The following is a 51891-nucleotide window of genomic DNA, read 5'->3' on the forward strand; positions in this document are numbered from 1 at the left end:
ACCGGGACGTCGAACACCTGACACCAGAAGGCGGCCTGGGCGTAGGCGTCGCGGCAGTCGAAGGTCACGTGACTCACGGCGGTCTTCATGGTCCGAGCCTCCTGCCGCAGCCGACGTCCCCGCCACCGGTTATCGGGCGGTCGCCGTCCACGTCGTACGCCGTGGACGGCGACTTCCCTCCACGACGGCCGCGGGTGTAGAAAACTCCTCATTACTGATGCGTAACTTCCGCCGAGCAGCAGGAGATGTCGATGAGTCACGTCCCGAAGGCAGCACCCAGCTCCGACCTCAACGCGCGTCAGGAGGCCCTCCTGTGGATCGTCGCCGACGTCGTCTTCCTCGGTGCTCTCCTGCTGATCTGCGTGCTGTTCAAGCCGACCGGTGAGCACCTCCCCGGCCCCGACTGGCTGACCGCGCCGCTCATCGGCTGGGTCGTCGGCAACATCGTCGCCTGGGTCATCCCGCACCGGATCACGACGCCGTCGTGGCTGATCCTGGTGGTCGCCGTCGTGGTCGTCGTCCTGATCGCGCTGGTCTTCCCCGCCGACTCACGGCACATCGGGCACATGATCGCCGGCTTCGTGGTCGGTGTGACGACCGGCTACCTGGCCTCGCGCGCACTGGCCGCGCTGCGCCGCGCCCGCACCGCCTGAGCGTCCGGCCCGCCGGCGGCGGGCACGCCGGTCACGCCGGTTCGTCGAGACGGCGGCGCTGGTCCTCGGTGAGCGTCAGCGCAGCCGCCTCGATCGCCTCGTCCAGCTGCGCGATCGAGCTGGTGCCGATGATCGGGCGGACGTCCCGGGCGAGCAGCCAGGCGAGCACGACCTGACCCGGCTTGGCGCCCAGCTCGGCGGCGACCTCGCCCAGGACGGCCAGCCGCCCCGAGGTCCCCGGATGGTCGTACGCCGTCGGCAGCGGCCGGTCGTCGCGGTCGTACGCGCCCTGGATGAGCGGCGAGTACGCCCACAGCCCGACGTCCGGGTGGGCCGCCAGGTAGTCGGCGGTCTCCAGGTTCGCGAAGCCGTACGGGTGGTCCTTGCCCTCGACGTGCGCACCCGGGCGCGGCTCGACGTAGGAGGTCGTCAGCTGCAGCAGGTCGAACTCCGGCAGGCCGCGCTGCTGGGCCAGCATCCGCATCCGCTCCACCCGCCAGGTCGGGTGGTTGGACAGGCCGATCCGCCCGACCAGCTCCTCCTGCACGAGCGCGCCGAACGTCTCGACGACCTCCTCGTCCGGCGTCGAGCGGTCCTCGCCGTGCGCCCAGTAGACGTCGAGGCGGTCCAGCCCGAGCCGGTCGAGGGACCCGACCAGCTCACGCCGAACGACGTCGGCGCCGAGCCCCTCGACGCCGTCACCCGCGGGCGTCATGCCGACCTTGGAGGCGACCTCGACATCGGCGCCCGGGTTCGCGCGCAGCCACTCGCCGATGGCGGTCTCGGACAGGCCGCTGCCTCCGGCCCAGAAGGCGTACGCGTTGGCGGTGTCGAGCATCCGGCCGCCGGCCGCGACGAACCGGTCGACGAGCGCGAACGAGGTGGCGGTGTCGATGCGGCCGCCGAAGTACATCGTGCCGAGGACGAGCGCTTCAGCCATGCCCGCCACTGTAGGAGCCCGACCGGCCGCGCCGCCCGTACCGCCCTGCCAGAATCACGCGCGTGACGTCACTGCCGGCAGGTGTGGTGCTCGACAGCGAGCCGTTGGAGCGGCCGTGGATCGCGGGAGCGCGACGCGGCGAGGACCCCGGACCGCTGCTGCAGGTCCGGCGCGTGGACGAGGCGACGTACGTCCTGCGCCAGTCCAAGCGCGTGACGTACGAGGCGCCCTTCATCCCGCTCCTGCTCGGCACGAAGCGCGCACTGCTGCTCGACACCGGGGCGGTCGCCGATCCCTTGCGGATGCCGCTGCGGGCGACCGTGCGGGTACTGGTCGACGAGTGGGTGCGGGCGCACGGCCTCGACGGCCTGGAGCTCGTGGTGGCGCACACCCACGGGCACGGCGACCACACCGGCGGCGACGCTCAGTTCGTCGACCTCCCGGACGTGACCGTGGTCGGCAAGGGGCGTGAGGCCGTCCAGGAGTACTTCGGCATCGAGCCCTGGCCGGACGCGGTGGTGCCCTTCGACCTCGGCGGCCGCGAGCTGCTGGTCACCGGCGCGCCCGGGCACGACGCGCGTTCGATCTTCGTCGTCGACCCGTCGCGCGGGCTGATGTTCTCCGGCGACACCGCCTACCCCGGACGCCTGTTCGTGCAGGACCTGGCTGCCTTGCGACAGACCCTCACCCGCATGGTCGAGCTCGCCGAGCGGACCGGCGTGGAGACCGTCGTCGGCTGCCACATCGAGCTGGACGCGCGGGGACGCGAGCACCCGGTCGGTGTGCGGTTCCACGCGGACGAGACCCCGCTACCGCTCACCGTCGACCAGCTCCGTCGGCTGCGCGACCTCGCGCACGCCGCCCCCGCCGACAAGAGCGGCGTCGTGCGCGGCACGCCCATGAACCTGTGGATCGGACGGTGCGTCGGGCCGGGCCTGCGATCCACGGCCGCTGCGCTCGTCCGGCGCGCCCGCGGCCTCGGGTAGCCGTTCGGAGCCGCCGTCGCGACTTCAGCGGTCCGCGACATGCAGGGCACCCTGCGTTCACCCGGACCCATCACGCTGGTCGCCGTGATCCTCGGCCCGGCCACGGACCCCGTACGCGTGGCGCAGCTGGCGAACTTCATCGGCCCGGTGTCCGGAGGGATGAAGATCGTGGTCGACCGGCTGGGCGCGGCGTACCACCGGGCGGGCATCGAGCGGCTGCTGATCATCCCCGGCGCCGAGGACGCCCGCGAGGAGACGGCCGCCGGCACCGTGGTGCAGATCCGGGCGCCGCGCGTCCGGGGCGATTACCGGCTGATCGTGCAGCCGTGGCGCGTCATCGAGGTGCTGGAGGAGTTCGCGCCGACGTCGCTGGAGATCTCGGACAAGTCGACGCTGCTGCCGATCGCCCGCTGGGCGCGTCGCGCAGGCGTACCGACCGTGCTGTTCTCGCACGAGCGGATGGGCGCGATGCTCGCGCTGCGGACCGGCCGACCGAGCTCGGTCGCTGCGCCGATCTCGCTGCTCAACCGCATCCTGCTGCGCCAGTTCGACACCGTCGTGGTGACCTCGGAGTACGCCGCCGCGGAGTTCGAGCGCGTCCCAGGCCCGCGCACCGCCGGGCTCGTCCGGGTGCCGCTCGGCGTCGACCTCAAGACCTTCGCGCCCCGCGAGCGCGCGCCGTACGCCGGTCCGTTGCGGCTGGTCCACGCGGGCCGGCTGTCGCGGGAGAAGAGCCCGCACCTGGCCGTCGCGACCGCGGTCGAGCTGCACCGGCGCGGCGTTCCCGTACGGCTGGACGTCCTCGGCGGCGGACCGCACCGCGACGAGCTGGAGGCGCTCGCGGGCGACGCGCCCGTCGTGTTCCACGGCCACATCTCCGACCGGGCCGAGGTGGCCGAGCGGCTCGCGACCGCCGACATCAGCCTGTCGGTGTGCCCGTGCGAGACGTTCGGGCTCGCGGTGCTGGAGGCGTTGGCGTGCGGGACGCCAGTCGTCACCGCTGACACCGGCGGCGCGCGCGAGCTGATCGACGGCACGTGCGGCTCGTGGGCGGCGCCGGATCCGTCTTCGCTGGCCGACGCCGTGGAGCGGCTGGCGTCCCGGTCGGTGGGCGCCACGCGGACGTCCGCGCGGGCGCGGGCAGAGCAGTTCACCTGGAAGCGGACTGAACGGACGATGGTCGACCTGCACCGCGAGATCACCGAACCCGCCGTCGTCCCTGCGTAGTCGGGCATCATCGAGCGCGTTCTGCGGCGCTTCCTCATCCGGACGCCGGTGCCCGCACGCCGGACACGAGCGCCAGCTGCAGCTTGGTCTCGTCCTCCGAGCCCGGCGCGGTGGTCAGGATGACGACTTTGCGCTCGGCGTCGTCGGTCAGGACGTCGCAGTCCACAGACACAGCGCCGACGGCCGGATGAAGCACGGTCTTGTGGTCCTCCCGGTGCGCCGCGACCGACCCGGTGGCCCACAGCTGCGCGAAGGTCGGATTGGCGAGCAGGTCGTGGACCAGGCACGAGAGCCGCGGGCTGCTCCCGAAGCGGCCTGACGCGCGCCGCAGATCCGAGACGACGGCCGCTGCCACGCTGCGCGCATCGACCGACTCGACCGGCCACTGGGCGAGCGCTGTGCCGCGTTGCTCGACGGGGAAGGTGTCCCGGGCGAAGTTGCGTTCGGCCGGCGGGACCACGCCCGGGTCGCCCAGGAGGGCCGCCCATGCCGCGTTCCACCAGATGAGCTGCCAGTCGGCGGCGAACACGGCGACCGCGGCATCGTGGAGCCGGTTCAGGACCCGCTGCGTGCCCGGCGGGATGTGGTCGGAGATCTCCGCGTCGGCAGGCGGGTCCAGCCCGGCCAGGCGGTACAGGTGGTCGCGCTCGGTCTCGGTGAGCTGCAGCGCACGCGCGAGCGACGCGACGACCTGACCCGACGGGTTGGCGGCTCGGCCCTGCTCCAGGCGCACCACGTAGTCCACCGAGATCCCGGCGAGCTGCGCGAGGTCTTCGCGGCGCAGACCCGCGGCGCGACGCGTACGCCGGTACGGCAGGCCTGCAGCAGCCGGCGACAGCCGGTCCCGCCACGCGCGCACGGTCGGACCGAGTCCCGCCTCGGGGATGCTCACGCTCTCATTGTGGCTCCGACGGACCGCGGCTTCGTAGTACTCCTGGTCCTACCGTCGTCCCGTCTCTGGTGCCGCGAGCCGACCCGGCCGACGCTGGCATCACGACGCACATCGCGTCAGGTCAGGAGACATCATGACGGTGACGGACAGCTCGATCCGGCGGCTGCTCGACGAGGCGGCCATCCGAGACGTGACGGCGAGATTCGCGGATGCGGCCGTGCACGCCGACTACGACGCCTTCCGCGCGGTGTGGGCGCAGGACGCCGAGTGGGTGATCGGAGGTACGAAGTCCCAGCCCTTCGAACGGCGAGCGAGCGGACTCGACGAGATCGTCGCGCTCTACCGGACGCTGCGTGAGGAGCGGGACTACTTCATCCAGTTCGCGGTGCAGGGTCCGATCCGGATCGACGGGGACGAGGCGACGGCTCGCACCATCTGTCACGAGGCGGCACGCGGAGGGAGCGACTCCTACTACCGCAACAACGGCGTGTGGTTCGACCGCCTCCGCCGGGCGGGCGAGGGATGGGTGTTCGCCAGCCGGACCTACCAGTACCTCTGGCTGGACCTCTCGGCGTACTCAGGAGACGTCTTTCCCGCTGTGGTCCGGGACGTCGGCGGGGATGTCGCCGCTACCACCTGACCGGAGCCATCCAACGGCTGCCGGCGCAGCCCTCAGTCCGACAGCGCGGCCTCGGCGTACGCGAAGAACGCCTCGTGGTGCACCCGCTTGATGTAGCCCAGGTCTCCGCTGCGGACCTGTTGGAGCATTCCCTTCGGCGCCAACATGCGTTCCAGCGTAGGGAACCCGTCCAGCTCGAGCTGCTCAACCATGTCCTGCACAGCGGCGGCTGCCGAACCGGCGTCGGAGATCTCCCACCAGCCCTCGATCCCCGCGGGCGTCGCGGCGGGATGGAGCCTACGGCGGTAGAGGCCGAGGGACTCGGAGACCTTCTTGGGCATCACCCTGCCCAGGCGTTCGCCGTGGAGTCGAAGCCAGGGCTGCGGAGCAACGGCCAGATTCAGGATGCATCGGAGCCGTTCGGACGTGCTGGAGGACGAGGACTGGATGTTCACCACGGCCCAGTCGCCCGCGGCGTTGGACTTCCGCCAGGTCGGCGCCGAACCCTGGTAGCCGCGCTCGCGGGCACTGGGGCCTAGGCGTTCGCGAAGCGCATCCTTCAGAGCCTGTTGAGCTGTCACGGGGTGACGATCCCACGTGTGCCGTCTCGCGGCCGCGGATGTGCCACCGTGGCTGGGGAATCGGCGCGCGGACCTCACATCCGGGGGCGCCGACACGACTACTAGGTGATGAACACGACGATCCCTTTCGAGCAGGCCATCACGCAGCACGGCGCCACCGTGCTGCGGGTGTGCCGTGCAGTCCTCGGTCCCGGAGCGGACGCCGAGGACGCCTGGTCGGAGACGTTCGTCGCCGCGCTGGCCGCCTGGCCGGACCTGGACCCCGACACCAACGTCGAGGCCTGGCTGGTCCGGGTGGCCCGTCGCAAGGCGATCGACGTCACCCGCGCCCGGGCACGCCACGCGGTGCCGACCGACGACGTACCCGACCGACCCTCAAACGTCGGCAGGCCCGACGGTCACGACCTCGACCTCTGGCGCGCGGTCGCCGCGCTGCCCGAACGACAACGGCTCGCCGTCGCCTATCACTACCTCGGCGGCCTGCCCCACACCGAGACCGCCGAGCTGATCGGTGGCCGACCCGACGCGGTACGACGTGCCGCCGCCGACGGCGTACGCAGCCTGCGGCGAGCGTTCGCCGCGGCCGATGCCCAGGAAGGAGCATCCCGATGAGCACCGACAACGACCTCTTCCCCGTCGACGAGGCGACCCTCGCCCGCCTGCACGCCCGCCTCGAGCGGGACGCCGACACCGCCGGCATCCTCGACGTCGCGTACCGCACGGTCGACAGCCCGGTCGGCCCGCTGCTGCTCGCCGCCACGCCCGAGGGGCTGGTGCGGGTGGCGTACGAGCGGGAGGGTTTCGACGCCGTCGTTCAGACGCTGTCGGACCGGATCAGCCCGCGCATCCTGGAGGCACCGCAGCGACTCGACGCCGCCGCCCGCGAGCTGGAGGAGTACTTCGCCGGTACGCGGCACACGTTCGACCTGCCGCTGGACCACCGTCTCTCGTCCGGCTTCCGGCAGACCGTGCAGGCGGCGCTGCCGTCGATCGAGTACGGCCGCACGCTCTCCTACGGTCAGGTGGCTGCGCTGGTCGGCAACCCCAAGGCCGTCCGTGCGGTCGGCACCGCCTGCGCGACCAACCCGCTGCCGGTCGTCGTCCCCTGCCACCGCGTGCTGCGGTCCGACGGCTCACTGGGTGGGTACGTCGGGGGCGCCGACGCGAAGTCCGCGCTGCTGACCCTGGAGGCGGCGTGACCTCGCACGCTCGCCGGCGCGGTCAGGCGCCGGCGAGCGCGTCACGGCTCGACAACCGGCGTGTTCTGGCACGCCGCGAGGAGCCACCGCTCGTCGTCCTTGACCATGACGTAGAGCGGCGCGCCCACGGCGTCGGCCACCGGTTCGCCGTCGGCGTCGGCGTAGGTCTGCCGGACCTGCACCGCGGCGACGTCCGGTCGCAGGAACGACACGTGCGTGACCTCGTACGTCGTCCCCTGCAGGTCGGTCATCGCCCCGGGCAGCACTCGCCCGGTGAACTCGGCGATGGCGTCGCGGCCGATCAGGCGGACACCGGTCGCGGTGGTCCAGATCGCGTCGGCGGTGAAGAGGTCGACGAACTCGTCGACCAGCTCGGCCCGCTGGGTGCGTTCGACGGTCGCCACGACGGCCCGGATGCGGTCGAGGTCGGCACGAGTGGAGTCCATGACGCGAGCCTCACACCTGAAGCCCACTTCACCTCAAGCCCACGAAGGGAGCAGTCGGTATGACCACCACGACCGACGTGTACGCCGACCGGGTCGCCGCAGGTGACTGGGACGCCGTCCGCGGCGAGCTGGACGAGTACGGCGGCGCTCTGCTGCCGCAGCTGCTCACCGCAGCCGAGGCGAAGGAGATCCGCGACCTGTACGAGCGGGACGACGCCTTCCGGACCACCGTCGACATGGGGCGGCACCGGTTCGGCGAGGGGCAGTACCGCTACTTCCAGGCGCCCTACCCGGAGCCGATCGAGGCGCTCAAGCAGGCGCTCTACCCGCGGCTGCTGCCGGTCGCGCGCGACTGGTGGAGCCGGCTCGGCCGGGAGACGCCCTGGCCTGACACGCTCGACGAGTGGCTCGCGATGTGTCACGCCGCCGGGCAGACGAAGTCGACGGCGATCCTGCTGAAGTACGGCGAGAAGGACTGGAACGCCCTGCACCGCGACCTCTACGGCGACCTGGTCTTCCCGCTGCAGGTCGTCATCAACCTCAACGAGCCGGGCGTCGACCACACCGGCGGTGAGTTCCTGCTGCTGGAGCAGCGGCCGCGAGCGCAGTCGCGCGGGTCGGCGTACCTGCTGCCGCAGGGCCATGGCTACGTGTTCACGACGCGCGACCGACCGGTGCGCTCGGCGCGCGGCTGGTCGGCGGCACCCGTACGGCACGGCGTCTCCGCCATCCGGTCGGGCGAGCGGTTCACGCTCGCCCTCGTCTTCCACGACGCGGCATGAGCTACACCCTCATCGGCGCCGACGGCCGGCCGTACGCCTCCCCCACGCCGGGCCGTCTGGGCGGATACCGACGATCGAAGCTGCGCCTGGACTGCCCGTCCGCGCTGCGGGCGATCGCGAAGGGCGGGTACGTCGGTGAGCGGGTGTTCTTCGCCGACGAGGCGACCGCTGTCGCGGCCGGCTACCGGCCTTGTGCGGTGTGCCTGCCGGCCGAGTACGCCGCTTGGAAGGCCGAGCACCGGTGAGCACCCTGTTCGGCGATGACCTGGCGCCGCGCCCGACGCGCGAGCTCACGCCGGGCGCGGTCTGGGTGCCGGGGTGGCTCACCCAGGAGCAGCAGGCGTGGCTCGTCTCTCGCTTCCGCGAGTGGGCGGAGGGCCCGGTTCCGTTGCGCCACGCGGTGGTCCGCGGCCACGAGATGAGCGTGCAGACGGTCTGCCTCGGCTGGCACTGGCGTCCGTACGCGTATTCGCGCGAGGCGGTCGACGTGAACGGCAACCGTGTTCTCGAGGTGCCGGACTGGATGGTCCGTCTCGGCCGGCGCGCGGTCGAGGCGACCGGTCTCGGCGACGACGGCTACACCCCGGACACCGCGCTGGTGAACTACTACGACAGCGCCGCGCGGATGGGCATGCACCAGGACAAGGACGAGCGCTCCCTCGCGCCGGTCGTGTCGCTGTCGATCGGTGACACGTGCACGTTCCGGTTCGGCAACACGACCAACCGCAACAAACCGTACGAGGACGTCGCGCTTACGTCGGGCGACCTGTTCGTCTTCGGCGGCCCGGCGCGGCTGGCGTACCACGGCGTGACGAAGATCCACGCCGGCACCGCGCCCGACGGCTGCGGCCTGACCGAGGGCCGCATCAACATCACCCTTCGGATGACCGGCCTCGACGGCTGAGCTGCAGCCGCGTCCGCCTCGACTGGTCGTTCGTGCAGAAGGAACGGGCGTCAGAGCGCGCGCTCCTTCTGCACCAACGACAGGTCGCGGCTTCGGCCCATCTGCTGCCGACCGTCAGTCGGCCGTGCTTGAGTCGGAGGTGCACACCACGACCAGCGCAGGAGGAAGCGATGATCAACGGCGTACTCGGCCAGAGCACCGTCACGGACCTGGCCCGCGCGGAGGAGTGGTACACCCGGCTGTTCGATCGCGAGCCCGACTCCCGTCCGATGGACGGGCTGCTGGAGTGGCATCTCGGGGACGGGTTCGGGGTGCAGGTGTGGTCGGAGGCCGATCGCGCCGGACGTTCCTCGATCGTGCTCGTCGAGACCGACCTCGACGCCGTGGCCACGCGCCTGGCCGCTGCCGGCGTCGACCACGACGGCGCGCAGCCCGGCGGCGGCGCCCGGGTCCTGCAGCTCACCGATCCGGACGGCAACCGCGTCGTGATCACCGGAGCCTGACGCCGCACCCCCAACAGCGCCAACGACAGGAGAGCCCGCCGGTGTCCCGCACCCGAGTGCACAACCTGAACATCTCCCTCGACGGATTCGCCGCCGGCGAGCACGTCACTCTGGAGGAGCCCATCGGTGCCGCCGGGCAGCTCTTCGCCCGGTTCGACGGCCGCGTGATCCACGGCGTCCAGCACGCCGACGCCCCGATCACCGTCGACCGGGCGCTGACGTCTCTGTGGGCTCAGGGGATCGGCGCCGAGATCATGGGCCGGCGTAAGTTCGGACCGCAGAGCGGCGATTGGGGTGACGACGACTGGCGCGGCTGGTGGGGCGACGAACCTCCCTTCCGCACACCGCTTTTCGTCATGACGCACCATCCCCGCGCGCCGATCCACTTCGACAACGGCACCTCGTTCCACTTCGTCGACGGCCCGGCGGAGGAGGTGCTGGCCCGGGCGAAGGAGGCCGCCGACGGCCAGGACATACGTCTCGGCGGCGGGCCGAGCTCGGTCCGCCAGTTCCTGCAGGCGGACCTGGTCGACTTCATGCACCTGGTGACGGTGCCGGTCGTCCTCGGCCAGGGCGTCTCGCTGTGGGACGGCCTTGAGGGGCTGCAGGAGCGGTTCGACATCGAGCAGGTCACCTCGGCCAGCGGCCAGATCCACCACCTCTGGAACCGCAAGCGCGATTGACGTCGACGGCCAGTGGGATCCGCCCCGTTCTACGCGATGTCGTGGAAAGTGGCCCCTGAACCGGCGGGCACTCGGGCCAACTCACCTGATGTCGCGAAAACTGGCCCCCGAACCGGCGCTCATCACGGCCGCCTCCCCCGATGTCGCGGCAAGTGGCTCTCGGTACACGGCCGAAGTATGCGGCGCTGGAACCCTGTTACCCCTTACTCGAGCCAAGCACGAAAGAGCCGAACGTGCGTTCGGCTGTAGGTTCGAGTAAGGTTTAACGACGTCGACGAAAGCGAGGCCACGGAGACACTGGCCTTCGCACTGGACGGCGTGAGCTACGAGATCGACTTGTGCGGCCACCAATGCTGCACGGCTTCGTGATGAGTTCGGCGCGTGGACCTAGAAGGCACGGCGCACCGGCGGGCGCCGAGCGACCGGCAGTCGCTCAGCCACCTCCGGCCGACGCGACCTGACCACGCTTCGCGAGTTGGCGCGCGAGAACGGCCACACCGTCAGCGAACCGCGGTCGGGGCCGAACGAGGTGGAGGCGTACGAGAAGGCTGCTGCTGACCGTTCCTGATCGGGCCTGTACCTCCAACTCCGCGGGAGCGCGGTTGAGCGCAACCGTACTGGCGTCGAAGGGATGCGCGTCCGTGCCAGGGGGATGCGACTCAGACAACGGTGGTACTCGGAAGCTCGCATTCCCGATTGACGTACCGGAGAGCGTAGACCTAAATAGCCCCATGACGTACTTCGACCAGGCATGGATCCGCGCGGTGAAATCTCGATGTGACGAAACGCTTCAACGTGCGGACGTAGGCTTCACAGCCCAAGATATCCACGACGAGCACGGCGCGGTCACCGCCATCATGTGGCAGGCAAATCCGCAGCGTTACGCTGAGCGGTATCCCGATAGCGCCATCGTCGACTCATATGGTTCGCAATGGCCGGAAGTGCGTGATATCAACTGCACTCTCAAACTAGATGAGAGCCCGCATGCCGTGGGTCTTGCGATTGAGGGGTGGGGCTTACCGGAAGTCTTTGTGCGAGTTGACCAGCGCGGCGACCGTGACGGAGTCCAAATCGCAAACTTGCTATCCCGAATTTTTGCGGTGCCCAATTTTCGGTAATCCGGCTTGGTCGCGGCGGAGCCTCCGACCTAGGGCAAAATCCCGCCGCGACCAAGTTTTCATGTGACCCCGGTTCCGAACCTAGTAGCCACACACCTTCGACGCCTCTGGGCCATAGTGCTTCGGGGTGTAGTACCACTTGCCGCGGTAGAGGAACCCACCATGCGAGACGCCTCGGTACGTGCCGCTATCGCAGCGCATGAATGATTGACCCTTTTTTCCAGTGAACCCTCGCACGTCGTAATATTTTGCGGGGTCGCTATCAGTCACGACGTTTACCCAAGAACCATTCTGCTTCTTTTGGAGGTCCACCCAGATCCGCATCTCACTGACCATGGTGTCGCACTGTGCTGTCGCTTTAGCGCCCATGTCTCCGCGCGTTCCACTCGACGGGTGAAAGTTGTGCGTCGTGATGCTGCAATCTGAATTAGGCGTGAGAGCTGTGAACACCTCTCCACACCCGGTCAGTGTTGCCGTGCCGACAAGGCCGACGAGAAGTGCGGCCGTCTTCCTTGACGCGCGACGGCGCCGACGTTCAGTCCGCATTGCTGCCACCCGCCTCGTCGATCAGAGTCTCATTGTCAGCGATCAGCGCATCCGCATCCGACGAAGGCAGTGAACTGACCTCTTCAGCAATGTCGTCCAGGCTGGTGATGTCCTCCGGCGAAGTTCCTCCTTCAGTTACTGCTTCTACAACCTGATCTGTCAGCTGATTCTTCGCATCGATCGCTGGAATGGTGACGGCCTCGCGCCCCGCAGCTTCGCAGCCCCCTGTTTCGGCCGGGACCGAACCGAAAAGGGGTGAGTTGATGCCGTCATGGGCGATGTACTCGCGGGTCCCGTTACTCTCAGGACTCGAATCCGTTCCGCGCAACGCCGTTAAGTACGAGTCGGTTGGCGTGGCGCCAGCTTCCGGACGAGGTGCCAAGTTGATGGGAGCTGGCTCCCGGAATGGTGGCTCCTCGCCGACTGGGTCGCCAGATTCATCGTACTGGGGCTGCCACCAATTAGGTGCGGGCGGCTTCTCGTAGACCCATCCTTTTGTGCTCATACACAACTGTACGGTGTTTTGGAAGTTGTCCCAGATTGCCGTGTTCAGCGTTACTCCATCGAGCAACTGGACCGGCTCAGTGACTTCTGGCGACTCGGTCGCTGCTTCGGAGTAGGGCGGTGGCTCCGAATCATCGCCCCAGGCGACCAGCTGCGACGATCCGAGCGATACTCCCGCAAGAGCGACGGCGCACAGCGCGAGTCGCGTACTTCTGTTCATTCTGTCCGCCTTGAAACGGGCGCAAGAAATCTCACATCGGGGACCCCAAATAGACCGCCAACGATTTCGCTGGCGGTAAATAGTGACATGAAGATCACCCGGCCGTGCGGACCGGGCGATGCCTCCCCCTCCGTGAGAGCTGAAGGATATGCACCCCGTGGCTACGCATGTCAGGAAATCGGAAATCTCGTGCAAGGTTGTTTTGCAACTCACCCTCGGTCCCGCCGAGAGGCGGTTCGAGTCGAATTGTTTGCCGATGAATTTATCCGCTGCCGTGTGGCTGTGTCTGTAGCGGACTGAAGGTCTGCCCAGGGTTGATCACCACGCGGGGAGGGAACGGCCTGCGACCCAGCGGCCACTACCTCAGCTCTCAGTCGACGTTGTGGACGCGCACCCCGCTCAACTGAGCGAGCACGATCGCTCCGTTCTCGGCCAGTCGACGCGATGATTCAGCCGAAGGTCGAGCCCGATCGCGTCGTCAACTTGAACGCTGGCACAGATGGCAACTTCGATGCTCGCGCCTGCGTGGCTGACCTGTAACCGGTTTCCCGGACGGTGGTGGTGTGGTGATCATGCCGCCGGGTCGGCGCTGTTGTGCAGGGATTCGAACTCGACCGGGGACGTGTAGCCGAGCGCTGAGTGGCGTCGGACGGGGTTGTAGAACGCCTCGATCCACTCGAACATGGCGTTGGCCAGCACGGCTCGGGTCGACCAGATCCGCCGGTCGAGGAGCTCGATCTGCATCGATCCCCCGAACGACTCCATCATCGAGTTGTCATACGCGCAGGCGACCTTGCCCATCGAGCCCATCAGCCCGGCCTGGCGTAGCCGGGTCCCGAAGAGCCAGAAGGTGTACTGGGTGCCGCGGTCTAAGTGCAGGATCGTCCCGACCGGCCAGCGGCGAAGGCTGGCCATCTCCAGGGCGTCGATGACCAGCTCGGTGCGCAGGTAGTCGGCGATCGACCAGCCAACCACGCGGCGGCTGAGCCGTCGATGCCCGCGGCGCAGTAGACCCAGCCCTCGCCGGTGCGGTGGTGGGTGATGTCGGTGACCCACAGCCAGTTCGGGGCGTTGGCGACGAAGCGGCGCTGCACGTGGTCGGGCCAGGTCGCCTCGGCGCGCTGGTGGTGACGCCACCGCCGACGATGCACCCCGGCCAGGCCTTGGCAGCGCATCAGCCGCGCCACTCGAAGCCGGCGACGAGGCAGCGCCGGCCCAAGGTGAGCTCGGCGTGGACCCGGCGCACGCCGTAGGTTGCCCGCGCCGCGGCGTGGACCTCGATGATGGTGTCCAGCAGGTAGGCGTCGGCGACATCACGCGCCGACGGCGCCCGCTTGGCCCACTCGTAGTAGCCCGACGTCGAAACACCCAGGACCCGGCACGTCACCGCCACAGGGAAGCCATCAGCGGCAAGCTCACGAACGAGCCGGAACCCTATTTTGAGAGCACGTTCTCCCGAGCGAAGTAGGCGCTGGCCCGCTTCAGGATCTCGATCTCCATGGCCTGAGTGCGGTTCTCTCGGCGAAGGCGGACCAGCTCAGCCCGCTCATCAATGGACAGACCGGGCTTGTGACCCTCGTCGATGTCGGCCTGCGCCATCCAGCGGCGCAGACCCGACTCGGCGATGCCCAGGTCCTTCGCGATCTGCGCGATCGGCTTCTCCCGCAGCCGAGCAAGCTCGACCGCTCGACGACGGAACTCCGGGTCCTTCGGCGCCGGCATAACGGACTCCTCTCCCAGACGATCATCGCCTCAGCTCAGGTGTCCGGGAAACCGGTTGAAGGTCAGGTTCGAGTACGGGGTTCACGGTCACGGTGGGCCCCGTGGGGCTCGAACCCACAACCTACGGATTAAAAGTCCGCAGCTCTGCCAATTGAGCTAGAGGCCCTGGCGCCCGCTGGGCGAGCGCGCTCAGCAAGGGTAGTCGGCCCCGGCCGGCCTCCCCGGACCGCCCGGCCGCACGCTGACCGACCCACCGGCAGAAGTTGGCGAGCCGCACAGGAATGCCTGTGCCGACGAGCACCTTTTGCCGGTGGGGGCCGGCGGAGGTCGGCGGTCCGACCCGTCGGCCACGGTCGCGCGGGCGGTTCTCTGCCGGGCGGTTCTCGCGCGGGAACGCGGGCGGCGCCGTACGGTGGCGAGGCATGAGCGTGCGGATGCAGGTGCTGCCCGTCCCCGGCCACGGCGCTGAGGACGTCGTTCTCGACGACGACGGCCAGGTCTGGACCGGCGTACGGGACGGCTGGATCGTGCGGGTGAGCCCGGACGGTCGCCAGATCGAACGCGTCCTGACCACCGAGGGTCGACCGCTCGGCCTGGAGTGGCTGCCCGACGGCCGGCTCCTGGTCTGCGACGCGCTCCGCGGCCTGCTCGCCATCGACGTCCGCACCCAAGACATCGAGATGCTGGTCCAAGAGATCGACGGGCAGCCGATGAAGTTCACCAACAACGCGGCGGTCGCGCCGGACGGGACCGTCTGGTTCACCGACTCCAGTCGCGACTGGGGCATCGACGAGTGGATGTCCGACCTCATCGAGCACACCTGCTCCGGCAGGCTGCTGCGTCGCGACCCTGGCGGCACGGTCGCCACCGTCCTGGACGGTCTCGCCTTCGCCAACGGCGTTGCGCTGGTGCCGGGTGCGGTCGTCGTCGCCGAGCTGGGACTGCGGCGCCTGCATCGGGTCGACCTGACGACCGGTGCCGCGACGCTGCTGGTCGAGGGCCTGCCCGGCTACCCCGACAACATCTCCACCGGCACGGACGGCCTGATCTGGGTCGCACTCGCCGCGCCGACCGACCCCGTGCTCACCCACCTGCAGCAGCACGGGGCACCGCACATCCGCAGTCTCGTCCGTCGCCTGCCGGACGCGCTCAAACCCAATCCGAAACGCACGGCCCACGTCCAGGCGTACGACGTCGACGGCCGCCGGGTGCACGACCTCCAGGCGGACGCGACCGACTTCCACATGATCACCGGCGTGCGCGAGAACCACGGCCGCCTGTGGCTCGGCAGTCTGGAGGAGCCTGCCATCGCCGTGATCGACCTCGGAACCGTGTCCGCTTCCTGAGCGTTCCTTGACCATGAGTCAGCTGACCTGCCCCAAGTGCCAGAGCGAGATGCGTTCGTACGAGCGCAACCGCGTCCTCGTCGACCAGTGCACCGGATGCGGTGGGATCTTCCTCGACAAGGGCGAGCTCGAGGCCCTGTCGGCCGCTGAGAACGCCTGGCACCAGCAGGCACAGCCCGAGCCGCAGCAGGCGCCCGGCGTCGCCCACCAGCAGGCGCCGGCGTACGGCCAGCCGCAGCAGGGGTACGCGCAGCCGTACCCCTCGGGCCAGCAGTACGCCAGCTCCAAGCAGCGGTACGCGCAGGGCTACCCGGGTGGTCAGCGGTACGCCAGCTCCAAGCAGCGCTACGGCCACCAGGGCAGGCGCGGCTCGTTCCTCGACGGCCTCTTCGGCTGACCGCTGGTTGAGCCGCCCACCGCTGGTTGAGCCGCCCACCGCTGGTTGAGCCGGGCGAGCGCCCAGCGCGAGCCCGAGTCGAAACCCGGCGCGACGCAGGGAGACTCTCCCGCGACGTCACCAGGTTTCGACACGGCCCTCGGCTGGCGCCTCGGTCCGGCTCAACCAGCGACAGCTTCGTCTCAGGAGGCGAGCTGGACGTCCATGGCGGCCAGGTGCTCGGGGTCGACCACGACCTCGACCCCCGCGACGCGACCGTCGCGCACCCTGATCACGAACACCGACAGCGGTCGGCCGCCAGGTGCCCAGGCCGCCCCGTACGCACCGTCGACGAGGGCCACCTGCGCCGCCTGAGCCCGTCCGGAGAACACCTCGGCCACGGCTCGCCCGCCCCGAACCAGGCTCGCGAGGGCGGGTGCCCCGCTGTGGCCGGCCGCCAGCGCCGCCCGCGACGACTCCACCGCGGTCCGGTCGGCGCGCAGGACGACGTCCGGGTCCAGCAGGGTGAGCAATCGCTCGAACTCACCGTTGCGCGACGCCTCCAGGAACGCCTCGACGACCTCCCGCTGCCGGGCCCGATCGGTCTCCGCGGACGCCCCCTGCACCCGCCGACGAGCGCGTGACGCGAGCTGGCGGGCAGCGGCGGGTGACTTGTCCACGATCGGGGCGATCTCATCGAACGGCATCCCGAACAGGTCGTGCAGCACGAACGCCAGCCGCTCCGCCGGACCGAGCGTGTCGAGAACGACCAGCAGCGCAGTCCCCAGCGAATCAGCCTGCAGCGCCTCGGGTTCCGGTTCAACCGCGTCCTCGTCAAGAGCGTCGTACGGCGACTCGTCAAGCGAGTCCTCGCGGCGCGACGTCCGCGAGCGCAGCATGTCCAGGCACACCCGCGACACGACGGTGGTCAGCCAGCCACCGAGGTTGTCGATCAAGTCCGCGTCCGACCGGTGCAGCCGCAGCCACGCCTCCTGCACGGCGTCGTCGGCCTCGGCGCTCGTCCCAAGCATCCGGTACGCCACCGCGCGCAGTCGCGGTCGCTGCTCCTCGAAGCGCCCGGCCAGCCAGTCCTCGTCCATGTCCTCACTCTTCCCCAGATCGATCTCACCTCAGTGACGTAGAGCGTGAGCAGAATGTGACAGGAGGTGTTCGACGTGATCCTGGTGGCCCCTGACTCGTTCAAGGGCTCGGCGACCGCGCCCGAGGTGGCGGCGGCCCTGGCGCGCGGCCTGCGCCGGGCTCTTCCCGAGCGGACACAGGTCCGGGAGGTGCCCGTCTCGGACGGCGGTGACTCGCTGCTGGACGTGCTGCGGCCGGCGGGGTTCGAGCCGGTGACGAGCCGCACCGTCGGGCCGACCGGCGCGCCGCTCGACAGCACGTACGCCGTCCGAGGCGACACCGCCGTCGTCGAGCTCGCCGCCGCGAGCGGACTGTCCCGCCTGCCCGGCGGTCGGCCGGACCCGCTCGGCGCATCGTCGTACGGCACCGGGCTTCAGGTCGCGCAGGCACTGGACGGGGGCGCCCGTACGGTCGTGCTCGGCCTCGGCGGGTCGGCGTGCACCGACGGAGGTGCGGGGCTGCTGGAAGCACTCGGTGCGCGGCTGCTGGAAGCCGACGGCCGCCCGGTCGCCCGTGGCGGCGCGGCGCTGGCGGAAGTCACGTCGGTCTCGCTCGACGAGGCTCGTCGCAGATGCGGCAACACCGAGATCGTGCTCGCCTGCGACGTGGACAATCCGCTGCTCGGAAAGCACGGCGCGGCAACTGTTTTCGGCCCGCAGAAGGGCGCGTCGGCGGATCAGATCGGCGAGCTGGACGCCGCACTCGCCCGCTGGGCGCGCGCGGTCGAGCGGGCGTACCCCGACGCAGCCGGCCGGAGCGAGACGCCCGGCGCCGGCGCTGCGGGCGGGACCGCGTACGGCGCGCTCGTGGGTTGCGGAGCGACGATCTCGCGCGGGACCGACGTCGTGCTCGACCTGCTCGACATCGACGCGCTTCTGCCCGAGACCGAGCTGGTGATCACCGGCGAGGGCCGTCTGGACGATCAGACGCTGCGTGGGAAGGCGCCGGCCGGCGTCACCGCCCGCGCCACCGCCGCGGGCGTCCCCGTCGTACTCGTCGCCGGTCGGGTCGACCTGACGGCACAGGAGGTACGGAGGCTCGGCGCGGGACGGGCGTACGCACTCACGGACCTGTGCGCCGACCCCGAGCGGAGCATGCGAGAGGCCACCGGCCTGCTCGAGCGCGTCGGTGAACAGATTGCCGCTGACCTGCACTGATGCACCTGTTGTCACACTTCCGTCCCGGCATCCGTCCTCCTTGGTGAAAGCACGGAACATCAATGAGGAGAACGTGATGGAAGCCCGCATCAAGAACCCCGCCACCTACATCACCGAGGCGATGGAGCCGCTGCAGGCACTCGCGGCAGCGCCGAAGGGGCACGGCGTCCCGGACGCGACGCTGGAGCTGACCCACCTGCGCGCCAGCCAGATCAACGGGTGCGCCTGGTGCCTGGACTACGGGTACCGCAACGCCAAGAAGGCCGGCGAGACCGACGAGCGGCTGGCGACCATCGCCGGCTGGCGGGAGGCGCCGTACTTCGACGACGCCGAGAAGGCCGCGCTCGCGCTGACCGAGGAGATCACGCGGCTGGCCGACAGCAGCGACCCGGTCCCGGACGCGGTCTGGGACGAGGCGGCCAAGCACTACGACGAGGAAGCCCTGGCCGCGCTGGTGATCTGGGTGTCGATGACGAACCTGTGGAACCGGCTCAACGTCAGCGTCCGCCAGGTCGCCGGCACCTGGACCTGATCCTCACCCGCCGGTCGAGGAGTGCGAGCCGCTGGGTGAGGCCGCTATCGAGACCCCGTGACCGCGGTCACCGGGTCTCGATACACCTCCGGCTACTCGACCGGCGGGGTCGGGACGACTCGTCAGGCGGCGGTGCGGGTGAGGGCCCGGCGCCGGGTGGGGCCGAAGCGGTCGGGGGACAGCAGCGGGTCGTGCAGCGTCGGTGCTCCCTCCAGCAGACCGGTGGCCACCATCTCGCCGGTCACGGGGGCCATGACCAGGCCCCACATCCCGTGGCCGGCGGCGACGGTCAGCCCCCGCGCGCGGCTGCTGGCCCCGATCACCGGCACCCCGTCCGCGGCGCACGGCCGCTCTCCCGCCCAGGTGTCGAGCACCCGGCGCACACGGACGCCCGGCAGCGCATCGGTGACGACCCGCACCATGGCGTCCGCGCGTCGCTGGTCGACCGGCCGGCCCTCGGCACCGAACTCCATCAGCCCGCACACCCGCATCCAGCCGGGCATCGGGGACACGACCATCCGGCGCTCCTTGAACCGCACCGGCATCGTGGGCGCACCGTCGACCTCCAGGTCGATCACGTACCCGCGGCCACCCCGCAGCGGCAACCGCAGACCGGCCGGTCCGGCCAGGGCTGGGGTGTCGAGTCCCGTTGCCAGCACGACGTTTTCGGCCGCCAGCGTGCGTCCGCCAACCCGTACCCCACGTACCCGACCGTCCTCCACCACCAGCTGGTCGACGGCGGTCCCGAACCGGACCGTCGCCCCGGCACCGGCAGCCGCCGCCAGCAGCGAGCGGACGTACGCGCGGCTCTCGACGACGGCCTCGTCGGGCTGCAGGTACGCCGACCGCACCTCACCGAGCGACGGCACCAGCTCGCGGGCTCGCTCCTGCGAGATCCCGCCGGCCGGGCCCTCCTCGCTGACGTAGATCTCCAGGGCACCGGTCACCCGGTAGGTCTCGCTGAGGCCGGCGTCGGCGTACGCGCGGTGCAGGTCGGCGCTGCGGTACGCCAGCTCCTGCAGCCGCGCGGTCACCAGCTGCACCCGGCTCTCGCGCGCCGACACCATCAGCCGGGTCAGCCACGGCACCAGGGACGGCTGCGGGTTGACTCGCACCGCAGGCGGACTCGCGAACACCTGCTGCGCACCCTCGGCGACCAGCGCCGGCGTCGCGAGCGGACCCACGTGCGAGGGCGCCAGCACGCCGGCGTTCGCGTACGAGCAGCCGCCGCCGACGTCGTCCGCCTGTTCCAGCACCGTCACACTCGCACCACGCCGCGCCAGCTCGTACGCCGTGGTCGCGCCGACCACACCGGCACCGACCACGACGACGTCACACCTGTCCACCATGACCGCGACGCTACGGACGCCGGCGCGGTCGCGCCTCATCCCCGGGGGATGATGATGCGGTGGCCGAGGCGTACCGGGTCCTGCTCGTCGAGGACCACCCGATGATCTCCTTCGGCCTGGCGCGTCTGCTCGACGACGAACCCGACCTGGAGGTCGTGGGCGAGGCCAGGACGCCCGACGCCGCCAGACGCCAGGTCCGCGCCACCGAGCCCGACCTGATCGTGCTGCCGGTCCGCCTCGGCGACCGCGTCGCGGGCATCGAGCTGTGCCGCCACCTGCGGTCGACCACCGCCGCGCGCACGCTGGTCTACACCGCGTTCACCGACCCCGAGGACGTGCAGGCCGTCGTCCTCGCCGGTGCGGACGGCATGGTCGGCAAGTCCGCCTCCCCGGCCGACGTGCTGGCGGCCATGCGCACGATCCTGCGCGGCGGACGCGTGTGGCAGCCCGGTCCGGCACCGGCGCGTCGGGCCACCGAGCGCGCGCTGCTCGCGCACGAGCAGCTGACCGGCCGCGAGCGCGAGGTGCTGCGGCTGATGCTGGACCACCGGACCAACCAGCAGATCGCGGACGCCCTCACCATCGAGGTGACGACCGTGAAGACGCACGTGCGCGGACTGCTCCGCAAACTCGGGATGGGTTCGCGCCGCGACCTGTTCAGCTGACGCCCGGCCGCCGGCCGTGCTGTCCGGCCTCGTGCGCCCGGCCGGGACGTCAGCGCACCGGGAAGCGGACCTCGTACGTGCGCCGGCCCTCGAGCCGGAAGGACACCCCGCGCTCGGTCTCCCACGCGACCGGGCTGCCGCGACGGGTCTCGACGACGGTGGCGTCGCGTAGGTGAAGCTGCAGGCACGGCGACCGCTGGAGCGAGACCTGTCGTCCGCGCCGGTGCTGGTCCTCGTCGTCGTGGTGGCCGACCTCGGTGCCGGCGGTCACGACCACCGGGCACTTGCTCGCCCGGCGCAGGGCCACCAGGCCGACGACCGTCGACTCGTTGATCTGCTCCAGCGACGTGCAGGTCGGGCCGTACCAGGCGGTGCAGTGCCCACGGGAACGCCAGCTGACCCCGCCCAGGCCGAGCCGCGCCGCCGCCTGCTCCTGGGTCAGCTTCGCCGCCGGGTCGACGGGATGCCCGTCCGCCTCGCGGGCGTACGCGCGCGCCGCCACGCCACCGATCACGAGGACGGCCACGATGACCAGGTAGCCCACGATGCGCGCTCGCACGTCCGCCTCCTAGGCGTCCGTCGTCACGGCCGACCGACGGTCAGCCGCCGCTGGAGTAGTAGGTGATGTCCCAGTGGTTGCCCTCGTCGCAGTAGAGGTTGCCCGAGGGCGCCTTCCACTGCGGGTAGCCGTCGCCGCGCAGCCCGATGTAGGTGAACGAGTTCTTGATGTAGTTGCCGATGCACGTGTACTTGGTGATGTCGACCTTGTAGCCGTTCCAGTGGCTGTACGTGCCCGACGCGTGGCCGCTCTCGGTGCCGCCGGTGATGTTGATCGCGCAGCCACTCGCCCGCTTGAGCGTGATGACACCGCTCACCGTGGTCTGGTTGATCTGCTCGAACGAGGTGCAGCTGGAGTTCGTACGCGTGGTGCAGCCTCCGCTGGAGGACCAGGTGACGCCGGCGGCCGACAGCTGCGACGCGGCCTGGGCATGGGTCAGCTTGGTGACGGCGCTCGCGCTGGGTGCCGTCCCCAGGACGGCGAGGCCAGCAGCGGTGACGGCCGCACCCAGCTGGGCTGCTCGACGGACAGGAACACGCATGGGTCCTCCTCGGCTCGATGAGCGGGTCGCTCGTCGCGACGCTAGAACGGGTTGACCCCGTTGCGGGTGAACGGCGGTCGATGGATTGGTCAGAAAACGACCAGGCCCGTTCTTTCGTAGCCGCGTCGTAGCGAGGCAGTAGCGATGCCCTCCACGGTGGAGCTCCCCACCACCCAGGAGGCCCTCGATGGCAGCGCACCCGAATCGTCGTACGGTCCTGATCGCGGCCGCCGCCCTCGGCGCCGCGGGCGTGCTGCGACCGGCCACCGCCCGGGCCGCCCTCCCCACGGTGAACATGGAGCTGGTAGTGCTCGCCGCCCAGCTCGACCCGGTCAAGACCGGGACCGTCATCACCACCGGAGCGGGGCCGAGCGTCACGAAGGTCGAGCAGGCGCTCGTCGCTCGCGGGCTGCTGGACGCGTCGTACGTCGACGGGCACTTCGGCACCGTGACGCGGACGGCGTACGGGCAGTGGCAGGAGAGCCTCGGCTACAGCGGGCTCGGCGCCAACGGCCTGCCGGGCAAGGCCTCGCTCACCGCCCTCGGTGAGAGCCGGTTCACGGTGCTCAGGCCGATCTCGCCGGGGACCCGGACGACGTACCAGGGGTACCCGTTCAACACCCGGACGGTCGCGATGCTGCGTGAGGCGTTCCGGCTGGCCGGGGTCACCCCGGCGGTCGAGCAGGGCTCCTACTCCCCCGGCGCCGACCCGACCTCGGCCGGCACCCACGACGGCGGCGGCGCGGTCGACCTGGACGCCGAGGCGCTCACCGCCGGCCAGCGCACGGCGGTCGTCACCGCGCTGCGCCGGGTCGGGTTCGCCGCCTGGCTGCGGACGCCGTCCCAGGGCGACTGGCCGCTGCACATCCACGGCATCGCGGTCAACGACACCGACCTGGCCCGCGCCGCGCAGACCCAGGTCGGCCGCTACTACCAGGGCCGCAACGGCCTGGCCAACAACCTCCCCGACGACGGCCCGCAGGTTCCCAAGGTCACCTGGGAGGAGTACCTGCGCGCCTGACCGCACCACCCATCCGCACGATCCGCAGCATCGAGAGGAAGAGCCATGTCCCGTACCCGTCGTTCGCTCGCCGTCGCCGCCGCCGTCACCGCGCTCACCGGGGGCCTCGCCGTCACCGCCATGCCCTCCGCCCAGGCCGCCTCCCGCGACGGCGTCTGCGACAGCGGAGAGTTCTGCTACTACTACAACTCCGACTTCGCCGGCTCGATCTCCGACTTCACCAGCTCGGTCTCCGACTACGGCACCTCGCAGCCGGACTGCTACGAGTTCAAGGGCCCCGGCAACGGCCAGGGCCTGTGCATCAAGAACAACGCCGCCTCGGTCTGGAACCGGACGAGCAGCGCGGTCACCGTCTACTACAACAGCGGGTACGCGGGCTCGACGCAGACCATTGCGTCCGGCGGCAAGGTCAACCTGAACGCCACGCTGAAGAACAACAACGCCTCGCACCGGATCGGATCGACCAGCGGCACCGAGAACCTCTCGTACGGCCTGTACGACGCCTCCGGCGGCCGCATCACCTGCGGGTTCGACGGGTACGTCAACACCCCCGGCCGGCACGAGGGCATCGACATCGCTCGCGGCATCGGTTCGCCGGTGCGCGCCCTGATCGGCGGCAAGGTGATCAACGTGGTCCGCGGCGCCAACGGCAGCAGCGGCCTCTCGACGATCGCCGTCTACAACGCGACGTACGACAAGACGATCGTCTACCTGCACTCGGCACCGCTGTCGAGCGTGACGATCGGTGACACGGTCAACCGCGACCAGCAGATCGCGACCGAGGCCTGGCGCGGTGTCTCCTCCAGCAGCGGCGCCCACACCCACGTCGAGATGCGCCTCGGCCAGCACACCCTGGCGGCCAAGAGCGTGAACGACCCGGTGCTGGACAACCCGAACCCCACCTCGTTCTGGGAGGCGCGCGGCTACAACGTGCGGTGACCGTCTCCTAGTCGAGACCTGTTCGCCCACAACGTCGTTCGAACCACGGGGCCGCTGCACGCGCAGGGGTGTGCAGCGGCCCCGACCCGTCCCGTCTGCGAGGAGTCCTCATGTCCCGAACCCGCTTCACCCGCCTGTCGGTGCTCGCCGCCGTCCCGCTCGCCACACTCGGTCTGGTCGTCGCCGGCACCGTCTCCCCGTCGGCCGCGCACGCCGCAGGACGCGACGGCGTCTGCGACTCCGGCGAGTTCTGCTACTACTACAACAGCGACGAGGCGGGTTCGGTCTCCGACTTCACGTCCTCCATCGACGACTACGGCACGACCCAGCCCAGCTGTTACGACTTCAAGGGCGCCGGCGCCGGCAAGGGCCTGTGCGTGAAGAACAACGCCGCCTCCGCCTGGAACCGCAGTGACCGGCCCGTGATCGTCTACTACAACAGCAACTACGGCGGCGCGAGCCAGACGATCCAACCGGGCACGAAGGCCAACCTGAACGCCACGCTGAAGAACAACAACGCCTCGCACCAGTTCTACTCGAACAACCAGCTCACGGCGTTCACCTTCTTCGTCGGGATCGGTTACACCAAGCGGCAGTCCGCCGGGATGGTCGGCAACCTGATGCAGGAGTCCGGGACGGGCGTCAACCCCAACGCGACCCAGGCCGGCGGCGCCGGCCGCGGCATCGCGCAGTGGAGCACCGGCGGCCGGTGGGACACCTCGGCCAACGACAACGTCGTCTGGTACGCCAACAAGCTCGGCATGTCGCCGTGGTCGCTCACGCTGCAGCTGAAGTTCGTCCAGTACGAGCTCAACACCTTCAGCGGCTACGGGAAGTCGCCGCTAATCGCGTCCACCACCATCGACGGCGCGACCGTGGTCTTCCAGGACTACTTCGAGCGGTGCGGCACCTGCTACACCGCCAACCGGAAGGCGTACGCCCACCAGGTGTACGACACGTACGCCTGAGCCGCACCCGCCTGACCCCGGCGCGTACGGCCCGGGGTCAGGCGGAGAGTGCCTGCAGCGCGAGCTCGGAGGCTGCAGCCTCCCGGTCGTTGCCGGTGGCGGCCCACAGCTCGGCCGACCGCCGCAGCTGGGCACGTGCGGCGGCACCGTTGCCCCGTCGGGCCTCGAGCGAGGCGAGCTCACGGCGGCTGACCGCCTCGTCCGCGAAGGTGCCGTTGCGGTGGAACGTCTCGGCCGCGCGCGTGAGGTCGGCGCACGCGTCGTCGACCGCACCGAGGTCGACGTGGATCGTCGCGCGCCGGCCGAGCGCGAACGCCACGCACCGCTCGTCCTCGAGCCGGGTGAGAATGCTCAGGGCCTCGGCCAGCGCGACCAGCGCGGCGGTGGAGTCGCCGGACCGGTGCTGCAGCACGCTCAGCTCACGGAGCACGATCGCCTCGCGGTGCGCGTCACCCTCCTCGCGGGCCATGACCAGCGCGGTACGGAACCACCGCCACGCCTCGCTGTGCCGCTCCTGGGCGAGCAGGATCATCCCGCCCGAGCAGTGCAGGTGCGCCCGAAAGGCGCGGTCGGTGTCGTCCGCCAGCTCCAGCGCCTGGTTGAGCAGCTCGAACGCGACCGACGGCCGGCCGCAGATCCGGTGCGCCGAGACGAGGCCGGCGAGCGCCGTCGCCTGACCCCGCCGGTGCCCGATCGAGCGGTAGAGCCGCAGCGAGCGTTCCGCCAGCCGGGCGGCGTCGTCGAGCTCGCTGCGGTACAGGTGCACCTGGGAGAGCCCGCGCAGCAGCGCGGCCTGGGCGAGACGGTTGTCGAGGGTGGCGAGCAGCGCGACCTCATGACTGCGCCGCCAGTCGTCGAGCAAAGCGCGGTCGTCGAAGTACGACGACAGGCCGGCCGCGAGCTCCCACGCCGCGTCGGACAGCCCCCAGTCCGCGGCAAGTCCGACCGCGGCCAGCAGGGTGCCGCGCTCGGCGTCCAGCCAGGAGAACGGGTCGGTGACGTGCTGGGTGACGGTGTGCGCCGGCAACGGGCGGCGTACGGCCGGACCTCGCGGCGGGTGGAACGGACTGGGCGGCAGACTGCGCCGCGCCCCCTCGACCAGGTGCAGCCAGGTCGCGAGCACCCGCTCGACGGCCGCCCGCAGCTCCTCGGTGTCCAGGTGCCGGCACCACTCGACCGCGCGGACGCGCAGCAGGTCGTGCAGGCGGTAGCGGGGCTGGCCGTGGGCATCGGTCGAGACGAGCGAGACCAGGTTGGCATCGACGAGAGCGTCGAGCACGTCGTCGGCGTGGTCCCGGTCCAGCAGCGGGCCGACGACCCAGCCGGGCAGATCGTTGGGACCGAGCAGGCCCAGCAGCCCGAACGCCCGGCACGCCTCGTCGGGCAGCATCCGCAGTGACAGGTCGACGCTGGAACGCACGTCCAGGTCGCCGAGCTTCAGCTCGCTCAGCCGCCGGCTCTCGTCCTCGAGCCGGGCCCGCAGCACGGCGAGCGACCAGTGGGGACGGCCGACCAGCTTGCCCCCGGCCACCCGGATCGACAGCGGCAGGTAGCCGCAGGCGCGGACGATGTCGCGCGCCGCGTCCGGCTCGCGCGCTACCCGCTCCCGGCCGACGATCCGGCCGAGCAGTTCGTACGCGGACGCCGGGTCGAGCGGGTCCAGCGGGACGTGACGCGCGGCGGGCAGGTCGGTCAGCAGGCGACGCGTGGTGACGACGAGTGCGCTGCGGCCGTTCGGCGGGATCAGCGGGCGGACCTGCTCGGCCGACCCCGCATCGTCCACGAGCAGCAGCATCCGCCGGTCGGCGAGGAGCGAGCGCAGCAGCGAGGAGCGGGCGGCCGGTTCGTCCGGGAGGGCTCGGCCGCTCACCCCGAGGGAGCCGAGGATCTCCGCGAGCAGTGCGGACGCCTCGCGGGGCGCGTCCGACGTGCCCGCCAGGTCGAGGTAGAGCTGGCCGTCCGGGAAGCGGTCCGTCAGCTCTCGCGCGGCGTGCAGCGCCAACGCCGACTTGCCGGTGCCGGGTGCGCCCGTCACGACGACCACGCTCGGTGGCCCGGTGTCGTCAGCGGGCGAGGCCAGGTCGACGAGCCGACCGAGCTCGCCCCGCCGACCGGTGAAGTCGGCGACGTCGGCCGGCAGCTGGAAGACCGCCTGGGTCGGCGTCGACGGCTGTCTCGGCGAGGGGCGCGGGTCAGGGGCCGGGTCGACGACCTCGCCGGCGAGGATCTGCCGGTGGAGCTCCTGCACGGCAGCGCAGGGCTCGACGCCGAGCTCGGTCCGCAGGACGCGTCGCAGCCGCTGGTACTCCTGCAGCGCCTCCGCCTGCCGTCCGCAGTGGTGCAGCGCCAGCATCAGCTGCTGCCAGGGCAGCTCGCGCAGTGGATGCTCACCGACGTGGTCCCGGATCGCACCGATCACCTCGCGGGAGCGGCCCGCCCCGATCTCGGCCTCGAAGCAGGCCTCGACGAGCGCCAGCCGACGCTCCCGCAGGCGTTCGACGCTCGGGTGGACCAGCGCGCTCTGCGGCACGTCGGCGTACGGCTGGCCGCGCCACTGCGCGAGCGCGGCGGTCAGGACCGTGGCCGCCGCACTCGGGTGGCCCGCGCGCAGGAGCGAGGCGCCCTCCTCCAGCTGGGTGCTCATGACCTCGCTGTCGAGCTCGCCGGGCGGCACCGCGAGCCGGTACCCCGGCGGTGCGGTCACCAGCACTCGGCCGTCGCGGTCGCCGAGCAGCCGGCGGAGCCGCAGGACGTAGCCGTGGATCTGGGTGGACGCCGTCTTCGGCGGGCTGGCCCCCCACACCTCGTCGGTGAGGGCGTCGATCGACACGACGGAGGGCGTCTGCGCCACGAGCGCAGCGAGCACCGCACGGCACTTGGTGCCGCCGATCCGCTGCCAGCCGGCACCGTCGGACACCTCGACCGGTCCGAGCACCCCGATCCGCATCACCCTGACTCCGATCACGCCGACCCCAGAGCACCGGCTGCACGCCGATGCTCTGGAACCTAGCCGCCGGGCGTGAACGATCGGCGATCAGCGATCGACGGATTCGGCCGTCCCGCTGGTCGGCCTGATGATCGAGTACCGCGTCGGCGTCCAGGTCAAGCAGACCTACGACGTGGTCGAGGTGGACGAAGGCTTCCTTCAATGACTCGCACACTGTTCGATGACGAGCAAGGAAAACGAACAATGAAAGCCAACGGCCTCGAGGCTGTCATTGTGGATCTGTCCTTGTTCGGGAACCGGTCTCCCGGCTCACTGGTGGAGATCCGGGGCAGTGATTCACGTCGCGGTGACTGGGTGCACCGCGCGTTCGTGCCTGCGCCGTTGCCGGCCACCAGCCCGGACCTGTCCGGACCTACGTACCACCAGCGCCCTGGAGGGTACGTACGCGCCGCTCGCCGTCGTGCTCGAGGCCGACGAGGACAGTCCCGGCAGCCAGGACATGACGGAGATCCTCAACTACGTCCGGATGGCCGAGTACGGCTTCGCCTGGGCGAACGACGAGCGGCTTCGAGACGCTCCACCCGTTCCAGGACGGCAACGGCCGGATCGGGCGGTTCTTGGTCGTCCTGCACCTGCCCCGTCAGGGCGTGCTGTCCGAGCCCACGCTGACCGTCTCACCGTGGTTCGAGGCCAGGCGTGCCGAGTACTACGACCGCTTGCTCGCGGTGAGCACAGACGGCGACTGGGACCTCTTCGTCGCGTCCTTCGCGATGGGACTGGCGGCCGCGGCGGACCTCACCCGGCGACAGACTTGGTGCTGTCCTACCCACGCGCCAACCAGCTCGTCGGCCAGCTGATGGAGATCGGCGTCCTCGATGTCGTTCGCGCGGATGCCTACAAGCGGCGCTTCTTCGCGCCGCGAGTCATCGACGTACTCGTCGTCGCGGGGGGTTCGTGAGCAGCTTCACCTCCGTCCGGCAGACACCCCGGTCTCTGCTCGCCGCTGAGCAGGGTGCTCGGTCGAGGCCGGCTGGCTCGGCTCAGAGAGCCGTCAGACCAGCTGCAGGTACTCGTCCCAGCCGCCGGCCGGCGCACCCTGGAGCACCTGCAGCCGTTGCAGCACCGCCGGTGACTGCACGTCCAGCCAGTCGCACAGCTGCCGGAACGACACGAACCGAGTGTCCGGCTGCTGCGCCATCGCCGCCATCGCCGCCTCGACGGCCTCCATGTAGATGCCGCCGTTCCAGCGCTCGAAGTGGTTGCCGATGACCAGCGGCGCGCGGTTGCCGTCGTACGCCCGAAGGAAGCCGGCGGCGTACGCCTCGACGGCCTGCCGCTTCCACGTGGCGCGCATCGCCGGGTCGCCGTTGGGCGAGCCGGACTGGTTGGCCATCAGGTTGTAGTCCATCGCGATGACGCCGTTGCGGGTGCCGGGCAGCGGGATCGGCTGCATCGACAGGTCCCACGGCCCGGCCGTCCTCGTCGGCCAGGTCGCGGTACGGGTCGCGCTGGAGTCGTAGCGCCAGCCCAGCTCGGCAGCGGCGAGCCGCAGGTTGTCGGCGCCCTCCAGGCACGGGGCGCGTCCGCCGACGAGCTCGGTGGTGTAGTCGAACGGCAGCGCGGGAAGGTCGGTGAACCCCGTGTTCGTCCGCCACTGCGCCACGAACCGGTGGACCTGGTCGATCTCGGACTTCCAGTCCTGCGGCGACCACTGCGACACCCCGGTCGGCCCGCAGAAGTGCCCGTTGAAGTGAGTGGCGATCTCGTGCCCGGCCAGCCACGCCTTGCCCGTCTGCTCGATCGTCGCGTGGACGTACTCGTCCGGGAAGTAGCCGATGTCGGACGCCCCGACCCGGTGCCGCGGCGGGTGGTAGAGGTCCTTCCTGGCTCGCGGCAGGAAGTAGATCGCCGACAGGAAGTAGGTCATGGACGCGTGGTAGCGGCGCGCGACGTCCTGGAAGTAGGAGTTCAGCCGGGCACCGGTCTGACCGCCGCCGTCCCAGGAGATGACGACGAACTGCGGTGGCCGCTCGCCCGGCCGGAGCGCGTGCGGCCGCGGCGGCTGGTGCGGCTGCGGGCCGGTGTCCGACATCGACCCGTCCCCGATGAGGCGTACGGCAGGGGTCGACGACGGCGTCGCGCCGGTCGTGGCGGTCGAGGGCCTCTTCGAGGAGGAGGCGGCCGGGCCTGCGGCTCGCTCGCGCGGCGCGCACGCGGCGAGCGCGCCCCCGGTCCCCACCGCGGCCGCTGCGAGAGCAGCGCGTCTGCTGATCTGCGTCATGGCCATCCCCTGCCGCCTCGTCGGCTCCTGCCCGCCGTTCGACGAGCCGAACCTCCCCCAGGTTGGGGACGGCGGCCGGGCGGGTCCAGCACCGCTCCCGGCCTGTCGCGAATTCGCCGTGGCCGGGAACCGCCCCGTGCGAGACTCCGTCAGCACCGCGGACACCCGCGGACTGCGGGGGATACATCACAGATGGGGTCATCGATGCCAGGTGCAAGCACCATTCGACGAGCCGCCGAGCAGATCACGGCCGGCGGCGACGTACGTGAGGCGGTGGGTGGCGCCCTGGCCCAGGTCGCGAACGACCGCCTCCCGGCCGGCCTCGACCCGGGAGACTTCGCCACGGCCCGCCAGGCGGGCTTCTCGACCGGCACCCGGATCGTCCAGCAGACGTGTTCGCTGGACAACGCGAGCGAGACGCTGAACCAGTCCAGCTACCAGCCCGGCCCGCAGGGCCCGGTGCACGTCATCACCCCGATGGTGATGCCGAAGGGACGTCGCTTCGTCGGGATGCTGCCGGTCCTCGTGCTCGCAGTGCTCGGGCTGGTCGGCGCGGTCATGCTGCTCCCGGCCGACGGCCTGTCGATGGCCCTCTTCGGCCCGCACTACTGGATCATCCTGGTGCTGCTGGCCGCCTTCCTGTGGTGGCGCCTCGGCATGGTGATGGTGCCCGAGGGCTGCCAGGCGCTCATCAGCCGGTTCGGCAAGGTCGAGAACCTCGTCGGCCCCGGCCTCGTGACCCTGTTCAACCCGTGGAAGCGGGTGTCGTACATCGTCAACACCACGCGCGAGTACCCGTTCAACGCGCCGATCCACCAGGCGCCGACCAAGAGCGGCGTGCAGGCCAGCGTCGACCTGTTCCTGCAGTTCCGGATCGTCGACCCGCGCAACTTCATCTTCGCGCTCGGCGCGGTCCAGGGCTTCCAGGACAAGCTGAACAACGCGATCTCCGAGACCACCCGCTCGCTCATCTACGAGCAGGAGGCCGCGGGCATCTACGACCTCGTCGGCGAGTCGACGCAGCGGCTGCTGGAGCAGCTGAACCACCAGTTCTCGCCCGCGGTGGAGTTCACCCACGCGAACATCACCCACGCCGAGCCGTCCTCCCAGGAGTACCGGATGGACCTCGCGGCGCCCGAGATGGTGCGCGTGGCGAAGGAGGCTTACACCTACGAGTACGAGCTGCAGCTGCGTAAGGAGCAGAACGAGGGCGACCTGAACAAGGACCTCGCCTCGCTCAACGAGACGCTCAGCTCCATCCAGGCGGACATCGCCAAGTACCAGGCGCAGATGGACACCGCGCTGGAGCGGGAGACCAACCGGGCCAAGGCCATGGCCCGGCAGCGGTTCGTCGAGGCCGAGTCCGAGGCCAACGCCAACGCCGCCCTGCTGGAGGCCCAGGCCCTGGACATCCGGGCGATGAGCGCGGCCGAGGCGCCGGAGATCCTGGACTACCGCTTCCAGCAGGACCTGCTGGCCCGGCTGGAGCAGGTACGCGGGTCGCTGCCCCAGATCGTGCAGATCGGCGGCCGGGACGAGAGCGTCGACTACCTCAAGATCGCCCAGGGCCTGGTCGGCGGCACGAGCGGGCAGCTGTTCTCGGCCGACGAGCTGGAGCAGATCCGGGAGCGTAAGGACGAGATCTCGGCCCGGGTGAGCGCTCGCGAGGCCTCCATCGAGTCGCTGCTCGAGCCGCCCGCGCCGGTCGAGCTGGACGAGATCGTCCCGGCTCCCGCGGACGAGGCGCTCCCAGGCGCCGACCGCCTCGAGGAGATCCGCCGCTCCGTCGAGTCGAACGCCGAGTCTCCCGCGACGTCACCGGGTTTCGACTCGGACTCCGCTAGCGCTCCGTCCGGCTCAACCAGCGGGTCCGACACCGCCGGTCGAGTAGGCGAGCGCCCCACCCCGCCGGTTGAGCCGGGCGAGCCCGACACCGCCGGTCGAGTAGGCGAGCCCGACACCGCCGGTCGAGTAGGCGAGCCCCCCAGGGCGAGCCGTATCGAGACCACGGACGCCCCCGGGGAGACTCACCCGGTCGCTGTGCCTGGTCTCGACACGAGCGCCGGCGGTGCGACCCCGCAGACCCGCTCGGAGCGGCACCGGCTTCCGCAGGCCACTGACACCCAGGAGAACGACCGATGAGCCAGATGGTCCAGGAGCAGATGCACGAGGCCGGCGTCGGCCGGCCGCGGGGCATGTCGTCGATCAAGGAGGCCCTCGGCAGCTGGGGCGACATCCGGCAGCTGCTGCGCGGCGGCCAGTCCGGCGCGATCGTCCCGGTCGTCATCCCCAAGGACAGCCGCGGTCTGCGCTGGCTGGCGCTGGTGTGGCTCGCCCTGTGGGCGTTCGCGAGCGCTGCGGTCGGCGCGACCACCGACGCCGGCTGGGTCGTCGTACCCGCTGCGGTCGGCGGCGTGCTCGCGCTGCTGCTGGCGGCGCTGTGGTGGTGGCGTTCCTCGATCGTGGAGATCGAGGAAGGCACCGTGGGCGTGCTCACCAAGTTCGGCGCCATCGCAGGGCCCGGCCTCTCCCCCGGTCGCCACTACCTGTGGCACCCGTGGGCCCGGGTCGCGTACGTCGTCGACGTCACGACCGAGATCCCGTACAACGCACCGGTGCTCGCGTGCCCGACGCACGAGAACGTCCCGCTGAAGTCGATCGAGTTCTTCCTGAAGTTCCGCATCCTCAACGCGGTCCAGTTCGTGCAGACCATCGGTGCGGGCAACTTCGACCTGGTGCTGTCCAACTCGGTCCAGGACGCCATCCGGCAGCGGTCCCGGCTGGTCCGGACCGAGCGGGCGTACGACCTGCGCGGCTCCGACGTCGCGGACATGCAGGACCTGCTCAACCGCCAGCTGGCCCGTTACGGCGTGCAGATCCTCGGCTGCAACATCCCGGACGTGCAGCTGCCGACGCAGTACCAGCAGCACATCTCCACCCGGGAGCGCGTCGCGAAGGAGCTGTCGGCGTACGAGAAGGAGTGGGAGCTCACCCGCAAGCGCCGCATCGACACGCTGCTGATGGACATCGAGCGCTCCAAGAAGGTCCGTGACGCCAAGATCGTCGAGGTCAACGCCTCTCTCAACAAGGCGCGCAAGGACGTCGCGCAGATGCTGGAGGAGCAGGAGACCGAGGCCCAGCGGGTGAAGTACGAGATCGAGACCCGCGGCCGGACGAACCTGGTCGCCGCCCAGGGTGAGGCCCGCGCGCAGGAGCAGCTCGCGACCGCGTACCGGGACAACCGGGCGGTGCTCGGGTACGAGCTGGCCCGCCGTCGGTTGGACGTCGGTGCGCAGCTGGCCAAGAGTGCTCCGCAGCCGGTGATCGTGCAGACCGACGGCGGCGCGACGGACAGCTCGGCGCTGTCGACGCTGATGCTCGCCCAGCTGCTGCCCCAGCTGGGTCAGAGCAACGGCCACCGTGCCCAGCGGGCCATCACGAACGGCGTGGACGACCAGCTGGAGTCGTTGGCGGACCGGGCCGTGCGCGCACTCGACCAGCGGTAGCCGACCCTGTCCGAGGAGGCCGCCCGCCACGCGCGGGCGGCCTCCTCGCGTGCTCAGGCCCTTTCGCGCGCCACCGCCGCGCGCACCGCCGGCGCGATCTCCCGCGCCCAGCGTCCGAGCGTCCGGTCGTCCTGGACGCCGTGCCCCGGCGCGAACAGCGTGAACCCGGAGGCTCCGTAGTCGAGCACGGCTCCCGTGAGCTCGTCGACCCACTGCTCGACCGATCCGCCCAGCCAGCGACCCTCCGCGTCGCGCGTCCGGCGCTGCGGCTGGTCGGCGACACGTCCCGGCAGGTTGAACACGGTGCGGATCTCCCTGGGGTCCCGACCGGCGGCGGACGCGGCCTCGTCGATCACCGCCCGTCCCTCGCGGTAGCGAGCGCTGCGCCAGTCCGCTGCGTGCCCCGGGATCCAGCCGTCCGAGACCCGACCGGTCACGGCCAGCGACCGCCGACCGACGGACCCCGTCCAGATCATCGGCGCTGCGACGGGCGCGGGGGCGATGTCGCGCACCGAGTAGTACCGGCCGTCGTACGTCACCGGCTCACCGCCGCCGGACAGCAGGCGGATCAGCACGATCGCCTCCTCCAGCGACTCGACGGCCTGGCGAGGAGTCAAGGGTTCGACTCCCATGTCCGCGATGCGCTCCCAGATGCCACCTGCGCCGAGTCCGAGCACCACACGGCCCGACGACAACGCGCTGAGCGAGGTCACGGTGCGCGCCAGCATCGGAGCGGGACGGGTCGGCAGGTTGGTGACGTTGGCCAGCACGGACAGGCGCTGCGTTCGGCCCAGCACGAACCCGAGCGTGGCGTAGGCGTCGAGCCGGTCGCCGAGGTAGGGGTGGTCCGACAGCGACATCAGGTCGAGCCCGTCCCGGTCGGCACGTTCCGCGGCGGCCAGTGCGTCGCGGTCCGCGACCGAGCTGTGCGCTCCGAAGCCGAACACCGGGTACGGCACGACGCTGCCGTCGCTCATGACGCCGCTCATGACGTCGGCCTGGGCTGCTCGGCGACGCTCCCGCTGCAGACGTCCGCCTCACCGATGCCGATCACGGTTGGGTGCATCGTGCGTCCTTCCTTCGAAAACAGTAGTTCGTGCCACGAACCTATTAGTTCGTAGCACGAACCACAATCCTGATCGAGATTCTTCCTCAGGCTCCGGTCGGGTCGGCCGCCGTCGGCCCGGACGCGGTGGCGCCCGGGCCCGCGAACAGCGCCGGTACGTGGTTGCGCTCGACCACCTGCCCGAGGAGGGCGGCCAGGGCGTCGCGCCCGGCGTCGTCGAGGGTGTCGGTCAGCCGCTCGATGCGATCGCACGTGTCGCGGTAGAACGGTCCGACGAGCGCGCGGCCGCGAGGCGTCAGGCTGACCCGGACGGCGCGCTGGTCCTTCGAGTCGGGCTCCCGGCGGATCAGGCCGTTGCGCTCCGTGCGGTCGACCAGGCCGGTCAGGCTCGACTTCGCCAGACGCAGCATGGACCCCAGCTCCCGCATCCCGATCGGCCGCGCCATCAGAACGCACAGGAGCTGCCCCTGCTGCTGGGTGAGCCCGTGCTCGCGCGCCGACTCCGCGTACACCGCGTCGACGAGGAACGCGGCCCGCACCAGGGTCGTCACCGCCGGCATGGTCTGCGCCGAGCTGTCCATGCGACGACGCTAGCAGCGAGAGTTCGTACCACGAACCAGTCTCGTCGTCGCCGGCGCCGGGAGCACAGGTCGTCCCGAGGTCCGGCCGGCAGCTAGAATCGGGGGCAGCACAGGGTTTCGCGTGCCTGTTGGGTGGGAAGGCGCGCACCGTCGTTCGCATACCTGGAGCCCGAGCGTGTCCCCTGTGCAGTCCTACCGGAGCCTGTTCTCCCTCACCGGCGCGGCGTACGTCGTCGTCGCCTTCCTCGGCCGCCTGCCGCTCGCGATGAGCCAGCTCGGCGTCCTCCTGCTGATCGCCGACGCCACCGGCAGCTACGGCGCGGGCGGTGCCTGCGCCGGCGCGCTCGCGGTCGCGAACGCGGTGGGAGCACCCCTGTGGGGCGGCCTGGCCGACCGCACCGGCCAGCGCCGGGTCGTGCTGGTCCAGTCGCTGTCCGGCGCTGTCGCGCTCGCCGTCCTCCTACTCGTCGCGCACGCCGACCTGCCGTGGGCGTACGCCGCCGTCGCCAGCGTGCTGGCCGGGTTCCTCATCCCGCAGGTCGGCCCGCTCGCCCGGGTCCGGTGGCGTCCGATCACCGCGCCCACCGGCCCGCACCAGGCGCGCCTGGTGAGCACCGCCTTCTCCTACGAGGGCGCCGCCGACGAGGCGTCCTTCGTGCTCGGCCCGGCGCTGGTCGGCCTCGGCGTGAGCGTCGCCAGCCCGACCGTCGCGCTCGCCGCGGCGTCGGTGCTGCTCGCGGTGTTCGGCACGTGGTTCGCGCTGCACCCGACCGCGACCCTGCGCCCCTCCGCCGACCAGCCGTCCGGCAGCACGAGCCGGCTGCTCACCCCCGCACTGACCGTCCTCTGCCTCGCCCAGCTGGTCATCGGGTCGGTGTTCGGCTCGGTGCAGACAGGCACGTCGGTGCTCGCCACGAATGCCGGACAGCCCGGGCTCACCGGCCTGTTCCACGCGCTCCTCGGTGTCGGCAGCGTCGTCGCGGGCCTCGCCCTGGCCGGGCTGCCGGCGCGGTTCGCCCTCCCGGCCCGGCTGCGCTGGTTCGCGGTCGCGCTGCTGGTCCTCGCGCTGCCCCTCCTCGCGGTGAGCTCGCTGGCCACCCTCGCCCCCGTCCTGCTCGTCCTCGGGCTGAGCATCGCGCCGTACATGATCACGACGTTCACCCTCGGCGAGCAGGTCACCCCGACGTCCCGGACCAGCGCTGCCATGACTCTTCTCGCCGCGAGCACCGGCCTCGGCTACGCCGTCGGTGCCGCGGTCGCGGGTCGCCTCGCCGACTGGGGTGGCCACACGCCGGCCTTCGCGGTGACGGTGTGCGCGGGCGTCCTTGCCGTGGCCGTCTCGTGGAGCGGCGGGCGCCTGCTGAGCCGCGCCGGGAGGACTGCCGGACAGCCGAGCACGCTCGTCAATACAGTGCACCCATGAGCCCCTCCAAGACCACGTTCCTGAGCTCGCCCCTGGCCAAGAACCTCGCCGCAGCGGGTGCCGCCGGAGCGGTCACCCTGCTGCGCCCCGGCCGCTTCCCGAAGTGGGCCCGACGCAGCATGCTCGCGGCGAACACCGCCGGCACCGGCGCGACGATGCTGCTCGGCGCGGGCGGCACGAGCGATCCGACCGGTGCACCGGCACCGCTGGCGGGTCGGCTCGGTGGCGGTGGCGCCGCAGCCGGTACGACGGCGAGCGCGCTCGCCGCGGTCACGGGCGGCCTTTCGCTGGTCACCTCCGGCATCGGGCTGCGGGCTGATGCGAAGGCCGAGCAGCTGCTGCTCCGCCGCGGCGTCAAGCACCCGCGGATCTGGATGGCGGTCGGCGTCGTCGGCATCGTGCTGGTGGCCGGGGCGCTGCAGGACCGCGCGACCCGGGCGGCCGAGCAGGCGGCGGCGCGGATGCAGGGCGAGGACGACGGCTCGAGCGCACGAGGCGCGGCCTCCACCAGCCGCACGCTGCCCACCGGCGGCGCGACGCGCATCGGCGGCGAGGGCTGACCGGCTCAGACGTCGTGCCAGGTCAGCAGCACCGCTGAGGCCACGAGCACCAGCAGGCCGTAGTACGAGAACGGCCTGCTGGCGTTCGTCACGGCGCGCGCGACCGGCACGTCCGCACCCGCGTCGGCGAGGCGCTGCTGCACCGACCGGCGGACCTGCACCTTCCGTTGCTTCCCGCGCGTCTCGTCGCGACCGCTGGCGAGCGTCGTCAGCGGCACGTAGAGCGCGATGACCAGTACCAGCAACGGGATCCGTACGTACCCGGCACCCCAGCGGATCTGCGCGATCATCGCGACAGCGACCGCCAGCGAGGCGACGACGGCCGCCGAGAGCTGCCACGCGAGGGTGACGGTGCGCGCCCGTACGGGGCTGCCGTGGGCGGCGCGGACGATGCGGTCGAGGTACGCCGCGCGCACCTGCCGGCGGACCCACCACGCCCACAGGGCGCCGAGCACGAGCGCGATCGGCACGACCCACGTCCTCATGCGCGCGACCCTATCCGCGCGTGAGCCCTGACGAGACCAGCGCCGCTGACTACGCTACGGTGCAGGCTGCCATCGCGTCAGGACAGGGGTCCTCGGACAGCTTCTCAGGGGAGGAAGTCGCATGGTTCATCGTCGAGTTTCGGGCACGCTGGCGGCCGCGCTGCTGGTCGTCGGGCTGGGTTCTGCCGCCGTGCCGTCAGCGCACGCCGCGGCCGGTACGACCGTCACCGGCGTGGTCTTCCAGGACGCCGATCGGGACGGCGTCCGCGATGTCGGAGAGCGGCCCGCCTCCGGGGCCGAGGTCACCTTCACCCAGGGCATGCCGATCGTGATCCAGGTGCGGGCGGACTCCGCCGGGCGGTTCACCGCGACGCTGCCGTGGTCCGGACCGGTCAGCATGGTCGTGCGCGGCGGTGACTGGCTGACCTCCTCGTCGGTGACCCTCGACGGCTCGCCGAGCAAGGACGTCGGCAACGTCCCGACGACGCTGTCCCTTCGGGCGGCCCTCGAGGTGAAGATGACGCCGGCGCGCACGACGGTCCGGTACGACCAACGGGTCCGCTTCTCGCTCACCGTGGACAACGTCAGCGGCTACCCGATCAGCGGCGTCAGGGCGTCCTGCTGGGACAACGGCAACCTCGCCCCCGGCTCGGTGGTCGAGCTGACCGACAGCGGCATCCTGGAGACCTGGCCGACGCCGAACCCCGGCATCACGCTCGCACCCGGGACGCGCACCCTCCGGTTCGCGGGCCGGCTCACCGACGACGCGATCCTCAACGGCACGCCCGAGATCAGCTGCGTCATCAAGGACGATCACAGCGGCAACGGCGAGGGCAGTGCGCTCCTCACCGTCCGGGGAGGTGTGACGACCGTGACCGGCCGGACGTACTTCGACAACGACGGCGACGGCACCCGCGACGCGGACGAGTACTACAACAACTTCGCCGACGTCGTCCTGCGCGACCGGGTGACGCACGAGACCTACGCACGTGGCTCCTACGTCGACAACGAGGGCGCCTTCGTCATCCGCACCACGCGTCCGGTCGCCGGCTCCGAGGTCGCGCTGGAGGACTGGAGCGGCACCTACACGGCGGCGAAGGACGTCACGTTGAGCCCGCACCGCTACGGGACCGTGGAAGTCGGGGACCTCCCGGTCACGTTCGCCATCCCGTGACCGCGGGCCCTCCGGCGCGCCGGAGGGCCCGCGACCCTTGCCTTGGAGTGCACTCCAGGGCATAACGTCCGAGGTATGACCATTCGACTCGGCTACCAGATCCCGAACTTCACCTACCCGGGCGAGCCGCAGGCGATCTTCCCGACCGTCGCCGCTCAGGCTCGCGAGGCCGAGGCCGCCGGCTTCGACACGGTCCTCGTGATGGACCACTTCTACCAGCTGCCCGGGATCGGCTCCCCGGACGAGCCGATGCTGGAGGCGTACACCACTCTCGGCGCGCTCGCCTCCAGCACCGAGAACATCCAGCTGTCGGCGCTCGTCACCGGCAACACCTACCGCAACCCCGCGATGCTGGCGAAGACGGTCACGACCCTGGACGTCGTCTCCGGCGGCCGGGCGATCCTCGGCATCGGCGCCGGCTGGTACGAGCTCGAGCACGAGCAGATGGGGTATGAGTTCGGCACCTTCACCGACCGGTTCGAGCGGCTCGGCGAGGCGCTGCAGATCATCGAGCCGATGCTGCGCGGCGAGCGGCCGACGCTCGACGGCGACAGGTACACCGTCTCCGGCGCGATGAACGAGCCGCGCCTCCGCGACAGCCTGCCGATCATGCTCGGCGGGTCGGGTGAGAAGAAGACGTTCCGGCTGGCGGCGCAGTACGCCGACCACCTCAACCTCATCTGCGCCGTCGAGGACATCCCGCGCAAGCTGGAGGCGATCGACGCCCGCTGCTCCGACGTCGGCCGCGACCGCTCCACGCTGGAGGTGAGCTACCTGGCGTCGGTGTTCGTGGACGAGTCCACGCACAAGGCGCGCGAGATCCAGGAGACGCACGCCCGCAAGCTCGGCCAGGACCCCGCGGACCTGCGCGAGAACCGCCGCCAGATCGTCGGCTCCCCCGACGAGGTCGCCGGGCAGATCAAGGAGACGATCCTGGACGCCGGGGTCGACGGCGTCATCATCAACCTCATCGGCAACGGGCACGTGCCCGGAGTCGTCGCCATGGCGGGTGAGGCGCTCTCGCCTCTCGTGCACTGACCTGGGGGTTAGGGTCACCGGGTGGAGCCGTTCGACGCGCTGAGACGGATCGCGTTCCTGCTGGAGCGATCTCGGGCGGGCACGTACCGCGTGAAGGCGTTCCGCCAGGCCGCCGACACCGTACGGACGACTCCGCGCGAGGAGCTGGAGCAGCGCGCGGTGGACGGCACGCTGACCACGCTGCCGGGCATCGGGAAGTCCACCGAGGCGGTGGTCCGGGAGGCACTGGCGGGCGAGACACCCGCGTACCTCGCCGATCTCGAGGAGAAGTGGGACCGGCCGCTGGTCGAGGGCGGCGACGAGCACCGCGCGGCGCTCAAGGGCGACTGTCACTGCCACTCGGACTGGAGCGACGGCGGGTCGCCGATCCCCGAGATGGTCACGACGGCCATGGAGCTCGGGCACGACTACCTCGTCCTGACTGACCACTCCCCGCGTCTGCGAGTAGCCAACGGTCTTTCCGCAGAACGTCTTTCGCAGCAGCTGAACGTCATCGACCAGATCAACGCGCACCTCGACGGCGAGTTCACCCTCCTCAAGGGCATCGAGGTGGACATCCTGGACGACGGCGCCCTCGACCAGAAGGACGAGATGCTCGGCCGCCTCGACCTGCGCGTCGCGTCGGTCCACTCCAAGCTCCGGATGGGGCCGGATGCGATGACGCGGCGGATGGTCACCGCGGTCGGCAACCCGTTCACCAACGTCCTGGGCCACTGCACCGGCCGGCTGGTCCAGGGCGAGCGGGGGACGCGGCCGCAGTCGACGTTCGACGCCGAGAAGGTCTTCCAGGCGTGCGTCGACCATGACACGGCGGTCGAGATCAACTCCCGGCCCGAGCGCAGCGACCCACCGGACGAGCTCATCACCCTGGCCCTGGACATGGGTTGCCTGTTCTCCATCGACAGCGACGCTCATGCGCCCGGCCAGCTGGACTTCCAGCAGTACGGCTGCGAGCGCGCCGAGCGGCTGGGCGTGCCGATCGACCGCATCGTCAACACCTGGGACCGCGAGCGCCTGCTCGACTGGGCCCGACCCGCCTGATCAAGGCAGGGCGACTGATGGCGGGCACGCGCGCAGGGCACGTGCTACAAATCGTCGAAGATGGAAGTTTGAAGGATCACTCGTCGGATGCTGCGCTTGTCGGCAAACGGCACAATCCGATCAGCGGTAGGTTCGACTTCTTCGCCCGAATCCGCTTGAGATAAATCCTCTGGTTGAACCTTCGTGCGCTTTAGGTCAACGTATGTTCCGTAGTCTAACGCGTAAATATTATAGCGCTGGCCCGGGTTTTCCTTGTCGCTATAACCTCGCGATATTAGGTGCAAGAGTCTCAAGTCGAACAACGATTGGACCATTGGATGGTCGGCGTCCTCACGTCGAAGCATGAACATCTTTGTCTGGCGTCCCCCAATGACATCCGTTATGATTCGCTGAAGTGCCTCGCGTTGCGCAGCAGAGAGAACGGTCGACTTATCGGTCTCGTACCAGTCTCGCGCCGCTTCCTCTACAGAGTAGAGGTCGATCTTCTGGCGACCCGAATTTTTGGCTTTGAAGAATGCCGATGCAAAAATTCCAAGAAAATCTCGCACAACACCTTCTCCGGCACGTACGAGCTCGACAAATGTTTGCTTTTCTGTAAATAGCCTAGTGCGAAACGACACTGCGTCCTTCGCACCATACTGAATGAGCGATCCGTGCGGCATACCAGGTACAACGTGTTTATACAGTACCTCTTGAAAAATCTCAGTGACCCGGTCCGGGTTCCTCTCGTAGACATAGTAATCGTCCAAGTCCAAGTTCGCGGTAATATCTGGGCCGAGTTCAAAGCCAATCGGGTTCCCCTCGGACAGATTGAGGGTGAATCTTGATCTGTACTCGAGAGACCCAATCTTGACCGTGACGCGGGTGCTGGGGAAGAAGGATCGCTTAATGAACTCCGCAACGAACGGCTGCATGTCGACCGGAAGCGACGTCCACTCGTCAATGACGAGCACCAGATGATTTATACCTAGGGCCTCTAGCGTCCGGTCGACCATCTGATAGGTTTCACTAAAAACGACCGACTCGCGCAGTGCCTCCGTGTATTCCACACCTGTAGACGTGGATACCTTTCGCCGATCAGACGTCTTTGCGCCAACCTCTGGGCCAACTGCGCTGATTTTACCGTGAAGTTCGAGGCCCACTTCCGCTTCGTGATCCGTCCTCGCCTTTACGTCTCGAGCAGTGACTTCAGCAGTCTTTCGCAGGATAAAGTCCGCAAATTCGCTGACCTCCTGCATTCCGCGACCGTCCCGGTCCGGATCTGTTGCTAGATCCAGAAGGCGCGCCTGCACAAGTGAGAGCAGATCTTTGAAGACAGCGACGCACCTCTCGGCGGGGTGCCGGGACTCGTCTTGGAATAGGTGGGCGCTGCCCAAAAGCCTCACGTCAAGGTATATTAATTCAGTCGCCGCTTCCCCCTCTAGTTCCCCGCCGAGAACTTGCAGAACGTGGGTCTTCCCCGTCCCACGGCGTCCATAGACGATCTGGTTGGAGAAGTTCATGACCTGGGGAAGCACGCCAGTCTCAACATAAGTCTCTTTCAACTGCTTCAGATCGGGCTGCCGCTCCGATCTCGGCACGATGTTGCTAACTGCACGCGCGAGACTAGGGTCATCGATCAGGTTTTCAGACAAAGCCGTATTCCCCCATGTTCCAATTACTGTGTGCCGCTCCACCCGCAACCTCCGCGACCCGCGCTACGCTGCCATTATGTGGTCCTCCGGTGCAACCATCCCAGGGCGCAGGCATGGTCGCAACGCTGTCGCGCAAGCTTGTCGGAGGTGGTGGCCAGACCGAGATGACAAGCACACCCCCGGCCAGCTGGACTTCCAGCAGTACGGCTGCGAGCGCGCCGAGCGGCTGGGCGTGCCGATCGACCGCATCGTCAACACCTGGGACCGCGAGCGCCTGCTCGACTGGGCCCGACCCGCGTAGTGCGCCCCCGCGCGGGCGAGGTCCTGCACTTCTCCGAGGATCCGACGATCACGCGCTTCACGCCACACGTCGCCGCCACCGCGCAGCAGCCCGAGGCGTACGTGTGGGCGGTCGACGCTCACCGTGCACCCGACTACTGGTTCCCACGCGACTGCCCGCGCGCCATGGCCTGGGTGACGAGCAGCAGCACGGAGGCCGACCGCGCCCTCGTCCTGGGCCCCGGTGGCGGCGACCGGGTGCACGCCATCGAGTACGCGTGGCTCGAGCGGGTGCGCACCGCCGAGCTGTACGCGTATCGCCTGGCTGCAGAGCACTTCTCGCCGTTCGGTACGCCCTCGCCGCACGCCGTCGTGTCGACGGTGCCGGTGGAACCTCTGGCGCCGCCCGACCGCGTCGGCGACCTGCTCGACCTGCACGCCGAGGCCGGGATCCAGCTGCGGGTCCTGCCGAACCTCTGGGACTTCTGGGACTTCGTGACCGAGAGCACGCTGGACTTCAGCGGGATCCGCTTGCGTCACGCGCTGGCCAGGAATTCGTGAGCACGGGCGCAACCCGTCGGGAAGGATCAGCAGCATGAGCTATCCGGAACCCATCTACGACGGCGAGCACGGCGAGAAGAGCGCCTGGGTGCGCCTCGGCGACGCGACGCCCGACCTGACCTACACCAGCGGCGGAACGGTCGACTACCTCGCCAGAGGAGAGCAGACCGCCGGCCAGTTCGGCTTGTACCGGTGGAACTTCGGCACGACGGTCAGCGGTCCGGGCGCTCACTTCCACCGGACGATGTCCGAGTCGTTCTTCATCCTGTCGGGGCGGGTGAAGATCTTCGACGGCACCGAGTGGGGCGAGCGGACGGCCGGCGACTTCGTCCACGTCCCGGCCGGTGGTGTGCATGGCTTCCGCAACGAGTCCGGCGAAGCGGCCTCGATGCTGCTGCTGTTCGCGCCGGGTGCGCCGCGCGAGCCGTACTTCGAGACCTTGAAGCAGGTCGGCGAGGGGCTGACGATGAGCGACGAGGAGCGCGAGGCGTTCTACCTGGCGCACGACAACCACTGGGTCTGACGGCACCGCGCAAAGGGCCGAAAACCGCGGATCGGCGGGGTCCCCGGGGCCGTTTTGGCGGATCGGTGAACCTACCCCTATGCTTACCGAGTCCTCGACGGATCCGAGCTGCTGCTTGGCGGAGCGGGACCTGGCAAGGACAGGTCCCCATCGTCTAGCGGCCTAGGACCCCGCCCTTTCACGGCGGTAGCACGGGTTCGAATCCCGTTGGGGATACGTAGTACTTTGCAGCATCCTCTTCACGAGGCCCCGTAGCGCAGTTGGTTAGCGCGCCGCCCTGTCACGGCGGAGGTCGCCGGTTCGAGCCCGGTCGGGGTCGCCAGTACGTTAGTACGACTACCTGGCCAGGTAGCTCAGTTGGTAGAGCGAGCGACTGAAAATCGCTAGGTCGGCGGTTCGACCCCGTCCCTGGCCACCAGGCTCACGAAGGCCGCGACCCGATCCGGGTCGCGGCCTTCGCCGTACCCGGGCCACCGAGCGGCCCAGCCGCCGGCAGGCGTCGGAATAAGAACGGTTCTCATTTCCTTGTACGGGGTGAACCCGCTCCGAGGAGGACACGATGACCCGCCCCACCGACGTCCGACCGAAGATCACCCTCCGCTCCACCGCGGGCACGGGCTTCGGCTATGTCACCAAGAAGAACCGGCGCAACGACCCCGACCGGATGGCGCTGCGCAAGTACGACCCCGTCGTGGGTCGCCACGTGGAGTTCCGCGAGGAGCGCTGAGCGCCCCGCCGACCCCACCCCCTGACCCGCACGACCCTTGCCGAAAGCGAGCTGGTGAGCATGCAGCAGAACCTCCACCCCGACTACCACCCCGTCGTGTTCCGCGACGCCGCAGCGGACTTCGCCTTCCTCACCCGGTCGACCGCCACGAGCAGCGCGACCATCGAGTGGGAGGACGGCAACACCTACCCCGTCGTCAACGTCGAGGTCTCCAGCGCGAGCCACCCGTTCTACACGGGCCAGACCCGCGTGATGGACACCGCGGGCCGCGTCGAGCGGTTCAACCGTCGCTACCAGCGCGGTGGCAGCACGTCCTGACGTTCGCCTGAGCGTCACACTGGCGTTGCCCGGCACGGTCCGGGCAACGCCAGTGTCGTGTCGTGACCACTCGACGACTCCCCCGAGCCCTCGCCGCCACCGTCGCCCTGCTCGCCTCCCTCGCGCTGGCGTCCCCGTCGTACGCCGCCGACGAGCACCTGCCGCTCGGTGACGCCGACCTGCCCGAGTCGCGGACGACGCGCACGCTCGCCGACGGAGTGACGCTCACCTCGATCACTCGCGGCAGCGAGCCGGCCGACCCGTCGCAGATCGACACGACGACGCGCGGCCCGTGGAACGTCAAGGTCCTCACCATCGACCCCGACGTCGCGAAGGGCCGACTGACCGCGACGTACGGACCCGACATCGCCCGTGCGGAGACGACGACCGATCTGGTGCGCGACGCGAAGGCCATGATCGGCGTGAACGCCTCCTTCTTCACCTTCACCGCGAACCCGACCTACCCCGGTGACCCGGTCGGGCTCGGCGTCTACCGCGGTGTCCTGCACAGTGAGCCCAGCAGCGACAAGGCGGAGAACGACCTGGTCGTGGACGGCTCGACCGGTCGGATGCTGATCGGTCGGACCACCTGGAGCGGCGACGTCACCAACCGCTCCGGTGCACGGATCGGCCTCGAGTCGGTCGACCACCCACCCGTGGTCCCGACGTCCTGCGCCGCCCTGCCCGACCAGACCCAGTGCGCCGCGGACGGCGACACCACTCTGTTCACCGACGCGTTCGGCGCATCCACCCCGAGCGGAGCGGGCGTCGAGGTCGTCCTGGACCGGCGCGGCTGCGTCGTCCGGACGACCACTGCCCGGGGCACCACCCTGACCACGGGCCAGTCGAGCATCCAGGCGACCGGATCGGACACCGCCGACCTGCTGCGCGTCGCGCCGAAGGGGTGCGTCGAGGTCCGCAGCACGCTGCGGGACGAGAGCGGCCGACGGGTCCGGCTGTCCGACCACGTCTCCGGGGTCAACGGGCGCTACCGGCTCACCCGGGACGGGCAGGTCGTCGTACCCGCCGGCACGGGCTCCTTCTTCGCTCGCAACCCGCGCACCATCGCCGGCCGTACCGCCGACGGACGGATCGTCCTGGCCGTCATCGACGGCCGGCAGACGACATCGGTCGGTACGACCATGGACGAGACCGCGGCCGTCGCCCACAGCCTCGGCCTGGTCGACTCGCTCAACCTGGACGGCGGCGGCTCCTCGACCATGTCGACGCCCTCAGGTCCGCTGAACCACCCGAGCGGCACAGGCGAGCGGCTGGTCGGCGACGCCCTGGTCTGGCAGCCGAGCCGCTGAGCGGGCTACACCTACGCCGACCCCGCGTCCACCCACGCCTCGTCGGTCAGCAGCAGGTCTGCGCGACCGTGCGTCGCCGCGCGGACCCAGCCCCGAGCGGCCTCGAGCTCCTCAGGACGGACGCCGACGAGGACAGTCGCCCGTGAGGCGTACGCGGTGTCCCGGACGACCACGCCACGGCTCCGCAGCTCGTGCTCGACCCGTCCGGCGTCGGCGTGGTCCACCTCGACCTCGCCGAGCAGCAGCAGCTCACGGGTGACCAGCGTCGCGCTCTCGAGGGCGAGCCGCGCCGCGTCGGAGTACGCCCGGACGAGCCCACCGGCGCCCAGAAGTGTGCCGCCGAACCAGCGCGTGACGACCGCGACGACGTCGGTCAGCTCCCGGCCGCGCAGCACGTCCAGGACCGGCATCCCCGCCGTCCCGGACGGCTCGCCGTCGTCGGAGGAGCGCTGCACGCCACGATCGGGCCCGAGCACGAACGCCGAGACGTGGTGCCGGGCGTCCCAGTGCTGCGTACGGGCGCGGTCCACGACCGCTCGGGCGGCGGCCTCGTCGGCGGCGTGCTCGACACGGCACAGGAACCGCGAGCGCTTGGCCTCGATCTCGGCCTCGGCGTGGCCGCGCACGGTGAGGTAGGTGCGGGCGGTCACGCCCTCGAGCGTAGGGCGACGCGACAGCGGGAGGGCGAGCGCGTCAGAATGGCGCGCGTGCGCCGACTCGTCCCCGCCCTCCTGCTCGCCGTCGTGACGTTGACCACTGCGGCCGGGGGGCCGGCCTCCGCGCTCGCGGCCGCCACGGGCACCGGCACAGGGACATCCGGTCCCGCCCTCACGACGCAGCGCGCGACCACGTCCTCGACGACGACCACCGACCCCGGCCCCCTGCCGGACAAGCGCGTCGGCACGGACGACACGGCCAACCATCCGGTGCTCGTGATCGGTGGCGCGGCGGTCGCACTCGTGCTCATCGGCGGTGGCGCTGTGGTCGCTCGACGACGGCTGCGCGACGACGAGTTCTGATCGTTCGCCGGAACCGCGGGCCTCTCTCACGGCAACATCTCATGAACGGTATGGCAGTGAGCGAAACGGCCTCTGCCTGAGGTACCGTTTGACACACGACATGACCGAGGATCCCCAAGGGCCTCCGGGCATGCCTGTCGTCGCGTGCGACCTCAGGTGTCCGGCCGCCCTGGGCAAACACAGAGGGGGTCACGCCATGGGGCGCGGCCGGGCCAAAGCCAAGCAGACGAAGGTAGCGCGGGAGCTGAAGTACTTCTCCCCCGATACCGACCTGAGCGCACTGGAGCGCGAGCTCCGTGCGTCCAACTCCTCACCTGAGGCCGAGCAGGCTTCTGCGGAGGATGATCAGGACGACGACGACTACGGCGACTACGAGAAGTGGGCGGCCGGCGACCGGTGAACCGGTCGCACGTCATCTCTTCGGCTTGACGTCTACGTCGGGGGTCTGCGACCTCAGATCTTCGGGTGTGTCCCGACCATCTGGCAGGCCCCCGCGTCGACGCCTTTGGCACCACTGACGATCTCGCCGTACGCCGGGTCACCCGCGGCCAGGTCGGACACCTCACCGAGAACCCACGTCGGGATGCTCGCGCTCTGGCACACCTCGATCGCCAGGTCCACCTGGTCGGCGGGCAGGACCGCGCAGAAGCCGACGCCCATGTTGAGGGTGCGTTCCAGGTCCGACTGCGGAACCCGACCCAGCTCCTGCACCAGACCGAAGATCGGCGCCGGCGTCCACGTCGACCGGTCCACCTTGGCCAGGACACCCTGCGGCAGCACCCGGGCGAGGTTCGCGGCGAGTCCGCCGCCGGTCACGTGCGAGAGCGCGTGCAGGTCGATGCCGTCGGTCCGGATCAGGCGCAGCAGATCCGCGGAGTAGACCCGGGTCGGCTCCAGCAGCTCCTCCCCGAGGGTGCGCCCGAGCTCCGGGACGTCCCGGTCGAGCTCCCAGCCGGCAGCGGCGAAGACCCGTCGCACCAGCGAGTAGCCGTTGGAGTGCAGGCCGCTCGATCCGAGGCCGAGGACCACGTCGCCGACCTGGACCCGCTCCGGCGTGAGCAGGTCGGCCCGCTCGACCACACCGGTCGCGGCACCGGCCACGTCGTACTCATCAGGCTCCAGCAGGCCGGGGTGCTCGGCGGTCTCGCCGCCGATCAGCGCGACGCCCGCCTGCTCGCAGGCCGCCGCGATGCCGGACACGATCGCCGCCACCCGCTCGGGCACGACCTTGCCGGTGGCGATGTAGTCGGTCATGTACAGCGGCTCGGCGCCGCAGCAGACGATGTCGTCCACGACCATGCCGACCAGGTCGAAACCGATCGTGTCGTGCCGGTCCATCGCCTGGGCGACCGCCACCTTGGTGCCGACGCCGTCGGTCGAGGTCGCGAGGACGGGGTGGGCGAGCCGGGCGATCGCCGAGGCGTCGAACAGCCCGGCGAAACCACCGAGACCGCCCAGCACCTCGGGTCGCTGCGCGCGCCGGACCGACTCCTTCATCAGCTCGACGGCCTTGTCACCCGCCTCGACGTCGACCCCGGCGGTGGCGTACGTGATCGGCTGGCTCATCGAGGTTCCTTCGTGGCGGGTCACGGGTGGAGCAGGGAGTTCTCGGCGCCTCCGGCGACGCCCACGGACACGCCCTCGGCGTCCTGGGACCGCTCGTGCGCAGGCACGCGGTCCTGCGGTCGGTGCTCGATCGAGGCGTCGTGGCCGGTGCGTACCTCGATCGGCAGCGTCTCCAGGACGTGCTTGCCGACGTGGCCGTCCTCCGGCAGCTCGATCGGGTAGGTGCCCGTGAAGCAGGCGCTGCACAGCTGGGAGGCGGGCTGACCGGTCGCGCCGATCATGCCCTCCTCGGAGATGTAGCCGAGGGAGTCGGCTCCGATCGAGGCGCGGATCTCCTCGACCGCGAGGCCGGTCGCGATCAGCTCGGCGCGGGTGGCGAAGTCGATCCCGTAGAAGCACGGCCACTGCACGGGCGGGCTGGAGATGCGCACGTGCACCTCGGCGGCACCGGCCTCCCGCAGCATCCGCACCTGGGCGCGCTGGGTGTTGCCGCGCACGATCGAGTCGTCGATGACGACCAGCCGCTTGCCCTTGATGGTGTGCTCGAGGGGGTTCAGCTTGAGCCGGATGCCCAGCTGCCGCAGCGTCTGGCTCGGCTGGATGAACGTCCGTCCGACGTAGGCGTTCTTGACGAAGCCCTGGCCGAACGGGATGCCGGACTCCTGCGCGTACCCGGTCGCGGCCGGCACGCCCGACTCGGGCACGCCGATGACCAGGTCGGCCTCGACCGGGTGCTCCTGCGCGAGGCGGCGGCCCATGTCGACGCGCGCCTCGTGCACCACCCGGCCGTTGATCACCGCGTCCGGGCGAGCCAGGTAGACGTACTCGAAGACGCAGCCCTTGGGCTGCGGCTCGGCGAAGTGGTGGCTGCGCAGGCCGTCCTCGTCGATGACGATCATCTCGCCGGGCTCGATCTCGCGGATCACGCTCGCGCCGACCGTCTGCAGCGCGGCCGTCTCGGACGCCACCACCCAGCCGCGCTCGAGCCGACCGAGGGCGAGCGGACGGACGCCGTACGGGTCGCGGGCGGCGTACAGGGTCTTCTCGTCCATGAAGACGAAGCAGAACGCGCCCCGCAGCCGCGGCAGGACGTCGAGGGCGGCCTCCTCCAGGCTCTGCTGCGGGTTGGCCGCGAGGAGCGTGGTGACCAGCGCCGTGTCGGAGGTGTTGCCGCGGGCGAGCTCGCCCTTGCTGGCCCGGCCGCCGAGGCGCTCCTTGACCAGGTCGCTCAGCTCGACGGTGTTGACCAGGTTGCCGTTGTGCGCGAGGGCGACCGTGCCGCGCTCACTGCCGCCGAGGGTCGGCTGGGCGTTCTCCCAGGTGCTGCCACCGGTCGTGGAGTAGCGCGTGTGCCCGATCGCGACGTGCCCGCGCAGCGAGCCCAGGCTCGACTCGTCGAAGACCTGGCTGACCAGGCCCATGTCCTTGTAGACGAGGATGCTCTGCCCGTCGCTCGTCGCGATGCCGGCCGACTCCTGACCACGGTGCTGCAACGCGTACAGCCCGAAGTAGGTGAGCTTGGAGACCTCCTCACCGGGAGCCCAGACACCGAAGACCCCGCAGGCGTCCTGCGGGCCCTTCTCACCAGGAATCAGATCGTGCGAGAGACGTCCGTCACCAGCCACGCCCATCAGTGTTTCATGTCCGTTCACCGCCAACGGACGCGCGGTGCCTCAGCGCAGGGTGCGGCGGTCCAGCAGAATCGCGATCACACCGGCGAGCAGCACGCCGAGACCGCCGAAGACGACGGCGAGGAAGCCCATCGCGGTGGCGCCGGAGTAGGTGCCTCCCTCGCCGCGCGAGCCGACCCACAGGCCGAGCAGGACGCCGATCACCCCGCCCGTGATCATGATGCGAGCGAAGTTGGGCGTACGGCGGACGCGGCGCAGCTGCGGCCGCGGCTCGGAACCGGGCGGGACGTCATCGGGCACCTCTCCACGGTAACCGTCGCCGCGTGGCGGACCCCGCTCGGCCACATCGTGGCGCCAGTGGTGCGCCGTCGTACCGCTGCGTAGGGTTCGGGGTCATGAAGTGGGTCTGGCTCCTCGTTGTCCTCGTCGCGCTCGCCGTCATCGCGTGGTGGTTCATCCGTGACCCGCAGCGCTCGCGGGGCGGCTCGGTGGGCATCCACGGCGTCGACGCCAAGGACAAGATCGGTCGTACGCCCGAGTCCGATGCCGGCACCGGCGCGACTGCCGCGTCCGAGACCCGGACCGCGGGTACGGCGGCTGCGGCGACGACGAAGGCGGCGCCCGAGAGCGCCGAGGCCAAGCCCGAGCCCGCGGCCGACGCCGAGCAAGGGGCTTCTGCTGCCGAGGTCGAGCCCGCGCAGCAGGAGGACGCGGCCCCGGTCGCCCAGACCGAGCCCGCGGCTGCCGACGACTGGGACGCCGCCCCGCCGGCGCTGGACGACAGTGCTCCGGCCGCCGAGGCGAAGCCGAAGGCGGCGGAGAAGGCGGGGACGCCGGCAGGCGCCGACGACTGGGACGCAGCGCCCCCTGCCCTGGACGAGCGCGCCCCCGCGGCCAAGGCCGACGAGAAGGCCACGGCTGCTCCCGCGGCCGGCGGAGACGACTGGGACGCACCACCACCCGCCCTGGACGACAGCGCCCCCGCAGCCAAGACCGAAGAGAAGGCCGCGCCGGCCAAGGTCGAAGAGAAGGCCAAGCCGGCGCCTGCCGCCGGTGGCGACGACTGGGACGCACCACCACCCGCCCTGGACGACAGCGCCCCC

Annotated in this window: 59 protein-coding genes, 4 tRNA genes and 2 pseudogenes (1 of these 65 only partly in view); 41 read left to right on the top strand and 24 right to left on the bottom strand. The window is 70.4% G+C overall.

The window, feature by feature from the left end; genetic code table 11:
- On the bottom strand, nt 1-89 hold the beginning of the coding sequence (locus P4R38_RS15125) for a VOC family protein (protein WP_277192894.1). It extends 307 nt beyond the left edge of the window; only the first 89 of its 396 coding nucleotides appear in the window; the start codon lies at nt 87-89; its stop codon lies off the left edge, out of view.
- Nucleotides 90-251: 162 nt separating this feature from the next.
- Here P4R38_RS15125 and P4R38_RS15130 point away from each other — a divergent pair, with 162 nt between their 5' ends.
- A complete protein-coding gene (locus tag P4R38_RS15130; RefSeq protein WP_277192895.1) occupies nt 252-653 on the top strand; it encodes a hypothetical protein in 402 nt (133 codons plus the stop codon).
- Nucleotides 654-684: 31 nt separating this feature from the next.
- On the opposite strand, the gene P4R38_RS15135 is transcribed toward P4R38_RS15130, so the two are convergent.
- The gene (locus P4R38_RS15135; RefSeq protein WP_277192896.1) at nt 685-1593 is read right to left on the bottom strand and encodes an aldo/keto reductase; all 909 of its coding nucleotides are present in this window, start codon (nt 1591-1593) and stop codon (nt 685-687) included.
- Between the two features lie 62 nt (nt 1594-1655).
- On the opposite strand from P4R38_RS15135, the gene P4R38_RS15140 reads away from it, so the two are divergent.
- On the top strand, nt 1656-2579 hold the full coding sequence (locus P4R38_RS15140; protein ID WP_277192897.1) for an MBL fold metallo-hydrolase: 924 nt from the start codon (nt 1656-1658) through the stop codon (nt 2577-2579).
- Between the two features lie 39 nt (nt 2580-2618).
- Nucleotides 2619-3806: a glycosyltransferase gene (locus P4R38_RS15145; protein ID WP_277192898.1), complete on the top strand. Its 1188-nt coding sequence runs from the start codon at nt 2619-2621 to the stop codon at nt 3804-3806.
- Between the two features lie 34 nt (nt 3807-3840).
- Here the strand turns inward: P4R38_RS15145 and P4R38_RS15150 are convergent, their stop codons facing one another.
- Nucleotides 3841-4698: a helix-turn-helix transcriptional regulator gene (locus tag P4R38_RS15150; RefSeq protein WP_277192899.1), complete on the bottom strand. Its 858-nt coding sequence runs from the start codon at nt 4696-4698 to the stop codon at nt 3841-3843.
- Nucleotides 4699-4831: 133 nt separating this feature from the next.
- Between P4R38_RS15150 and P4R38_RS15155 the strand changes: the two genes are divergently transcribed.
- A complete protein-coding gene (locus P4R38_RS15155) occupies nt 4832-5338 on the top strand; it encodes a nuclear transport factor 2 family protein (protein WP_277192900.1) in 507 nt (168 codons plus the stop codon).
- Between the two features lie 32 nt (nt 5339-5370).
- On the opposite strand, the gene P4R38_RS15160 is transcribed toward P4R38_RS15155, so the two are convergent.
- Nucleotides 5371-5898: a DUF4304 domain-containing protein gene (locus tag P4R38_RS15160; RefSeq protein ID WP_277192901.1), complete on the bottom strand. Its 528-nt coding sequence runs from the start codon at nt 5896-5898 to the stop codon at nt 5371-5373.
- Between the two features lie 108 nt (nt 5899-6006).
- On the opposite strand from P4R38_RS15160, the gene P4R38_RS15165 reads away from it, so the two are divergent.
- Together P4R38_RS15165 and P4R38_RS15170 are read left to right on the top strand one after the other, a co-directional pair.
- A complete protein-coding gene (locus P4R38_RS15165) occupies nt 6007-6510 on the top strand; it encodes an RNA polymerase sigma factor (protein WP_277192902.1) in 504 nt (167 codons plus the stop codon).
- On the top strand, nt 6507-7097 hold the full coding sequence (locus tag P4R38_RS15170; protein ID WP_277192903.1) for a methylated-DNA--[protein]-cysteine S-methyltransferase: 591 nt from the start codon (nt 6507-6509) through the stop codon (nt 7095-7097). Before P4R38_RS15165 ends, P4R38_RS15170 begins: the two co-directional genes overlap by 4 nt.
- Before the next feature lie 41 nt (nt 7098-7138).
- Here P4R38_RS15170 and P4R38_RS15175 read toward each other — a convergent pair whose 3' ends face one another.
- Nucleotides 7139-7543 (bottom strand): SgcJ/EcaC family oxidoreductase, encoded by a 405-nt coding sequence (locus P4R38_RS15175; RefSeq protein ID WP_277192904.1) that lies wholly within the window; start codon nt 7541-7543, stop codon nt 7139-7141.
- A gap of 59 nt (nt 7544-7602) precedes the next feature.
- Here P4R38_RS15175 and P4R38_RS15180 point away from each other — a divergent pair, with 59 nt between their 5' ends.
- The 7 genes from P4R38_RS15180 (at nt 7603) to P4R38_RS15210 (ending at nt 11533) form a co-directional block, all read left to right on the top strand.
- On the top strand, nt 7603-8325 hold the full coding sequence (locus P4R38_RS15180; RefSeq protein WP_277192905.1) for a 2OG-Fe(II) oxygenase: 723 nt from the start codon (nt 7603-7605) through the stop codon (nt 8323-8325).
- Nucleotides 8322-8570: an Ada metal-binding domain-containing protein gene (locus P4R38_RS15185; RefSeq protein ID WP_277192906.1), complete on the top strand. Its 249-nt coding sequence runs from the start codon at nt 8322-8324 to the stop codon at nt 8568-8570. The genes P4R38_RS15180 and P4R38_RS15185 overlap by 4 nt, the downstream gene beginning before the upstream one ends.
- Entirely contained in the window at nt 8567-9229 is a 663-nt protein-coding gene (locus P4R38_RS15190) for an alpha-ketoglutarate-dependent dioxygenase AlkB family protein (protein WP_277192907.1), read from the top strand. Before P4R38_RS15185 ends, P4R38_RS15190 begins: the two co-directional genes overlap by 4 nt.
- 170 nt (nt 9230-9399) lie before the next feature.
- Nucleotides 9400-9732 carry a VOC family protein gene (locus P4R38_RS15195; protein WP_277192908.1) on the top strand — a complete coding sequence of 111 codons (333 nt, stop codon included), beginning with the start codon at nt 9400-9402 and terminating at the stop codon, nt 9730-9732.
- Between the two features lie 41 nt (nt 9733-9773).
- Nucleotides 9774-10415 (top strand): dihydrofolate reductase family protein, encoded by a 642-nt coding sequence (locus P4R38_RS15200; protein WP_277192909.1) that lies wholly within the window; start codon nt 9774-9776, stop codon nt 10413-10415.
- 297 nt (nt 10416-10712) lie between these two features.
- Nucleotides 10713-10784 carry a hypothetical protein gene (locus P4R38_RS20065; RefSeq protein ID WP_346770763.1) on the top strand — a complete coding sequence of 24 codons (72 nt, stop codon included), beginning with the start codon at nt 10713-10715 and terminating at the stop codon, nt 10782-10784.
- A gap of 362 nt (nt 10785-11146) precedes the next feature.
- Nucleotides 11147-11533 (top strand): hypothetical protein, encoded by a 387-nt coding sequence (locus tag P4R38_RS15210; protein WP_277192910.1) that lies wholly within the window; start codon nt 11147-11149, stop codon nt 11531-11533.
- A gap of 535 nt (nt 11534-12068) precedes the next feature.
- Here the strand turns inward: P4R38_RS15210 and P4R38_RS15215 are convergent.
- The 5 genes from P4R38_RS15215 to P4R38_RS15235 form a co-directional block, all read right to left on the bottom strand.
- Nucleotides 12069-12803 (bottom strand): hypothetical protein, encoded by a 735-nt coding sequence (locus P4R38_RS15215; RefSeq protein ID WP_277192911.1) that lies wholly within the window; start codon nt 12801-12803, stop codon nt 12069-12071.
- A gap of 570 nt (nt 12804-13373) precedes the next feature.
- On the bottom strand, nt 13374-13778 hold the full coding sequence (locus P4R38_RS15220; RefSeq protein ID WP_277192912.1) for an integrase core domain-containing protein: 405 nt from the start codon (nt 13776-13778) through the stop codon (nt 13374-13376).
- 199 nt (nt 13779-13977) lie between these two features.
- On the bottom strand, nt 13978-14190 hold the full coding sequence (locus tag P4R38_RS15225; RefSeq protein ID WP_277192913.1) for a hypothetical protein: 213 nt from the start codon (nt 14188-14190) through the stop codon (nt 13978-13980).
- 47 nt (nt 14191-14237) lie between these two features.
- Nucleotides 14238-14525: a transposase gene (locus P4R38_RS15230; RefSeq protein WP_277192914.1), complete on the bottom strand. Its 288-nt coding sequence runs from the start codon at nt 14523-14525 to the stop codon at nt 14238-14240.
- Nucleotides 14526-14618: 93 nt separating this feature from the next.
- Nucleotides 14619-14691 (bottom strand) — tRNA-Lys (locus P4R38_RS15235).
- 256 nt (nt 14692-14947) lie between these two features.
- Between P4R38_RS15235 and P4R38_RS15240 the strand changes: the two genes are divergently transcribed.
- Nucleotides 14948-15871, top strand: a complete 924-nt coding sequence (locus P4R38_RS15240) for an SMP-30/gluconolactonase/LRE family protein (RefSeq protein ID WP_277192915.1) — start codon at nt 14948-14950, stop codon at nt 15869-15871.
- Nucleotides 15872-15884: 13 nt separating this feature from the next.
- The gene (locus P4R38_RS15245; protein ID WP_277192916.1) at nt 15885-16268 is read left to right on the top strand and encodes a TFIIB-type zinc ribbon-containing protein; all 384 of its coding nucleotides are present in this window, start codon (nt 15885-15887) and stop codon (nt 16266-16268) included.
- 182 nt (nt 16269-16450) lie between these two features.
- Here P4R38_RS15245 and P4R38_RS15250 read toward each other — a convergent pair whose 3' ends face one another.
- Nucleotides 16451-17347 carry a sigma-70 family RNA polymerase sigma factor gene (locus P4R38_RS15250; protein WP_277192917.1) on the bottom strand — a complete coding sequence of 299 codons (897 nt, stop codon included), beginning with the start codon at nt 17345-17347 and terminating at the stop codon, nt 16451-16453.
- A 66-nt stretch (nt 17348-17413) separates the two neighbouring features.
- On the opposite strand from P4R38_RS15250, the gene P4R38_RS15255 reads away from it, so the two are divergent.
- Both P4R38_RS15255 and P4R38_RS15260 read left to right on the top strand, forming a co-directional pair.
- Complete coding sequence (locus P4R38_RS15255; protein WP_277192918.1) at nt 17414-18544, top strand: glycerate kinase; 1131 nt, start codon at nt 17414-17416, stop codon at nt 18542-18544.
- Nucleotides 18545-18620: 76 nt separating this feature from the next.
- Nucleotides 18621-19076: a carboxymuconolactone decarboxylase family protein gene (locus P4R38_RS15260; RefSeq protein WP_277192919.1), complete on the top strand. Its 456-nt coding sequence runs from the start codon at nt 18621-18623 to the stop codon at nt 19074-19076.
- Nucleotides 19077-19198: 122 nt separating this feature from the next.
- On the opposite strand, the gene P4R38_RS15265 is transcribed toward P4R38_RS15260, so the two are convergent.
- Nucleotides 19199-20425, bottom strand: a complete 1227-nt coding sequence (locus P4R38_RS15265) for an NAD(P)/FAD-dependent oxidoreductase (RefSeq protein ID WP_277192920.1) — start codon at nt 20423-20425, stop codon at nt 19199-19201.
- 59 nt (nt 20426-20484) lie between these two features.
- On the opposite strand from P4R38_RS15265, the gene P4R38_RS15270 reads away from it, so the two are divergent.
- On the top strand, nt 20485-21090 hold the full coding sequence (locus P4R38_RS15270) for a response regulator (protein ID WP_277192921.1): 606 nt from the start codon (nt 20485-20487) through the stop codon (nt 21088-21090).
- A gap of 49 nt (nt 21091-21139) precedes the next feature.
- Here the strand turns inward: P4R38_RS15270 and P4R38_RS15275 are convergent, their stop codons facing one another.
- The gene (locus P4R38_RS15275) at nt 21140-21649 is read right to left on the bottom strand and encodes a hypothetical protein (RefSeq protein ID WP_277192922.1); all 510 of its coding nucleotides are present in this window, start codon (nt 21647-21649) and stop codon (nt 21140-21142) included.
- A 40-nt stretch (nt 21650-21689) separates the two neighbouring features.
- Nucleotides 21690-22190 (bottom strand): hypothetical protein, encoded by a 501-nt coding sequence (locus P4R38_RS15280; protein ID WP_277192923.1) that lies wholly within the window; start codon nt 22188-22190, stop codon nt 21690-21692.
- 187 nt (nt 22191-22377) lie between these two features.
- On the opposite strand from P4R38_RS15280, the gene P4R38_RS15285 reads away from it, so the two are divergent.
- The 3 genes from P4R38_RS15285 to P4R38_RS15295 all read left to right on the top strand — a co-directional run bounded on the left by P4R38_RS15285 (nt 22378) and on the right by P4R38_RS15295 (nt 25118).
- Complete coding sequence (locus P4R38_RS15285) at nt 22378-23211, top strand: peptidoglycan-binding protein (RefSeq protein ID WP_277192924.1); 834 nt, start codon at nt 22378-22380, stop codon at nt 23209-23211.
- Nucleotides 23212-23256: 45 nt separating this feature from the next.
- The gene (locus P4R38_RS15290; protein WP_277192925.1) at nt 23257-24150 is read left to right on the top strand and encodes a peptidase inhibitor family I36 protein; all 894 of its coding nucleotides are present in this window, start codon (nt 23257-23259) and stop codon (nt 24148-24150) included.
- Nucleotides 24151-24260: 110 nt separating this feature from the next.
- Nucleotides 24261-25118, top strand: coding sequence for a phage tail tip lysozyme (locus tag P4R38_RS15295; RefSeq protein WP_277192926.1), 858 nt, complete (start codon nt 24261-24263; stop codon nt 25116-25118).
- A gap of 37 nt (nt 25119-25155) precedes the next feature.
- Here the strand turns inward: P4R38_RS15295 and P4R38_RS15300 are convergent, their stop codons facing one another.
- Entirely contained in the window at nt 25156-28083 is a 2928-nt protein-coding gene (locus P4R38_RS15300) for an AfsR/SARP family transcriptional regulator (RefSeq protein ID WP_277192927.1), read from the bottom strand.
- Nucleotides 28084-28634: 551 nt separating this feature from the next.
- Here P4R38_RS15300 and P4R38_RS20125 point away from each other — a divergent pair.
- Nucleotides 28635-28922 (top strand): annotated as a pseudogene (locus P4R38_RS20125) (Fic family protein); the annotation flags it as partial.
- Entirely contained in the window at nt 28880-29023 is a 144-nt protein-coding gene (locus P4R38_RS15305) for a hypothetical protein (RefSeq protein ID WP_277192928.1), read from the top strand. The pseudogene P4R38_RS20125 and the gene P4R38_RS15305, both read left to right, overlap by 43 nt.
- A gap of 93 nt (nt 29024-29116) precedes the next feature.
- Here the strand turns inward: P4R38_RS15305 and P4R38_RS15310 are convergent, their stop codons facing one another.
- Nucleotides 29117-30346, bottom strand: coding sequence for a polysaccharide deacetylase family protein (locus P4R38_RS15310; protein ID WP_277192929.1), 1230 nt, complete (start codon nt 30344-30346; stop codon nt 29117-29119).
- Nucleotides 30347-30550: 204 nt separating this feature from the next.
- Here P4R38_RS15310 and P4R38_RS15315 point away from each other — a divergent pair, with 204 nt between their 5' ends.
- Nucleotides 30551-32488: an SPFH domain-containing protein gene (locus P4R38_RS15315; protein WP_277192930.1), complete on the top strand. Its 1938-nt coding sequence runs from the start codon at nt 30551-30553 to the stop codon at nt 32486-32488.
- A complete protein-coding gene (locus P4R38_RS15320) occupies nt 32485-33852 on the top strand; it encodes an SPFH domain-containing protein (protein WP_277192931.1) in 1368 nt (455 codons plus the stop codon). Before P4R38_RS15315 ends, P4R38_RS15320 begins: the two co-directional genes overlap by 4 nt.
- A 53-nt stretch (nt 33853-33905) precedes the next feature.
- On the opposite strand, the gene P4R38_RS15325 is transcribed toward P4R38_RS15320, so the two are convergent.
- Nucleotides 33906-34829, bottom strand: a complete 924-nt coding sequence (locus P4R38_RS15325; RefSeq protein WP_277192932.1) for an LLM class flavin-dependent oxidoreductase — start codon at nt 34827-34829, stop codon at nt 33906-33908.
- A 175-nt stretch (nt 34830-35004) separates the two neighbouring features.
- Entirely contained in the window at nt 35005-35499 is a 495-nt protein-coding gene (locus tag P4R38_RS15330) for a MarR family winged helix-turn-helix transcriptional regulator (protein WP_277192933.1), read from the bottom strand.
- Between the two features lie 175 nt (nt 35500-35674).
- Between P4R38_RS15330 and P4R38_RS15335 the strand changes: the two genes are divergently transcribed.
- Nucleotides 35675-36922, top strand: a complete 1248-nt coding sequence (locus P4R38_RS15335; protein WP_277192934.1) for an MFS transporter — start codon at nt 35675-35677, stop codon at nt 36920-36922.
- Entirely contained in the window at nt 36919-37482 is a 564-nt protein-coding gene (locus tag P4R38_RS15340; RefSeq protein WP_277192935.1) for a hypothetical protein, read from the top strand. The genes P4R38_RS15335 and P4R38_RS15340 overlap by 4 nt, the downstream gene beginning before the upstream one ends.
- Nucleotides 37483-37487: 5 nt before the next feature.
- On the opposite strand, the gene P4R38_RS15345 is transcribed toward P4R38_RS15340, so the two are convergent.
- Nucleotides 37488-37967, bottom strand: a complete 480-nt coding sequence (locus tag P4R38_RS15345; protein ID WP_277192936.1) for a hypothetical protein — start codon at nt 37965-37967, stop codon at nt 37488-37490.
- 121 nt (nt 37968-38088) lie between these two features.
- Here P4R38_RS15345 and P4R38_RS15350 point away from each other — a divergent pair, with 121 nt between their 5' ends.
- The 3 genes from P4R38_RS15350 (at nt 38089) to P4R38_RS15360 (ending at nt 41220) form a co-directional block, all read left to right on the top strand.
- Nucleotides 38089-39141, top strand: a complete 1053-nt coding sequence (locus P4R38_RS15350; RefSeq protein ID WP_277192937.1) for a hypothetical protein — start codon at nt 38089-38091, stop codon at nt 39139-39141.
- Nucleotides 39142-39216: 75 nt separating this feature from the next.
- Nucleotides 39217-40179 (top strand): LLM class F420-dependent oxidoreductase, encoded by a 963-nt coding sequence (locus tag P4R38_RS15355; protein ID WP_277192938.1) that lies wholly within the window; start codon nt 39217-39219, stop codon nt 40177-40179.
- A 21-nt stretch (nt 40180-40200) separates the two neighbouring features.
- Complete coding sequence (locus tag P4R38_RS15360; protein WP_277192939.1) at nt 40201-41220, top strand: PHP domain-containing protein; 1020 nt, start codon at nt 40201-40203, stop codon at nt 41218-41220.
- A gap of 44 nt (nt 41221-41264) precedes the next feature.
- Here P4R38_RS15360 and P4R38_RS15365 read toward each other — a convergent pair whose 3' ends face one another.
- Nucleotides 41265-42896 carry a hypothetical protein gene (locus P4R38_RS15365; RefSeq protein WP_277192940.1) on the bottom strand — a complete coding sequence of 544 codons (1632 nt, stop codon included), beginning with the start codon at nt 42894-42896 and terminating at the stop codon, nt 41265-41267.
- Nucleotides 42897-43154: 258 nt separating this feature from the next.
- On the opposite strand from P4R38_RS15365, the gene P4R38_RS15375 reads away from it, so the two are divergent.
- The 8 genes from P4R38_RS15375 (at nt 43155) to P4R38_RS15410 (ending at nt 46572) form a co-directional block, all read left to right on the top strand.
- Nucleotides 43155-43694, top strand: a complete 540-nt coding sequence (locus P4R38_RS15375) for a DUF6886 family protein (RefSeq protein ID WP_277192941.1) — start codon at nt 43155-43157, stop codon at nt 43692-43694.
- A gap of 34 nt (nt 43695-43728) precedes the next feature.
- Nucleotides 43729-44217, top strand: a complete 489-nt coding sequence (locus P4R38_RS15380; RefSeq protein WP_277192942.1) for a cupin domain-containing protein — start codon at nt 43729-43731, stop codon at nt 44215-44217.
- A gap of 143 nt (nt 44218-44360) precedes the next feature.
- Nucleotides 44361-44433 (top strand) — tRNA-Glu (locus P4R38_RS15385).
- A gap of 29 nt (nt 44434-44462) precedes the next feature.
- A tRNA-Asp gene (locus P4R38_RS15390) sits at nt 44463-44539 on the top strand.
- 20 nt (nt 44540-44559) lie between these two features.
- Nucleotides 44560-44635 (top strand) — tRNA-Phe (locus P4R38_RS15395).
- 141 nt (nt 44636-44776) lie between these two features.
- Nucleotides 44777-44944, top strand: a complete 168-nt coding sequence (rpmG, locus tag P4R38_RS15400) for a 50S ribosomal protein L33 (protein ID WP_277192943.1) — start codon at nt 44777-44779, stop codon at nt 44942-44944.
- A gap of 60 nt (nt 44945-45004) precedes the next feature.
- The gene (locus tag P4R38_RS15405; RefSeq protein WP_277192944.1) at nt 45005-45262 is read left to right on the top strand and encodes a type B 50S ribosomal protein L31; all 258 of its coding nucleotides are present in this window, start codon (nt 45005-45007) and stop codon (nt 45260-45262) included.
- 62 nt (nt 45263-45324) lie between these two features.
- Nucleotides 45325-46572, top strand: coding sequence for a phosphodiester glycosidase family protein (locus tag P4R38_RS15410; protein WP_277192945.1), 1248 nt, complete (start codon nt 45325-45327; stop codon nt 46570-46572).
- Between the two features lie 11 nt (nt 46573-46583).
- On the opposite strand, the gene P4R38_RS15415 is transcribed toward P4R38_RS15410, so the two are convergent.
- Entirely contained in the window at nt 46584-47222 is a 639-nt protein-coding gene (locus P4R38_RS15415) for a YigZ family protein (protein WP_277192946.1), read from the bottom strand.
- A 57-nt stretch (nt 47223-47279) separates the two neighbouring features.
- Here P4R38_RS15415 and P4R38_RS15420 point away from each other — a divergent pair, with 57 nt between their 5' ends.
- Both P4R38_RS15420 and P4R38_RS15425 read left to right on the top strand, forming a co-directional pair.
- Nucleotides 47280-47591, top strand: a complete 312-nt coding sequence (locus P4R38_RS15420; protein WP_277192947.1) for a hypothetical protein — start codon at nt 47280-47282, stop codon at nt 47589-47591.
- 196 nt (nt 47592-47787) lie between these two features.
- Entirely contained in the window at nt 47788-47991 is a 204-nt protein-coding gene (locus P4R38_RS15425) for a DUF3073 domain-containing protein (RefSeq protein ID WP_277192951.1), read from the top strand.
- A 53-nt stretch (nt 47992-48044) separates the two neighbouring features.
- On the opposite strand, the gene purM is transcribed toward P4R38_RS15425, so the two are convergent.
- Genes purM through P4R38_RS15440 form a run of 3 tightly spaced genes read right to left on the bottom strand, consistent with a single transcriptional unit; the run spans nt 48045 to nt 51088 of the window.
- Complete coding sequence (purM, locus tag P4R38_RS15430; RefSeq protein WP_277192948.1) at nt 48045-49157, bottom strand: phosphoribosylformylglycinamidine cyclo-ligase; 1113 nt, start codon at nt 49155-49157, stop codon at nt 48045-48047.
- A gap of 20 nt (nt 49158-49177) precedes the next feature.
- Nucleotides 49178-50788 carry an amidophosphoribosyltransferase gene (gene purF / locus P4R38_RS15435; protein ID WP_277192949.1) on the bottom strand — a complete coding sequence of 537 codons (1611 nt, stop codon included), beginning with the start codon at nt 50786-50788 and terminating at the stop codon, nt 49178-49180.
- Nucleotides 50789-50830: 42 nt separating this feature from the next.
- Entirely contained in the window at nt 50831-51088 is a 258-nt protein-coding gene (locus tag P4R38_RS15440; RefSeq protein WP_277192950.1) for a hypothetical protein, read from the bottom strand.
- Nucleotides 51089-51183: 95 nt separating this feature from the next.
- Here P4R38_RS15440 and P4R38_RS15445 point away from each other — a divergent pair.
- Nucleotides 51184-51891 (top strand): annotated as a pseudogene (locus P4R38_RS15445) (hypothetical protein); the annotation flags it as partial.

It is taken from the genome of Luteipulveratus flavus, assembly GCF_029439465.1.
Taxonomy (GTDB): Bacteria; Actinomycetota; Actinomycetes; order Actinomycetales; family Dermatophilaceae; genus Luteipulveratus; species Luteipulveratus flavus.

Bases quoted from the DNA above. Each gene is read 5' to 3' on its own strand.
- P4R38_RS15130 (WP_277192895.1), top strand. From the start codon at position 252: ATGAGTCACGTCCCGAAGGCAGCACCCAGCTCCGACCTCAACGCGCGT.
- P4R38_RS15135 (WP_277192896.1), bottom strand. From the start codon at position 1,593: ATGGCTGAAGCGCTCGTCCTCGGCACGATGTACTTCGGCGGCCGCATC.
- P4R38_RS15145 (WP_277192898.1), top strand. From the start codon at position 2,619: ATGCAGGGCACCCTGCGTTCACCCGGACCCATCACGCTGGTCGCCGTG.
- P4R38_RS15155 (WP_277192900.1), top strand. From the start codon at position 4,832: ATGACGGTGACGGACAGCTCGATCCGGCGGCTGCTCGACGAGGCGGCC.
- P4R38_RS15165 (WP_277192902.1), top strand. From the start codon at position 6,007: ATGAACACGACGATCCCTTTCGAGCAGGCCATCACGCAGCACGGCGCC.
- P4R38_RS15170 (WP_277192903.1), top strand. From the start codon at position 6,507: ATGAGCACCGACAACGACCTCTTCCCCGTCGACGAGGCGACCCTCGCC.
- P4R38_RS15175 (WP_277192904.1), bottom strand. From the start codon at position 7,543: ATGGACTCCACTCGTGCCGACCTCGACCGCATCCGGGCCGTCGTGGCG.
- P4R38_RS15180 (WP_277192905.1), top strand. From the start codon at position 7,603: ATGACCACCACGACCGACGTGTACGCCGACCGGGTCGCCGCAGGTGAC.
- P4R38_RS15185 (WP_277192906.1), top strand. From the start codon at position 8,322: ATGAGCTACACCCTCATCGGCGCCGACGGCCGGCCGTACGCCTCCCCC.
- P4R38_RS15195 (WP_277192908.1), top strand. From the start codon at position 9,400: ATGATCAACGGCGTACTCGGCCAGAGCACCGTCACGGACCTGGCCCGC.
- P4R38_RS15210 (WP_277192910.1), top strand. From the start codon at position 11,147: ATGACGTACTTCGACCAGGCATGGATCCGCGCGGTGAAATCTCGATGT.
- P4R38_RS15215 (WP_277192911.1), bottom strand. From the start codon at position 12,803: ATGAACAGAAGTACGCGACTCGCGCTGTGCGCCGTCGCTCTTGCGGGA.
- P4R38_RS15230 (WP_277192914.1), bottom strand. From the start codon at position 14,525: ATGCCGGCGCCGAAGGACCCGGAGTTCCGTCGTCGAGCGGTCGAGCTT.
- P4R38_RS15240 (WP_277192915.1), top strand. From the start codon at position 14,948: ATGAGCGTGCGGATGCAGGTGCTGCCCGTCCCCGGCCACGGCGCTGAG.
- P4R38_RS15245 (WP_277192916.1), top strand. From the start codon at position 15,885: ATGAGTCAGCTGACCTGCCCCAAGTGCCAGAGCGAGATGCGTTCGTAC.
- P4R38_RS15250 (WP_277192917.1), bottom strand. From the start codon at position 17,347: ATGGACGAGGACTGGCTGGCCGGGCGCTTCGAGGAGCAGCGACCGCGA.
- P4R38_RS15260 (WP_277192919.1), top strand. From the start codon at position 18,621: ATGGAAGCCCGCATCAAGAACCCCGCCACCTACATCACCGAGGCGATG.
- P4R38_RS15265 (WP_277192920.1), bottom strand. From the start codon at position 20,425: ATGGTGGACAGGTGTGACGTCGTCGTGGTCGGTGCCGGTGTGGTCGGC.
- P4R38_RS15280 (WP_277192923.1), bottom strand. From the start codon at position 22,190: ATGCGTGTTCCTGTCCGTCGAGCAGCCCAGCTGGGTGCGGCCGTCACC.
- P4R38_RS15285 (WP_277192924.1), top strand. From the start codon at position 22,378: ATGGCAGCGCACCCGAATCGTCGTACGGTCCTGATCGCGGCCGCCGCC.
- P4R38_RS15290 (WP_277192925.1), top strand. From the start codon at position 23,257: ATGTCCCGTACCCGTCGTTCGCTCGCCGTCGCCGCCGCCGTCACCGCG.
- P4R38_RS15295 (WP_277192926.1), top strand. From the start codon at position 24,261: ATGTCCCGAACCCGCTTCACCCGCCTGTCGGTGCTCGCCGCCGTCCCG.
- P4R38_RS15310 (WP_277192929.1), bottom strand. From the start codon at position 30,346: ATGACGCAGATCAGCAGACGCGCTGCTCTCGCAGCGGCCGCGGTGGGG.
- P4R38_RS15315 (WP_277192930.1), top strand. From the start codon at position 30,551: ATGCCAGGTGCAAGCACCATTCGACGAGCCGCCGAGCAGATCACGGCC.
- P4R38_RS15320 (WP_277192931.1), top strand. From the start codon at position 32,485: ATGAGCCAGATGGTCCAGGAGCAGATGCACGAGGCCGGCGTCGGCCGG.
- P4R38_RS15325 (WP_277192932.1), bottom strand. From the start codon at position 34,829: ATGAGCGACGGCAGCGTCGTGCCGTACCCGGTGTTCGGCTTCGGAGCG.
- P4R38_RS15330 (WP_277192933.1), bottom strand. From the start codon at position 35,499: ATGGACAGCTCGGCGCAGACCATGCCGGCGGTGACGACCCTGGTGCGG.
- P4R38_RS15340 (WP_277192935.1), top strand. From the start codon at position 36,919: ATGAGCCCCTCCAAGACCACGTTCCTGAGCTCGCCCCTGGCCAAGAAC.
- P4R38_RS15345 (WP_277192936.1), bottom strand. From the start codon at position 37,967: ATGAGGACGTGGGTCGTGCCGATCGCGCTCGTGCTCGGCGCCCTGTGG.
- P4R38_RS15350 (WP_277192937.1), top strand. From the start codon at position 38,089: ATGGTTCATCGTCGAGTTTCGGGCACGCTGGCGGCCGCGCTGCTGGTC.
- P4R38_RS15355 (WP_277192938.1), top strand. From the start codon at position 39,217: ATGACCATTCGACTCGGCTACCAGATCCCGAACTTCACCTACCCGGGC.
- P4R38_RS15380 (WP_277192942.1), top strand. From the start codon at position 43,729: ATGAGCTATCCGGAACCCATCTACGACGGCGAGCACGGCGAGAAGAGC.
- rpmG (WP_277192943.1), top strand. From the start codon at position 44,777: ATGACCCGCCCCACCGACGTCCGACCGAAGATCACCCTCCGCTCCACC.
- P4R38_RS15405 (WP_277192944.1), top strand. From the start codon at position 45,005: ATGCAGCAGAACCTCCACCCCGACTACCACCCCGTCGTGTTCCGCGAC.
- P4R38_RS15425 (WP_277192951.1), top strand. From the start codon at position 47,788: ATGGGGCGCGGCCGGGCCAAAGCCAAGCAGACGAAGGTAGCGCGGGAG.
- purM (WP_277192948.1), bottom strand. From the start codon at position 49,157: ATGAGCCAGCCGATCACGTACGCCACCGCCGGGGTCGACGTCGAGGCG.
- purF (WP_277192949.1), bottom strand. From the start codon at position 50,788: ATGGGCGTGGCTGGTGACGGACGTCTCTCGCACGATCTGATTCCTGGT.